Source organism: Duganella sp., from assembly GCF_039595735.1.
GTDB lineage: Bacteria > Pseudomonadota > Gammaproteobacteria > Burkholderiales > Burkholderiaceae_D > Rugamonas.
Map to the genome: position 1 here is coordinate 1 of NZ_JBCNLB010000021.1, position 57,671 is coordinate 57,671.

Consider the following 57,671-nt stretch of genomic DNA (forward strand, 5'->3'; position numbering starts at 1 on the left):
AATGGCGCCGCCACCGGCAAGATCTACAACATCGGCAATCCGGTCAACAACTACTCGATCCGCGAGCTGGCCAATATGATGCTGGAACTGGCGCCGAAATATCCGGAATACGCCGACGGCGCGGCCAGGGTCAAGATTGTCGAGACCACTTCGGGCGCCTACTACGGCGCCGGCTACCAGGACGTCAAGAACCGGGTGCCAAAGATCACCAACACCTGCGAAGAGCTGGACTGGAAGCCGGCCACCAGCATGGCCGACGCGCTCAAGAAAATCTTTGACGCGTATCGCGACCAGGTGGCCGCCGCGCAGGCACTGGTGAACTGACGCCGTGCGTTCGCGGGCAGCATGGTGGCCGCTGGCCGCCGTTTTCATCGTCGCGTCCTTGTTTGTGCTGAATCTGCGTACGCTGATTCCGCCGGACGAGGGACGCTATGCGGAAATGGCGCGCGAGATGCTGTTCAGCGGCGACTGGATCACCACGCGCCTGAACGGCATCAAATACTTTGAGAAGCCGCCATTGCACGCGTGGATGAGCGCATTGTCGTTTGCCGTCTTCGGTATAGGTGACTGGCAGGCGCGCTTGTGGAATGGGGTATGCGGCATCTTCGGCGTGCTGATGGTCGGTTACACCGGCACGCGCTTGTTCGGCGGCCGCTCCGGGCTGTACGCGGCCATGGTGCTGGCCTCGATGGTGTTCTGGGCCGGTGGATCGCAATTCAATTCGCTGGACCTGAGCGTGGCCGCGATCATGGGCGGCGCGCTGTGCGCCCTGCTGATCGCGCAGCAGGATGATGCCACGATTTGGCAGCGCCGGAACTGGATGCTCGCGTGCTGGGTCGGCATGGCGTTCTCGCTGTTGGCCAAGGGGCTGATCGGCATTGTGCTTCCCGGCGGCGTGCTGGTGTTGTACGCGCTGTTCAGCGGCGACCGTGGCGTCTGGCGCCGGCTGCATATTGGTTTGGGATTGCCGCTGTTTCTGTTGATTGCCTTGCCGTGGTTCCTGCTGGTCGCTGCGCGTAATCCCGAGCAGCCGGCATTCTTCTTCATCCATGAACACTGGGACCGTTTCTTCCTGAAAGAGCATCACCGCGAAGGGCCGTGGTACTACTTCATCGTCCTGTTGCTGCCGGCGGCGATGCCGTGGATGGCTTTAGCGCCCGCCAGCCTTGCCGCCGCACGCCGCAAGCTCGCTGGCCGCTTTCAGCCATTGCTGCTGCTGGCGATCTGGATTGTCTTCATTCTTGCCTTCTTCAGCTATTCCAGCTCCAAGCTGCCTGGCTACATGCTGCCGGTGTTGCCGGCATTGGCGCTGCTGATTGGCCGTCAATTGGATTCGGCCTCGCGGGTTGCTGCGTTGGCGCTGCCGGTGACACTGGGTGTTGCTGGTGCCGCGGTGGTCGTCGCGGCGTTGCAGCTTCCTGCGGTGGCTGCCGTGCGTCCCTTGGTGATTCTGGCGGGAGTGGTGGCGCTGCTTGGCGCGCTTGCAGGCGGTCTGCTGGAGTGGCGTGGCCGTCGCAGCGTGGCGCTTGGGGTTCTTGCTTGTGCCGTATGGGCGATGACGCAGCTCGGCATGGCAGCGACTGAGCCTTGGGGCCGCGAGCATGCTGGCAAAGCAATGGCTCTGCAACTGCGCGCGGCGCTGACGCCATCGACGCCGGTGTACGCGGTCGGAGACTATGAACAATCGATGACTTTTTACATGGCGCATACCGTGATACCGGTTGCGTACACAGACGAGCTGGCGTTTGGCTTGCAACAGGAGCCGGAGCGCGGTATCGCGTCGCTGGAAGTGTTTGCCGCCCGCTGGGGCGTTCGCGCGGCGCAAGGCCTGCCGCAATACGCCATCGTGAAGCCATCGGCGTATCGGGAGCTGCAACAGCGCCAACTGCCGATGACGCAGATTGCCAACGACGGCAGACGCGTGTTGGTCACGTCGCCGCAGCTTGCTCGCTAAGACTTATTGAAAAACTTCCTCTAGTGATTCAGCGGTCGCAAGCGCATCACTCCAGGCTTCTATTTGCCGCAGGTTAGCTTTGGCCAGTTTTTTGCGAACGGTCTGCGGCAGTGATCCGAAACGCCGCTCAAGCTGCCTCTGCAAAAGCGTCAGCGCATGCCGGAACAATAATCGTGTGAGATGTAGCTGCGCTGCATAGCGTTTATCTGCGTCACGCCGCGCCTGCATTGAAAGCAGATGGGCCGATTACCGTCGTGCAGCCGCACCTCGGCAAGCTTGTCGGCCACCATCACGTCTGGCGTAGCGCTGAAGCTGAGTTTTGCCAGTTCCTGGTCGCGAAAGCGTGGCCGGTGCCGCCAATCGATACAGGCGCTCAAGTTGGGAAAGTAAAAATCCATGAACGAGCGGAAAGCATGTGATAACGCAGCTTTCCAGGGCAAGTCATATCGGGCGGGCGGGGTGGATGGCGGCATTTGCACAGTCTGGCGCGGGAGTGCTGGTCGCCGTATGACAAAAGGCAAAGAAGTTTGGTCGTGGGAGCGGCGTCGCACAGAAGGTGTGCGGGGCGGGGCAGACACTGATCCTTCACCACGAGGAGGAGGATGCAATGACTATTCGTTTGAAGAAACTCAGTTCACAGGTCGTCGTCGTTACCGGCGCTACCAGCGGCATCGGCTTGACTACCGCGCGTATGGCTGCGGGGAAAGGTGCGAAGCTGGTACTGGCGGCGCGCGACAGCGAGGCGCTCGATAAGCTGGCAGCCGAACTGCGCGCCGGCGGCCACGACGCGCTGGCCGTGCCGACCGACGTCGGCTTGCAAGAGGAAGTCCAGGCCCTCGGCAGGGCTGCCATCAAGCGCTTTGGCCGCATCGACAGCTGGATTAACAATGCCGGCGTGTCCATCTTCGGCCGCTACCGCGACGTCCCGCTGGAAGATCATCACAAGCTGTTCCAGACCAATTTCTGGGGCGTGGTGCACGGCTCGCTGACGGCGATGGAACTGATGCGGGAGAACGGCGGCGCCATCATCAATCTGGGCAGTGAAGTGTCCGAGCGCGCGGTGCCGCTGCAGGGCATGTATTCCGCCTCCAAACACGCGGTCAAGGGATTTACCGATTCGCTGCGCATGGAAGCGGAAAAGGATGAGCTGCCGATAGCGGTCACCCTGATCAAGCCGGCCGCCATCGACACCATGTTCGTGCCGCACGCGCGCAACTACATGAAGAATGAACCAGAGCTGCCGGCACCGCTGTACGCGCCCGAGCTGGTGGCGGACGCCATCCTGTACGCCGCCGAGCATCCGCAGCGCGACATCTTTGTCGGCGGCGCAGCCAAAATGATCTCGATGGAAGGCCATGGCATGCCGCGCGTGCTCGACAAGGTGATGAATATGCTGATGTTCCGCCAGCAGCAAAAAGACCAGCCCGCGGCACCTGACCGCAGCGATGCGCTGTATAAACCGAACGGGCTGGAACTGCAGCAGCGCCAGGGCGGTCATGAAAGCCCTGTGCTGGAACGCTCGGCTTACACCTATCTGACCACGCGCGGCAAGCCGCTGGCGCTATCGCTGCTGGTCGGCGGTGCGTTGCTGGCGGCGTGGAAGATGAGCACCCCACAGGCCGCGCCCGCCACGCAGGATTCCTAGAGCGCCTTGCTGCACAGCTGGAATTCCGGATCGTCCTCGTAAGGGCGCATCTGGAAGCCCAGGCTGGTCATCAGCTTGAGCATCGGCCGGTTCTTGCGCAGCACCAGGCCGACGATTTCGGTCAGGCCGCGGTCGCGCGCCACGTCCATAATCTCCAGCATCAGGCGCGTACCCAGGCCCTGGCCGCTGAATTTGTCATCCACCAGCAGCGAGAATTCGCAGCTGCTGCGGTCCGGATTGGCGATATAGCGCGACACGCCGATGATGCTTTCGGTTTCGTTGAAACTGCCGTCGTCCTCCACGGTGCGGGTGGTCAGCACCGCCACCAGCGCCATTTCGCGGTCGTAGTCAATCAGCGTGTAGCGCGCCAGCATTTGCGCCGACAGCTCGCGCAGCGACGAGGCAAAGCGGTTGTAGCGCGATTGCTCGGACAGGCCGCGCACCAGCGCCTGCAGCATGTCGGCATCGGTCGGCTGCACCGGCCGCAGGGCATACTCGCCGCCGCCGCGCATGGGCCACTGGCTGGTGTAGTTGGACGGGTACGGCATGATGGCCAGCTGGTCGAAACGCTGCGCAGACGGCGGCGCCGCACCGACCACCACGCGCGCATCCACAGCCAGCACGCCGTGCTGGTCGACGATCACCGGGTTGATGTCCAGCTCACGCAGCTGCGGCAGCTCGCACACCATTTCCGAGACCCGCAGCAGGATATGCTCGATGGCTTGCAGATCGGCCGCCGGCGCGCCGCGCCATTCGCCCAGGGTGCTGGCCACGCGCGCCCGCGCCGCCAGCCGTTGCGCCAGAAAGGGATTCAGCGGCGGCAGCTCGACCGCGCGGTCGTTGAGCAGGTCGATCATGGTGCCGCCCGCGCCAAAACCGATCACCGGTCCGAACAGCGGATCGCTGGCGACGCCGATGTACAGCTCCCGCCCATCGCGCTTGCCGGCCATGCGCTGCACCGTCACGCCATTGATGCGCGCGCCCGGTTGCAGGCGCTGGACGTTGGCCAGCATGTCGCTGTAAGCCGCGGACAGCGCGGCGGCATCGGCCAGGTTGAGCACCACGCCTTGCACCGCCGATTTGTGGCTGATGTCGGGCGAATCGATTTTCAGCGCCACCGGATAGCCCAGCTGTGCGGCGATCAGTTGCGCCTCGGCCGCGCTGCGGGCCGGCATGGTGGGCGTGATCGGAATGTGGAAGGCGGCCAGCAGCGCCTTGGACTCCATCTCGGTCAGCACGCTGCGGCGTTCGGCCAGCACGCTTTCCACCAGCCGGCGGGCGCCGTCCAGGTCCGGCTTGGCCAGCTGCGACAGCGGCGGCGGGGTTTGCTGCAGCAGCTGCTGGTTTTGATAGAACATGGCGATGCTGCTGAAGCCATCGACCGCCGCTTCCGGCGTGCGGAAGCTGGCCAGGCCCGATTGCGCGATCAGGTGGCGCGCCGGCGTCACGCGTTCGTCGCCCATCCAGCAGGTCAGTAGTGGCTTGCTCAGGCCGCGGCCCGCTTCGGCCACGCCGCGCGCCACCGCCACCGGGTCGCCATCCAGCTTGGGCGAATAAATCACCAGCAGACCGTCGATGTTGGGATTGTGGGCGCAGGAGCGGATGGCGGCCGCATAGTGCTGCGGGCCGGCTTCCTCGGACAGGTCGAGCAGATCGGTCAGGGTAGCGTGCGGCGGCAACTCGGGCGCCAGCGCGTGCGCGGCGTCGGCGCCGGCCTGGCCCAGTTGCAGTCCCAGCTTGGCCAGCCAGTCGGCCGCCAGCACGCCGGGACCGCCGCCGTTGCTGATCACGGCCAGGCGCGGCCCCACCGGCCGATAGCGCGAAGCCAGGCATTTGGCGGCCGCGAACAGCTGGACAAAGGTATTCACCCGCACCGCGCCAGTGCGGCGCAGTGCCGCGTCAAACACTTCATCGCTGCCGATCAGGGTGCCCGAGTGGGTAGCTGCCGCGCGCGAGGCTGCCGCGCCGTTGCCGGCCTTGATGATGACCACCGGCTTGGTATTGGCCGTGCCGCGCAGCGCCGACAGGAAGCGGCGCGCGTCGGTAATGCCCTCCATATAAATCACGATGCTTTCGGTGGCCGGGTCGGTGGCCAGAAAATCCAGCGCCTGCGCCAGGTCGACCGAGGTATTCGGTCCCAGCGAGATCACCGCCGACAGGCCGACCGCGTTGGTGCCGGCCCAGTCGAGAATGGCCGACGTCAGGGCGCCGGACTGCGAGATCAGCGCCAGGCCGCCGGCCTGCGCCAGCTTGCCGGCCACGCCAGCGTTCAGATGCAGGCGCGGGCGCTGGAAGCCCAGGCTGTTGGGGCCGAGCAGGTGCATGTCATGCTTGCGGGCGATGGCATGCAGCTCGGCCGCCTGCGCCGGCGGCACGCCGGATGAAACGATCAGCGCCGATTTGCACTGGATGCGGCCGGCCACCTCCAGCGCGAACGCCAGCTCATCGTTTGGCAATGCAATCAGGGCCAGGTCGGCGCGCGATTGCACCAGGTCGGCCAGGGTGCCGGTCATGCTCACATCGAGGAAGGTCAGCGATCCCTGGTAGCCGCCGTCGCGCAGCTGGGCGCAGATACTGCGTCCGTAGACGTTCTGCCGCTCCGGCTCATCGGGCGGGCCGGCAAATACCACGATGGATTTGGGCGCAAATAGCGGGCTTAGGTAGTGCAGGTCCATGACATCCTTTTTCAACAGCAACAGGCAGACCACACTATACGCCATGCCCGGCGGCGGGCGGGTAAACGCTTAATCGTCCAGCGGCAACGGCCGACCCTGCGCCATTTGCCCGACTTCGGCGCGGCCGGGCAGGGCATAGCGGCGCTGAACGATTTCCAGCCAGCCGCGCCGCCGCAGCGCGCCCAGGCAGCGGCTGACGGTGGACGGTGTCAGGCCCAGATAGTCGGCCATGTCCTGGCGCGACATGGGCAGCGTGGCGCTGGCCTCCCGTTGAAGCAGGAATTGCGCCACGCGCTGGATGGCGCTGGTACTGCGCAGCATCACCGCATGTTGCTGATGACGGGCGATGGCATGGCTGAGACGCTGGTTGAAGGCATCCGCGCCGTCCGGCGGCGGGTAGGGAATGGCCGCCACCTGGCAGGTGTTGAGGGCGACCGCGCCGACCTGACGGCGTTGCTGGTGCAGCGCTTCCAGCCCGACCCAGGCACCCGGACCGAGGAAGTCGACGATGTGCTGGCTGCCGTCGCGGCCGTTCTGGTACAGCTTGATGTCGCCGCTCTGAATGATGTGCAGCTGCTGCGCGACTTCATCCTCCACCCGGAACAAGTGCTGGCCGCCTACCAGGCGCAGATGGCGGTGAGTATCCATGCTCATCAGTGCGACATCAGGACCGGCAAGGTCATGGATTCCAGCACACGCCGGGTCACGCCCCCCAGTATCACTTCGCGCCAGCGCTGGTGGCCGTAGGCCCCCATGACCAGCAGGTCGGCGCCGATGTCGGCGGACAGCGACAGCAAGGCGTTGCCGATATCCAGTCCGGCTGGCGCGTGCTGCTGGGCCACCTCGACCCGCACGCCGTGGCGCGCCAGATAGAGCGCAATGTCGGCGCCGGGTTGCTCGCCGTGCATGCCATATGGCGTCTGGGCATGGAATACCGCCACGGTCGTGCGGCAGCTGCGGCGCAGCAGCGGCAGGGCGTCGGTCACGGCGCGGGTGGCGGCGCGGCTGCCATCCCATGCGATCAGCGCGTGCTGGTCGATGTGCTCGAATTTGCCGGCATGGGGCACCAGCAACACCGGGCGCCCGCCGTGCAGCGCCAGATGCTCAGGCAGCTGACGCAGGAAGCTGGGGCCGCTCAGCGCCGGGTCGCTCTGGCTCAGCACCAGCAGATCGGCGTAGCGGGCCTGGAGGATGAGGCCGGTTTCAGCGTCATCGTCGCTGATGCGGCGTTCGTAACTGGCGCCGGCGTTGGCGGCTTGCACCACGAAACGATCAAGGGCTTCGGCGCTCTGATTGCTGACGGCTTCCAGCTCGGCCGGCGCCAGCATGCCGCCGTAACCGAAAGAAGCGTCGCGGTAGCACGCCGCCGTCAGCCCGGTAAAGGCGGCGCCCACCAGGTGGGCCTCGTGCGCTAAGGCGACCTGGCAGGCCATGGCGTAGCGGGCGGCTGCATGCGGCGAGAGGTCGGCGTGAACCAGAATATTCTTGTATGTCATGGCGGGCTCCTTGTGAGTTGTCAACCGCAGGCTATCAAAGCTGATGGCGAATTTTTATGATGTAAATCAAATTTCCATGGATAAATCCTTGAGAGCGGAAGGTTTTCGGAAGGAAGATATGGCACGGGCTCGATAAGGTGGCAGCTCGCATACCAGGAGATTCCCATGCAGACACCAGCACATGCACAGGCAGAGTCATTACGGAAACAATCATTGCCCGCAACGCCACAGCCCGCTCGCGCAGACCAGCGCGCCGACATGAGCGGGCTGCAGGCGCTCAGCGCCACCATGCAGACCAGCCAGCTTCAGCAGAACCTGCAGGCGCGGCAGGCCATGATGGACGCCGGCGTGGCGCAGCGCGTGGTGCGTTACGAACGGCAGGGGCGCGATCGTGTGCAGACTGCCTATCTGCAGTTGCGGGAGCACGCTGCGCTAATGGAGGTGAAGCCCCTCAGCCTGGATCAGGTGCGCACCGGATTGGAGCAGATTGAAAGCAGCGTCATCGATTACGGCGTGTACGATCTGGCCGACCAGGATCACCTGACCCAGATGTATTTTGATATCAGCAAGCGCCTGACCGGCGAGAAGAAGGCGCGGCGCAAAACAAAGAAAGTATCCGAGCTGGAACAGGATGCGCGGAAAGACCAGGCCAACAAGCATACGCCGACCGAAACGCTGGCCGCTGAGAATAGCGAACTGGAAGGCAAGGTGCTGTATGACACTGCTTATTTAGGCGCCGGCGCCAGCGTGGCTTACGCGATTGTCAGCCAGGGAGCGGCATTCGACCGCGCGGATGACATCGTGATCGGCAAGACCCAACCATGGGCCGGCAAGCGCGGCCCCGGCGTGGTGGCCCATCCTGAGCACATGATTTCACCGATCCGCCACTTCCTCGGGCTGGAGGCGACAGATGACGAATGGCTGAACCGGGCCAATTTTTCCGATCTGATCAGGCAGGTGCTGGACCGCGTGAAGATGGGGGTAGTGGACGCCAATGTCGAGAGCGTCGAGAAAACCGACTATGGCTACCTGATTACCGCCGGCGGTGTCGAGTATCACGCCCGCAAGGTCATCAGCGGTATCGGCGTCGGTGACCACACGCCGCCCCAGGGTGTCGCAGCCGGGCGCATTGCCGCCAGCGACAGTGAAGTCGGCGCGAAACGCATCATGAGCATGGACGTGTTCACTCAGGTGGCACACCGGCTGAAACCTGGTGCAGAAGGCATCGAGCTGGACGAGGACGCAAGCACGCCCGAGCAAAGGGGCGACATCACGGTGGTGCTGTCAGGCGCCAACGGCGGCATCGACGTGGCGTTTGATGCACTCAACCGAGGCTACAAGGTGCAATGGATTGTCGGAAACGGCGGAGCCAAATTCCTGAAAGGCTTTCCCAATTACGCGGCGTATCTGCCCTATCTACGCGCCCTGCACAGTAACAATCAGTTGGGCAAGATAGACCTCCAGCCCGAGCAGTTCGAGGCAGAGGAGGCGCGCGTGCAACAAGAGTTGCCGAGCCTCTATGAAGGGCAGACGGATCCGATGTTCGAGAACGTGGCTGCGCGCTTCGAAGACAAGGGCTTTGCCGGCGTCTACTTTGGCCGCATGGAGAGCGTCGAGGAAGTCGACAACGGGATTAAAGCGAGCGTGGCCGGCACCGCCGATCCTGTCACCGGCGACTTGCTGGTGTACGCACAAGGGCAGGGCAACGGCAACTTCGAGCTCTTCCAGAATCACGAACTGCAACCTGAGCTGGATGTCAACCGGCGCTTTTCGGAAAGCGGCAAAACCGTGCTGGGCCTGACCAGCAAAGATGGCAGTCTGAAGATTATCGGTGCGATGGCCTACCGCATGGGGAACACCATTGACGTCAAGCCTGCAGACATGCAGCTGGCAAACGCGCAATTGGATGACGTATGCTCGCGCCGTTGGCTGGATCGCCAAGTCAAGCGCAACCTGCGCAAGGCGCAGCAAAGCTACGCTAAATTGATCCCATTGGTCGAGGACGCGCAACAAAAAGCGGCCGTCCTGGCGAACCTGCGCAAGGCCAAAGCAGCCAAAGAAGAAATTACCAAAGCGGACAGCGCCTCGCGGAGCGCCACTGCGTTGCGTGAAAAAGCGCTGCAAAAATTCAACGACCTGGTCGTGCCAATAGAGGCCCAGTTCGAGCAAATGCGACGGCAACCCGGCCTGGCCCGCAGGAAGCGCAGCGCCTTGAACTCCGCGCAAAATGCGTTGTACAACGCCATGCTGAAAACTGGCACGCTGGCGGCCGCCATGCGTCCGGTGATTGACAGTCTACCCGCCGACGTGCTGCTGAACGATCAGCTGACGCCAAGCCGCAGCCAGATCGAAGCCACCCACAACTTCGTGCCGTTCAATACCGGCCAGACCGCCAATTTTGTCACCGACGACCGTACCGTGATTGCCACCCATATCTCGGCGCGTTACCCGGTGCTGGCCGATGCCGATCCGCGTTTTGTGGAGGCGATCGCGGCCGCCATCGTAGGCGGCCGCAAGAAGAAAAATGCCGGCGTCATCGTGTCCGGCAAATACCGCATGACTGTGCCCGACTTTACCGCAGAGCCGCCCAACGGCAAGCGTTACCAGGCCTACTGGCCTGCAAGGCTGGCCGAAGTCGAGAGCAGCCTGAACAAGCAGTTGCAAAAATAAGCCGCGCAAAAACAGACACTTATCTCACCGGAAGGTTTCCGGCAGGAAGAAATGGCTGGGTCTGTATAGATTGTTTCCCAAGGCATCGCGCTGTTCACACACTTAAAAACTAGGGGACCATCATTAACTATCCAGCCCTCACCCTGGTCGCTGCGGCGACCGCGCCGGCCGCCACGCGCGCACCGTGCACGGACGATGAAGTGCTTGCTGCTTTGAAAAAGATTTTGGCGAGCAGACAATTTTCAAAAGCCCATCGCTGCACCGCTTTGCTGGGCTATCTGGTGCGCCGTTCGCTGTCCGGTGACGACGCCGCGCCGCCGCCGGAGCATGAAATCGGCGTTGCCGTGTTCGGCCGCGACCGCATGACGTATTACACCGGTGACGATCCCATCGTGCGGGTCCAGGCCGGCCGCCTGCGGCTGCGGCTGGCTGCTTACTATGCGGAGGAAGGTTGCGCCGACCCGCTGCGCATCAGTATTCCGACCGGCAGTTATCAGCCCAAGGTGGAGCGGGCGGAACTCCGCCCACCGGCGCCGCAGGCAGGGCCCGCGTCGCTCCTGATGTTGCGTCAACTGGCCTGCCTGAACGCGGATGCCGCGCTGACCGCCTATGTGCTTGGCCTGAACGATGAGCTGGGCTACCGCCTGTACCGTGCCGTCGGACCGATCCGCCGGCTGGATACCGACGTTCCGCTGGCCGCACTGGGCGGCCTGTCCAATACAACGCTGCTGGAAGGCACGGTGCGCCAGGATATGGCGCGGGTGCGCGTCTCGCTGCTGCTGCGCCGCGTGAGCGATGGCGCCGTGCTGTGGTACGAGCAGTTTGATGATGCCGGTGGCGCATCGATTGCCGCGCAAGAGCGCATGGCCGAGCGCTGCCTGCTGGCGCTGCGGCCGTATCTGCCGGCGTAACACGCTGGGTGTTACGGTAAAGACACTTCATCTCCGGCGCGGCTGGGAATAAGGTGAGCGCACCATTATCGGAGCGGCAAATGATTAGTGCGGCACTCAGCCACATGGCCTACCAGTTGAACCAGCAATTCAGGATTAATTTCCAGCTGGCGGAGGAGGTGGCCGTGGTGTCCAACCTGGTGGAACTGGATGGCAGCGTGGCGCCCAACGCCAACAACAAGCTGGTGCTGACGCTGGTGAATATCGAGAAGGATACGGTGCCGTACCGCCCGGCCAACGGCGTGCGCAGCCTGGATGACCGGCTGCTGCAAAACAATGCGCCGTTGTTCCTGAACCTGTATGTGATGGTCAGCGCCAATTTCGGCGCCGGCAATTACGCCGAGGCGCTGAAGTACATCTCGCAGGCGGTGGCGTTCTTCCAGGCCAAGCCCGTGCTGGACCAGCGCAACAGCCCGGGGCTGGACCGGCGCATCGACCGGCTGGTGCTGGACATCGAGAACCTGCCGATTCCCGATCTGAACAATCTGTGGAGCCTGCTGGGCGGACGCTATCTGCCATCGATGTTCTACAAGGTGCGCATGGTGACGGTGGATGCCGGCGCGATCAGCGGTCAGCTGCCATTTATTACCGACTTGCAGCCGGTGGTCAAAGGATAAGCCATGGCGCGCTATTGCAGATTGCTGGCGCTGGAAGTCACGCATGAGTTTCTGGCGCATGCGCCGCAGCCCGGGCTGCGCTACCAGCCCACGGCGGACACGGCTGCGCTGATGGAACGCGAGGGATTGATGCTGCGCACGCTGCCGCACGGCGTGGAACTGTGGCAGGAGCAGCGCCAGGATGCTGCCGACGGGGCGGTCTGGCAGCTCGGCTTCGACGTGTACCCCAGCGACGCCATGCTGCGCTTTTACACCGCGTGGCCGCAAGACAGCTATCTGCCGCTGCAAGCCGGCACGCAGGGCAGCTTGCAGGTGCTGCGGGCAGTGGCGCAGCCGGCACGTGGCGTGGAAGGCAGCGGGCCGGTACTGTGGATCGATCTGGCATGCCGCCGCAATGCGGCGCCGGTGCAGGACGCGCCGGCAGCGCCATGGCGTGTGGCGCTGAGCGCAAGAAGCCTGCACTGGAAGTACTTTTTTTCCGGCGGGCTGGCGGCCAAAAAACTCAGCATCGTCGATCTCGATGCCGCCGATGGCGAAGCCGGGCTGGTGTTTGCGCCGGCGTCGCTGGCCGCCACCGCCAATGGCACGGCCTACCTGTCGGCGGCGCCGGTGCCGATGCAGAGCATACCGCGGCAGCGCTTGCAGTTGCGGGAAGCAGGAGTGGCAGGAAAGGTATTAATCAGGCGATTGCCGAATGCCAGCGTTGACAGGCTCGGCAAAGAGCGGGGTCCCAACGGCCTATCCATGATCGTTGCGGAAATTTATGTTCATCAATAATCTTCAAAGGAAAACCTATGGCAGGCGCGTATAAAACCCCTGGTGTTTATATCGTTGAGAAAAATGCCTTTCCTAACTCCGTGGTGGAAGTGGCCACGGCGGTGCCGGCATTCATCGGTTACACCCAAGTCGCGGAACTCAAGGGTAGTCCGCTGCACAAGAAACCATGGCGCATCACCTCACTGGCCGAGTTCAAGAACGCCTTCGGCGGCGCGCCGCTGGACCAGTTTGAATTTGCCGAAAACACCGACGCCAACACGCCCAACGATTTCAAGAGCGGCGCCACCGGCTATGTGTTGAAGCGCAAGAACAGCAAGCTCGACACGCAGCGCTACTATCTGTATCGCAGCCTGCAGCTGTTCTTCCAGAATGGCGGCGGCCCGTGCTACATCGTCTCGGTGGGTGGCTATGCGGCGGAGCCGGACATCAAGAAATCCGATCTGCTGGAAGGCATCGACCTGCTGCTGAAGGAGCAGGAGCCAACCATGGTGGTGATTCCGGATGCCATGGCGCTGTCGGCCGATGAAGCCATCGCCGTACAGCAAGCCACGCTGCTGCATTGCGGCGCGCAGATGAAGAACCGCTTCGCCGTGCTTGACATCCACGACGGTTTCCGCGAACGCGATACCGCCGACCCGGTGGCGGCCTTCCGCAGCGACCTCGGCACCACCGCCCTGAACTATGGCGCCGCCTACTACCCGTGGCTCAACACCTCCATCGTTGAGACCGCCGACGTCGGTTTCGACAGCTTTGTCGACCGCACCAAGCTGAAAGACCTGCTGGTGGCCGAGCTGACCGCCGCCGGCACCCTGAGCGACGACCTGAAGGACATCCTCAACCAGGTCGGCGACGTCAACCGCGACGCCAGCCAGAAAACCTATCTGTCGGACGACGAGCTGCACAAGATCCTGTTCTCGGTGGTGCCGACCTACGCCAACATCCTGCTGGCCATGAAACGCAAGCTCAACCTGCTGCCGCCGGCCGCCGCCATGGCTGGCGTGTACACCCTGGTGGACAATGCGCGCGGCGTGTGGAAGGCGCCAGCCAATGTCAGCCTGGCGTCGGTGATTTCGCCGGCCGTCAACATCACCCACCAGCAGCAGGAAGATCTGAACGTGACCACCGCCGGCAAGTCGGTCAACGCCATCCGCTCCTTCATTGGCGAGGGCACGCTGGTGTGGGGGGCGCGCACGCTGGATGGCAACAGCCTGGACTGGCGCTACATCAACGTGCGCCGCACCATGATCATGATCGAGGAATCGCTGCGCCTGGCCACCAAGGCCTATGTGTTCGAACCCAACGTCAGCGGCACCTGGGTCACCATCAAGGGCATGGCCAACAACTTCCTGACCAGCGTATGGAAGCGCGGCGGCCTGGCCGGCGCCAGCCCGGAAGACGCGTTCAGCGTGTCGGTCGGCCTGAATGAAACCATGACGCCGGAAGATATTCTGGAAGGCATCCTGCGCGTGACCATCCTGGTGGCGGTCAGCCGCCCGGCCGAGTTCATCGAGATCACCTTCCAGCAGCAAATGCAGAAGTCCTGAACCTACTAACCAATAACCAGAGAGGTGTGATATGGCAGACGATGGCGCAAGTCAATCCGCAACTGTATGGCCGATGCCCAAGTTCTATTTCCGCGTGAAATGGGACTCCAATGAGATGTCGTTCCAGGAAGTCTCGGGCCTGGACGTGCAGTCGGAAGAGATCAAGTACCGTCACGGCAACAGCCCGGTATTCTCGGTGATCAAGATGCCGGGGCTGAAGAAGTATGGCAACATCACCATGAAAAAAGGCGTGTTCAAGGGCGACAACAAGTTCTGGGACTGGCTCAACCAGATCAAGATGAACACCATCAAGCGCGTGCCGGTGACCATCAGCCTGCTGGACGAAGAGGGCAACGACACCATGGTGTGGACCCTGACCAACGCCTGGCCGACCAAGATTTCCAGCACCGACCTCAAGTCGGAAGGCAACGAGGTGGCGATCGAGTCGATCGAGATCGTCCACGAGGGCCTGACCATCGCCAACGGCTAGCGGTCCGATGAGCTTTTTCGACGACTATCCGCCGGCGGCGTTTTACTTCACCGTGGCCATCAGCGGCAGCCTGATGGCCGACATGGCGTTCAGCGAGGTCTCGGGCATTTCATCCGAGATCGAGCTGGAGCCGCTGTCGGAGGGCGGCGAAAACCGCTTTGTGCACCAGCTGCCGAAAGGCGTCAAGCACGGCAACCTGGAGCTCAAGCGCGGCATCGGTTCGCTGCTGTCGCCGCTGGTGTTGTGGTGCAAGGAAACGCTGGAAGGCGAGTTTGCCGCGCCGATCGACCTGCAGACCGTGATCGTCATGCTGCGCGGTGGCGAGGGCGAGGTGTTGCGGGCCTGGCAGTTTAACGATGCCTACCCGGTCAAGTGGAGCGTCGATGCGTTCAGCTCCACCAAGAACGAGGTGGCGATTGAACAGGTGTCGCTGGCGTACTCGTATTCCAGGCGCGCACTTTAACAGGAGACAGCCATGTCGATAGAAATCCGGGAACTGGTGATCAAGACCACCATCGTCGAGCGCGCGGCGGGCGACGGGGGCGGCCAAGGCGGCAGCGCCAGTGTGGTGACGCCGGCACTGAAGGCGGAAATCCTGTCGGCCTGCAAGCAGCTGATCCTCAACACGCTGCGTGAACACGGGGAGCGCTAGTCATGTCGGGCCAGAAAACCCTGTTGAAGATTTCCGGCTGCACGGTGTCGTCCGACGGCATACTGAGCGAGGACAGCTCGCGTCCGGCGTTCGAGGCGCTGATCAATCCGGCCGGCTACGAACACGGCTTTGCCATCAGCTATACCAAGAACAAGGCCTTCGGCCAAGCCGGAACCGAGCCCAAGTACAACATCACGGAGGCGGAAAAACTGACCCTGAAGTCGCTGGTGCTGGATGGCACCGGCGCCGTGCCGGGCGCGGTGGTGCCGGTCAAGACCCAGGTGGAGCAGCTGCGCAAGGCGGCCTACACCTTCGTGGGCGACAAGCACGAAGCGCCGATCGTGCGCGTGGTGTGGGGCAGTTTTGTGTTCTATGGCCGGGTGGAAGGGTTGAAATTTGAATACACCCTGTTCATGCCCAACGGCGATCCGCTGCGCGCCAAGGTGACGCTCAACCTGGTGGAGTACAGCAGCCAGCCCGAGCTGATCAAGGAGAGCAAGAAGAGTTCGCCCGACCTGACGCACCTGATCGTGGTGCGCGCCGGCGATACCTTGCCCCTGCTGTGCGAGCGCATTTACCGCGATTCGTCCTACTACCTGGAAGTGGCGCGCATCAACGGCCTGACGGCTTTCCGCCAACTGCAGCCGGGCATCAGCCTGCGCTTTCCACCGCTGGGGTGATCCATGGCTGAATCTCCTTTTGCCAAAAGCGGCGGCACGGTTTCCTATGAGGTGAGCTGCGACGGCGAGCCGATGGCGGACGCCGCGCAACTGGTGGCGATCGTGGTGCGGCACGAAACCAACCGCATTCCGTCGGCCACGCTGAGCTTTATCGACGGCGATATGCCGAACGGTAAATTCCCGGTCAGCGACGCCCATTTCAAGCCCGGCACCGAAATTTGCATCAGCGCCGGCTATGACAACGAGATCAAGCAGCTTTTCAAGGGCGTGGTGATCAAGCACGGGGTCCGCATCGAGGGGCGCAACAATGCCCAGCTGGTGGTGGAGTGCCGCGACAAGGCGCTGGCCATGACGGTAGGGCGGCGCAACGCCAACTTTGTCGACAAGACCGACAGCGACATCATCAGCGCTCTGATCGGCGCCTATCCCGGCCTGAGCGCCACCGTCGCCAGCACCAGCACGACCTACAAGGAACTGGTGCAGTACTACGTCAGCGACTGGGACTACATGATGGCGCGCGCCGAGGCCAATGGTTTTGTGGTCACGGTGGAGGACGGCGCTGTCGACGTCAAGGCCCCCGACGGCAGCGTCGCGCCGGCGCTGCTGCTCACTTACGGCACGGATATGATTTCTTTTCACGCCGAGCTGGATGCGCGCACGCAGCTGGCGCAGGTCAGCGGCGCCAGCTGGGATCTGACCACCCAGGCGGTGATCAAGCAGAGCGCCAAGCCGCTGACGCTGGGCGAGCAGGGCGATATCGACTCGGCGGCGCTGGCCAAGGTGCTGGGCGTGAGCGACTATGTGCTGCAGACCGCCGCGCCGCTGGAAAGCGCGGCCCTGAGCGCGTGGGTCAAGGGGCAGCAGACCAAGGCGGCGTTGTCGCGCATCCGCGGCGCCGTCAGCTTCCAGGGGCATGCGGCGGCCAGGCCGGGTGCGGTGATCACGCTGGCCGGCACCGGCAAGCATTTCGACGGCAACGTCATCGTCAGCGCCGTGGTGCACCGGATCGAGGAAGGCAACTGGACCAGCGAGGTGGAGTTCGGCATGCCATCGTCCTGGTTCAGCGAGCAGCACCAGCTGCACGCGCCGGAAGCGGCCGGCCTGACGGCGGGCGTGGCCGGACTGCACGTGGGCGTGGTGAAAAAACTCGACGCCGACCCCGAAGGGCAGTACAAGATCCAGGTCTCCGTGCCGCTGATGGCGGCCACGGTGGATGGCGTGTGGGCGCGCTTTGCCAGTTTTTACGGTTCCAACGGCTTTGGCGCCTTCATCATCCCGGAAATTGGCGACGAGGTGGTGCTGGGCTTCTTCAATAATGACCCATCCTGCCCGGTGATACTTGGCAGTCTGTACAGCTCCAAACGCACGCCGCCCTACGAACTGGCGGCCGAGAACAACTTCAAGGCGCTGGTCACGCGCAGCAAGCTGAAAATGGAATTTGACGATGACAAGAAAGTCATCACCCTGATCACGCCTGGCAACAACAAGATCGTCATCAGCGACGCCGCCAAATCCATCCTGCTGCAGGACCAGAACAACAACAAGGTCGAGCTGAGCCCGAGCGGCATCCTGCTGGACAGCCCCAAGGACATTACCCTCAACGCCAAGGGCAAGGTGGTCATCACGGCGGTGCAAAACGTCGAGGCCAGCGCGCAGATGGACGTCAAGGTCACCGGCCTGAACATCAACCACAGCGCCAATGTCGGCTTTGCCGCCAAGGGCGCCGCCACCGCCGAGCTGTCGGCGGCCGGCCAGACCACCGTCAAAGGTGCGATGGTCATGATTAACTGAGGATCGCCATGCCGCCCGCCGCCCGCATCACCGATATGCATGTCTGCCCGATGGTCACGCCCGGCTTGCCGCCGGTGCCGCACGTGGGCGGGCCGATCTCCGGACCGTGCGTGCCGAATGTGCTGATCGGCGCCTTGCCGGCTGCGGTGGTGGGCGATATGTGCGTGTGCGTCGGTCCGCCCGACACCATCGTCAAGGGCAGCGCCACGGTGATGATCGGCGGCCGGCCGGCGGCGCGCATGGGCGACACCACCGCGCACGGCGGCACTATCGTGCTGGGCCTGCCCACCGTGATGATCGGAGGCTGAAATGGATACCGACCAGGCCTTCCTCGGCACCGGCTGGAGCTTTCCGCCGGAATTCTCGCGGCGCGGCCGCGTGCGCATGGTCAGCGCCGAGGACGATATCGGCCAGAGCCTGCGCATCCTGCTCAGCACCACCCCCGGCGAGCGCGTGATGCAGCCGAGCTTTGGCTGCGGCCTGAAAAGCCAGCTCTACGAGAGCATCAATGAAAATACCGTTACCGTGCTGAAGGATGTGATCCAGCGCGCCATCCTGTTTTTTGAACCGCGCGTCACGGTGGAGTCCATCCTGGCGGACAGCACCCTGGCACAGGAGGGCCGGCTCGACTTTCAGATCTATTACACCGTCATCAGCACCAATACGCGCCACAACATCGTCTATCCCTTCTATTTCCGCGAGGGCACCGATGTGCAGATCTGAGCGCCATGAAAGCCTGCCATGAGCGCGCGCCTGATCGTCAGCGACGGCCGCGACCAGCAGCACCGGCGGCCGCCCGCGCTGTGCGGGGATTATTTCCAGCTCAACGAAATGTCGTTCGAGCAGCTGGCGGCGCTGGCGGCGGAATACGCGCGCCTGATGCGTTTCTTCCAGCTGGATTTGCGTGCCGAAGGCGACTGGCATGATTACTTTGGCGCCGATGAAACCGTGCTGATGGCAACCATCCTGGCGATCGACACCAACGCCATGCTGGCCCGTTTCGAGCAACGGCTGCAGGGGGAGCCGGCCTATCACAAGTGGTTCCGCGCCGACATCCAGCAACCGCTCAACGGCGCCCACCGCGACCGTCTGGATTCGCCGCTGCTGGTGGCGCGCGCGCTGGATGCGTGGATGACGGCCGTGCTGCCGCTGCAAGGCCACGCCGGCCAGGAGGTGCGCACGCTGCTGGAAGGCATCCTGCGCGGCATGAAGCGCGAACTGGCCGAGCTGGTGCAGGCGGCGCCATCTTCCTTCATGCGCGTTGCCCACCATGTGTTCTCGGTACGCTTCATGGAACTGACCGCCTTGCATGAAATGCCGGCGGAGGAGGCCTCGCCCAGCGCCATCCGGCATAATTTTCACACCCTGACCCAGGCGGTCCGCATGCTGCAGAACGGCATCCGCGAGCTGCTGCCGCCGTCGCTGCTGAGCGGCGACCATGATCCCGGCATCAGCCTGCTGATCGCGTTCATCCGCCTGTTCCAGCAGCTGCTGGTGCGCTTGAACCGTTTTGGCGACAAGCGCATCGATTTCTATTACCAGCGCGTGCTGGGCATGCGGCCGCAGCCGCAACAGCCGGACAGCGCGTTTCTGGTCATCAAGCCGACTGCGGCCGCGCGCCAGATCCAGATCGATGCCGGCACCGAGTTCATCGGCGGCGTGGATGCGCAACAGCAGGACATCATTTATGCCGCCGACAACGCCGCCACGCTGAACGACGCCCGCGTCAGCGCGCTGCATTCGCTGTATTTCGAGCGGCGGCCGGTGGTGGGCACCAGCGGCGGCTATCACCGCCAGTTCGACCTGCTGGAGCTGGACGGCGACGAGCGCGAGCATGAAAAAATGCCGGCCTTGCCGCTGATGGGGGCGCCCAAACCCGGCGAACCGCTGAACGCCTGCGAGCCGGCCGCTTTTGGCTTTATCCTGTCCAGCAAAGTCCTGTTGATGCGCGAGGGCGAACGCACGGTGCGGGTGCTGTTCCAGTATCGCGTGCCCAGCCATACCTCGCGCCTGTCGCTGGAGGACAGCCTGCAGCGCGTGCTGGAGCAGGTGCGGGCCGACCCCAAGCGCAGCCAGGCGGAAGTCCGCGCGATCCGCATCAGCGATGTGTTCGTGCGCCTGTTTCGCAGCATGTTCCGTATCAGCCTGACCACTGAAAGCGGCTGGTATCAGGTGGCCGAGTACCGCCCGGAGTACAGCGGCCTCAACCCCGATGTGCCGGCGGATTGCCTGGCGATTGAATTCGCGTTGCCGGCCAGCGCGCCGGCCATCGTTCCGTACAACCCGTTGGTGCACGGCGCCGCTTACGACAGCCACTTGCCGCTGCTGCGGTTTGACATGACCCAGAACGAGTACCGCTATCCCTACGACCTGCTGGCCGATCTCATCCTGCATGACATCCGCATCGAGGTGGACGTCAAGGCGGTGCGCCAGCTGCTGTTGCATAACCAGATCGGCCAGCTGAGCGCCTTGTCGCCGTTCATGCCGTTTGGTCCGTTGCCGGCGGTGGGGTCCTATATGGTGATCGGCTGTGAGGAAATCCTGTACAAGCCGTTGCGCGACGTGTCGATCGACGTCGAATGGACCGGCATGCCGACCGGACTGGGCGGCTTTCCGGACTACTATCGCGGCTACCCTGAACCGTTGAATAGCGACGATGTGGAGGCTGGCGTGGCGGTGCTGACGGACGGCAAGTGGTTGCGCGCCGGCGGCACCGTCAAGCTGTTCCGCTACCAGCTCAACCCGGATGGCAGCCTGAGCAACCTCACCAGCGACGACAATACCATCAGCCTGCGCGCCGCCGTGCAGTTCTACAAGCCGGTGGACGCCATGCCGGAGGCCAGCGGCGCCGCGTTTCAGTACACCTCGGCCAGCATGAACGGCTTGTTCAAGCTGACGCTGGACGGGCCGTCTGGCGCGCTCGGGCATCAAGAATATCCGGCCTTGCTGTCGCGCGTGCTGACGCAGAACGCGCAGCTGAAAAAAAACGTCCTAATGCAGCCGTTGCCAAATGCGCCGTACACGCCGGTGATCAGCCGCATCGCGCTGAATTACCGCGCCACCGCGACCATCACCTTTGAACGCAGCCGCCGCAGCAACAGCCCCTCGGAGGCCGACAGTTTCATCCACCTGCACCCGCTGGGCTGGCAAAGCATGTATTTCAGCGACACGCGGATTATCCGGCAAGTGCCGCGCTACACCTCGCCCGGCCAGCTGTTCATCGGCGTCCAGGGCAGGCAGCTGCGCGGCACGCTGTCGCTGTATTTCTATCTGCGCGAGGATTCGTTGCCGATGAGCGGCATCGCCAGTGCGGGGCTGCAATGGCGCTACCTGTCCGGCAACCGCTGGCGCGTGCTGGCGCCGAATCTGGTGCTGGAAGATTCGACCAAGGGCTTCATGACCAGCGGCATCGTGCTGCTGCAGCTGCCGGAGGATATCGATCTTGACAATACCGTGATGCCGTCCGGGCAGTTCTGGCTGTGCGTGTCCGCGGAGGAGGGCGTGGAGCGCTTCTGCAGCCTGTATTCGGTGTACGCCCAGGCCATCAAGGTGACCTGGCGTGCCGATCGCGGCGCCAAGCCGCAGGCGGTCATGCCGGCCATGCACATTACGCGTAGCCGCGAGAATATTCCAGGCATCGACAGCGTTTACCAGGTGCGCCGTTCATTTGACGGCAAGTCGGCCGAGACGGCGCTGCAATTCCGCGTGCGCGCCAGCGAGCGTCTGCGCCATAAGAACCGCGCGCTGACCGCCAGCGACTTCGAGCAGCTGATTCTGGAGCAGTTTCCCCAGGTGTACAAGGTGAAATGCTTCCCCAATCTGTGCGTGGACGACGATCCGGCGCGCCGTGTGCGGCCCGGCCACATCCTGATCGTGGCGATTCCTTATCTGAACCGCGGCGGCCACGTCAACCAGAAGCCGACGCTGAGCGGCTACCTGGTCAACGAGATCGAGCAATACGTGCGCCGCTATGCTTCGCCGGACGCCGTCATCAGCGTGCAAAACCCGGTCTACGAGGAAGTGCAGGTGCGTTGCACGGTCAAGCTGGCCTCGCAGCTGAACACCGGCCGCCTGAGCGAACGGATCAATCAGGCCCTGTGCGATTACCTGTCGCCGTGGAATGGCCAGGGCATCCACCAGCATTTCGGCTGGACCCTGCGCCAGCACGACGTGGTGTCCTTCCTGCTGGACCTCGGCTACGTGGAGGCGGTGACCGGCGTGTCCCTGCTGCAGATCGCGCCGTGGGGCAAGCCGATCGACCGCCTGTACCGCCTGCACGATAACGCCATCCAGACAGATATACAGAAAAAGGTGATACAGCCCAGCTATCCGTGGAGTATTGCCGTGCCGATGAACCAGCATTGGATCGTGCTGAGCGATCAATCCGTTACGAAGGAGGCCACGCCGATCGGCATCAACCAACTCAAGGTCGGCTCCACCTTTATTATCCCGACAAGGAAAGAATCATGACCCGACGCCGCCGCACCATGCTCAAGGAGCAGTTCGAGGCGGGCAAGATGCCCAGCCAGGAAGATTTTGCCGACCTGATCGATTCCATGCTCAGCATGCTGGACGAGGGCTTTGAAAAGACGCCCGAAGCCGGCTTCAAGATCGCCCAGCTGCGCGATGGCAAGCTGCTCAGCTTTTATCAGGACATCGGCACCGGCGCCGCCACCTGGTCGCTGGGGCTGGACAAGGCCAACGCCAACCTCAGCTTCCAGGACCGGCGCGAGCAGGCCTTGCTGACGCTGGCCAGCAATGTCGATGGGGATGGCGTGCCGCGCAGCGGCGTCGGCATCCGCCAGAGCCATCCGCGCCACGAACTGGACGTGGCCGGCACGGTGGCCTCGCACGCGCGCGTGGGCCGCAGCGGCGAACTGGCAGTGCCGGCCGACGGCTATTGGTATGACGTGACCGACTTCATGACCGGCTGCCAGGCGCTGGAGGTGGTGGCCGGCGTCGGCGCCAAGGACAGCGAGGGCCGCTACGCCATCATGCACGCGTTTGCCACCAATGCGTTCGGCTCCAACGGCGATATCACCTATCACCAGAGCCATTTCGGCAACAAGTGCAGCCGCATCGAGCTGCGCTGGCAGCGTGCTGAAGCCGGCAAGCCATTTGAATTCAAGCTGCAGATGCGGGTCGGCTGCGCCTATGGCGAGGACGTCTGGATCAAGTACCACGTCACCCAGTTGTGGCAGGACACGCTGATGCTGGAGAGCGAGGACAAGCCGCTGCGTCAGCCCAGCCCGCAATACGATGAAAAAGGCAAGATCAAGGGGTAATCATGTGCGATACCAAACAAGGCGTGAGCCTGCACCTGACGCTGGCGCAGGGCGATCTGATTCTGGAAGGACTGGCTGAGCGGCCGTTCAAGCAGGTGTACGAGTTGATCGGCAAGCTGCATCAGCAGGCGGCCGGCGCCGATCCCGAACACGTGCATTTCGTGCTGACCCATGCCCAGCTGCGGCTGGTGCTGGAAACGCTGGGCGAACTGCCGTTCAACCGGGTACAGCGGCTACTGCACAGCATGCATGCGCAAATCGAGGCGTGGCGCCACCGCGCGCAGGAAGTGGAGAGCAGCCTGAGTGAAAACTGAGGATCACATCAAGCGTTACCTTGGCGACCCTGACGGCCTCGATTTCGACGGCCTCAGGCGCAAGGGCATCGCTTTGCTGCAGGATTTGTCGAGCCAGCAATGGACCGACTACAACCTGCACGATCCCGGTGTGACGCTGCTGGAGCTGCTGTCCTATGGCTTGACGGATCTGGTGTACCGCACTGATTTTGATGTAGCTGACTATCTGACCGGCCCGGATGGCAAAATCGATTTTCACGCGCAGGCGTTGTTCCCGCCGCAGGATATCTTCCCCAATCAGCCGGTGACGGATATCGACTTCTGCAAGCTGATTTACGACCAGTTGCCAGCCGTCGATGACGTCTGGATACGGCCGGCCGCGCAGCCGGGGCTGTGCACGGTGTTCATCAAGCCGCACGAATCCCTGTTCAACAACGGCGACCGTGGCGAGTGCGAGGATTTACGCCAGAATGTTTTGCTGCTGCTGGCGCGGCACCGCAACCTCTGTCGTGATGTCGAGCGTGTCTGCATCGTGCGTGCCCAGGTATACGCCCTGAGCGGCGAAATCGAGATCGATGACAGCCGGCCGGCGGCTGAAATTTACGCCGATATCTACTTCCGCTGCGCCAAGATGATTTCCTCCGGCGGCCGCATCGTGCGCTTTGAGGAGGCGCTGGCGCAGGGCATGAGCTGGGAGCAACTGCTGGAGGGGCCGCTGACCGAACACGGCTACATTGCGGATGGCCATTTCACACAGGCCAATTACGAGATCGATGTGGTCAAGCTGATCACGCTGGTACGGCATATACCTGGCGTGCGCCAGGTAAAGCGGCTCTGTCTGGTGGATGCGAACGGCGGGGAACACAGCCAGATCCGACTGGAGCCATCGGGCGAGCTGTGCCCGGTGCTGGCTTTCCCCAACGAACCGGCCGCCACCCGCCTGCTGCGCCTGATGCACGGCAAAAGCGGCCAGTTGCCGGCCGGCGCGCAGGACGAGGATCCGCGCCTGCCGGGACGGCACGCCCTGCAGTTCCACGAACGGGTGGCGCTCTATCTGCGCAAGCTGGAATTTGAATACGATGCGTTTCGCAATAATGATGGCCAGTTGCGGCGGCTGGTCAAGCTGCCGCAGGGCAGTTATCGCGACCTGGCGGAATACAGCTCGGTGGGCGAGCACACGCCGGCCATTTACGGCATCAACCACTATGGCGTGCCCGAATCCGACCCGGCCGAAGTACATGCCCGTGCGCGTCAGCTGAAGGCTTACTTGTATCCGTTTGAACAATTGATGGCCAATTATCTGGCCTCGCTGCAGGGAATCAAGCGGCTGTACTCCGCGGATGAGACACTGGATCGCAGTTATTTCGCGCAGTTCCTGAGCGATACCGAAGTGCCCAATCTGGAAATCCTGTACCAGGACGGCGCTGCCGCGGCCGAGGTTGATGCGGTGCTGGCAGGACAGGACGCTTTCACCGAACGCCGCAACCGCGTGCTGGACAGTCTGCTGGCGGTGTACGGCGAAGTGTTTCCGGAAGATGCGCTGCGTCGCTATGACGTCTATCACGGTGACGATTTCGGCCTGCATCTGATTGATTGCAAGATCCGGCTATTGCGCCATTTGTGCGAGCTGAGTTCGCGGCGCGGGCAGGCGATGAACGTGCAGGCCTCGTATTGGGACGGCAGGAATTGCGCGCCGGTTCAGCACCGGGTGCAGTTGCTGTGCGGCGGCAGCGAGGCGGCGCTGGGACGCTCGCTGGTGGCGGCGGTACACAATGACCAGGTCCGGTTCATCAGCGATACGCGTTATCTGGAGCGGCTCACGCGGCAGGTGGACTTTGATGAGACTGCTGCCTTGCCCTGGCCGTCGCAAGCCCCCGGCCGCACGGTGCTGAACGGTTTGCCGCTGGGGGCGGTGAGCCCGTCACTGCTGCTGGCCGGCATCCATAAGGAAAACTATCGTGTGCTGGCGGCCGATGACGATCAGGGCTGGCTGTGCCTGAATCTGGATGATGAACGCTGCTGGCCGCTGCTGCGTCTGCCCAACGCCGATCTGGCCGATGCTGCTCGTGAATTGCGTGACATGCTGGTCGAATTGAGTGCGGCCAGCGAGGGATTCCATCTGCTGGAGCATGTGTTGCTGCGGCCGCGCGGCGATGACGCGGTGCGGGTGGTGGAGGATGACTTCTATGCGCACCGGGTGAGCGTGGTGCTGCCGGCGTTTACGGCACGCTTCAGCAATCCCGGCTGCCGGGCCTGGGTCGAGGAGTTGATTGCCCAGAATCTTCCGGCCCATATCCTGCCGACGTTTTACTGGCTGGATTTTGCCTTCCTGGCGCAGTTTGAGCTGCGCTACCGGCGGTGGCTGGCATTGCTGCAGACCGGCGCCGATGTGGGCGGACTGGATACGGCGGCCGATCAGTTGCTGGAATTCCTGGGCAAGGTCGGTCCGTATCACACCAACCGGCATTGGATGTAATCATGAGTGCGCCAAATCTCATACATGGATTAACGCTGGACGTGGCTTGGGAAGGCAGCGTCGAGGCTGGCGAGTCGCTGGCGGACTGGTTGCGCGAGGCTTTGTTGCCGGTAATCGATCAGGTGTTGTCGCGGTCAGCTGTGGCCGGGCAGTTAAGGCGCGTCGAGCGGCTGGAAGTCGATCTCGGCATGGTGACGCGCGATGAGGCCGAAGAGGAATTGCCGAACCGCTTGCAGCAGCGTTTGACGGAGGCATTGCATTGGCCTGCGCAGGCCAGCCCGCAGTGGATAGCCACCGGTGGAAGCGATGCGTCGTCCGAGCGGGAGTCTGGTGTACCGGACGGGCCTGGCGAGCAGTTGTTGGGTTTCCTGCGCAGTGGACGGTTGCCGTGGTCTGTGGCTGCTGACCGCCAGGTCGCGCATGAACAGCTATTGCGGCGCGTGCTGGCGACGCGCCAGGCTTCCGCCGTGCTGAGCGAAGTGGTGCGCGACGAGCACATGTTGGCGCGGCTGGTGCGCCAGTTCAGCGCTGCGGCGCTGTCGGAGGTCGTCGCCGTGCTGCATCCTGGGCAGGCCGTGCCACCGGCGGCGACCGAAGCGCAGTGGTCGGCGGCGTTGCAAGGACAGGGCGCTGTCGCGCCGGAACTGGACAAGTTCATGGCGTGGCGGCAGCACCAGCTGGATCTGGACGAGCAATCCTTGCCGCTGGCTGACTTGCAGCAGTGGCTGATCTGGTGGCTGATGCACGATTCCAGCCTGGTCAACCAGGATTGCAGTCTGATGCTGGAATCGATAGGCGCGCAATGTGGACGGGCGCCTGATCCGGTACGGTTCATGCAGCTGGTGCTGTCGACCTTGCGCGCGGGCGGCCAGCTGGATCTGGAGGCGCTGGTGCACCAGTCCGGCGTGGCGGCTGAGCGGCCTGCGGCGATGGATGCGATTACGACACTCAAGTCACAAGCGGCCATCAGGAACTTTGTGGCGCAGCATGCGGCGGAGGATAAACGGCTAGGCAACCTCAATTCTGCGCAGCTGCATCAACTGGTGCGCGGCTGGATAGGAGACGGTGCGCCGCTGTTCCTGGGCGCGATAGAAAGTCGCGCTTTGCAGACTGGCGACGCCCACGGCTACTTCCGCCGCATCCTGCAAAATCTTCTGGACGCGCGGGAGATCGATCTGGAGGCCGCATGTGGCGAGAGCGCCTACATCAACCTCGGCAGCGGACCCGAGGACGTGCGTGTCTCTCACGCCGCCACCCGGTCCGGCAAGAGTGCAGGCAATCTACCTGAGGAAGACGCAGTTTCCCTCCGCACGCTCAGCACTTCGCCCAAGGCCGGCGCGGGCCACGGCCGTCCGCTTAGCGATTCACCCGAAGCTGGCGCAGGCAACTCCCTCAGCACTTTGCCGGCCTCAGACAAGGGCGATGACCGTTCGCTTAGCGCTTCGCCCGAAACAGACGCAGATATAGGTCAGTTGCTCAGCACTTTGCCGGCTGCGGGCAACGGCGGCGACCGTCCGCTTAGCGGCTCACCCGAAGCAAAGGCAGTCGTAGACCACTCGCTCAGCACCCCGCCGGCCGTGGACAACGGCGATGGCCGTTCGGTTAGCGCCTCGCCCGAAGCAGACGCGGCCGTCGGCAACTCGATCAGAACTTCGCCGGTTTCGGGCAACGGTAGCGGACGTCCGCTCAACGATTTGGCCGCGGCTGATGCGGGCATAGTTCGCTCGCTTAGCACCTTGCCGGGCGGCAGTAAAGGTGGCAGCCGTCCGCTCAGCGCTTTGACCGAGGGAGACGTAGGCATAGATCGCTCGCGTCGCACTTTGCCGGGCGCCCGCAATGGCGACGGCCGTCCACTCAGCGATTCGCTCAAGGCAGGCGCAGGCGTAGGTCGCTCGCTTAGCGCTTCGCCAGACGCTGGCAATAAAGACGGCCGTCCGCTCGACGCTTCATCCGAGGTGGGCGCCGCCGCTTCCCCGGTCAGTGCTGGCGAGGCAAAGGCTTTGGCGGAGGAAAGCGCGCGCGGGTCGTCGCCGTTGCCGGCGTTGCTGCAGCAGAATCTGCCGCAGCGACTGGCGAGCGCGATGTTGCAAGCCGATTTAACGTCACTGGAAATCATCTGGCCAGAAATCACCCGCTACCACGCAGACGTGTTGCTGGCCGCCGCCCAACGTTACCTGCGGCGTCCGCAGGAGCGCGCCAGTCTGGCTGCCCGGGCCCCCACTGACATCCTGATCGCCATGCTGAAAGCCATCTCCCCGTCATCGGCGCTGCTGATTGAACCCGTCATACGCCACGCCGACGCCTGCAATGCCGTCCTGAGCGACCCACTGCCACCAGACGAATTCCGCCATCGCAGTCTGCAGTTCGCCCTCGACTGCGCGCTGAGCGCCGGACCAGACGGATCGCTGATCGACCTGATAACAACCCTCGCACCCAAGCACGCCAAGCCCGACGACATCCGCCAGATCGCCCACGCCTGGCGCGTGATTCTGCCGGCATCACCGGTCTTGGACAGCGCACTGTTCGGCGCCAGATATGTTCAAGCGATACAGGAACACCTGCGTGCACCAGAAGACGACACCCCGCCAGCCGTGTACACCCTGCTGAGCGAAGAAATATGCCAACACTACCTGCACCTGCTGGAAGCTCCGCTGCGCGAACAACTGGAAGCTTCAATATCGACCGCACGCCAGCCCGCACCGATCGCCAAAGCCAAAAAAACCGCCACCCCGGCAGGCGGCGGCAAAAAAGCCCGACCGGATGGCACCTCCAGCAAGAAGAGCCGCCAGCGCAAACAAGACGCCGAACAACAATTTGCCGCACCGCCGGCCGCCATCATCCAGGCCGAATCCACATTGGCCATCCTTCTGATGCGCGCCGACGAACCTGGCAAGCCTGAACAACTGGCCGCCGAACTCATGCTCCAGCGCCTGCTGGGCTCCACCACCACGCTCACCGGCGCGCTGGAAACAGCTTTATCCCAGCCCGCCGCCATCAGCCGCCTGGTGGACATGACGCCCGGCATTGTGCTGGCCCAACTGCTGGTGCGCCTGCAACCGGAGCTGGCCGCCCAGTTGCCGCACACGCTGCGCGCCATCGCCAGCCACACCGGCATTGCAAACATTCCGGCATTGCAGGCCAGCGCCACCTGGCAGGCCATCTATCAGGCCGCCTTCATGGCTGCAGACCCGGTCACGCCGACCGAGTTCATCCGCACACTGGTGCACAAGACCGCCGGCCGCGACACGCCATTGCCGGATACCACACCGACAGGCGGCAGCGCCAGCGACATCATGCGAACCCTGCTGCAACCACTGACGCGCGCCGAAGAGCAGCACGCGCCGGCGACACAGGAAGAGCCGCAAGCCCAGCAAGGTGACGCCAACCTGCGCAACGCCGGCATGGTGATCTTCGCCACCTATGCCCAACGCCTGTTCAGCATCCTCGAACTGACCAAAGACGGCAATTTCGTGAGCGAAGAGGCCGCGCAGCGCGCCGTGCATCTGCTGCAATATGCCGTCACCGCCGAAACCAGCACCCCCGAGTACCAACTGGTGCTGAACAAGCTCCTGTGCGGCATCCACGGCGGCCAGCCAATCGCACGCGGCATCGACATCACCGACAAGGAAAAAGACACCATCGCACAAATGCTCAACGGCGTCATCGCCCATTGGAAAGCACTTGGCAAGACCTCGATCAGCGGCCTGCGCCAGACCTTCCTGCAACGCGAGGGCCAACTGACCTTTGAGGAAAACGCCTGGCATCTCAAGATCCCGACCGCCACCTTCGACATGCTGCTGGACCGTCTGCCATGGAGTTTCGCCATGATCAAGTTCCCCTGGATGGAACATCCTCTCCACGTGACGTGGCGCTAGCGAGAACATGATGAACGATATCGCCGCATGCCTCGAACGCGAAGTCACCTGGTTCACCCAGGTGTGCGATGCCCGTTTCGAAGCCTACTTCAAGGCCGACCACGCTGGCGCCGAGCTTGCCACATTGTGCCCGCCGCCCGACCTGTCGCGCGCCAGCTCACCCTATGCCCAACTGGTGCGCGAATACCAGATGGGCTTTGCCGAACGCGTGGTGCTGATGCTGGCCTTCATGCCCCATCTGCGGCCGCAGGTGCTGGACATGTTCCTGCTGCAAAACGCGGCGCTAGGCCGCGGCTACAGCGAAATTGGCGGCTGGCGCGGCAAACTGCATTCCGGCTTCCTGCCCACGTGCGAGACTGCCGCCTTCCTGCTGGCCGGCGCCGACATCGGTCTGCGTTTCAAGGTGGCGCAGCTGTTCAAGGATGACCACTACTTTACCCGCAGCGGCATGCTGAGATTCGAGCATGAAGCCAGCGGCGAACCGATGTTCGGCTCCGCGCTCATTCTCAGCAATGAATACTTGCAGCGCCTGTCCGACGGCGAAGTCCACAAGCCCGACTTCAGCGCCAGCTTTCCGGCCAAGCTGATGCAGACCAGACTGGATTGGAAAGACCTGGTGCTGAATCCGGAGGTAATGGAGGAAGTCGAACACATTGTCACCTGGCTGCGCCAGCCGCAACACATCCTGCGCAGCTGGGGGCTGGAAAAATCGGTCAAGCCGGGCTATCGCAGCCTGTTCTACGGCCCGCCCGGCACCGGCAAGACGCTGACGGCCAGCCTGATTGGCAAGGCCGTGGGGGCCGACGTCTACCGTATCGACCTGTCGATGGTGGTGTCCAAGTACATCGGTGAAACCGAGAAAAACCTGGCCAATGTATTCGATCAGGCGCAGAACAAGAACTGGATTTTGTTCTTTGACGAAGCCGATTCGCTGTTCGGCAAGCGTACACAGACCAGCAACTCAAACGACCGCCACGCCAACCAGGAGATTTCCTACCTGTTGCAACGGGTGGAAGACTTCCCCGGCGTGGTGATCCTGGCAACCAATCTCAAGGCCAATATCGACCAGGCCTTCGCGCGCCGTTTCCAGAGCGAGGTGTATTTCGCCATGCCGGACGCCGAACAGCGGCGGCGCCTGTGGCAAGGCTTGTTCACCGAGCCGGCGCGGCTGGGCAGTGATGTCGATTTTGGCGTCATCGCGGAGAAGTATGAACTGGCCGGCGGCGCCCTGCTCAACGTGGCGCGCTACGCGGCCATTCGTGCCGTCATGAATGGCCGTGAACACCTGGTGCAGGACGATCTGATTGCCGGCATCGGCAAGGAATTAATGAAGGATGGGAAGACATTGTGAAAATCGACATTCATCGCCTGAAAAAACTTGGCATGCTGGCGATCTGCCATCTGGTCCTGTGCAGTTCGGTGCTGGCGGCAACCCAGACCTACACGCGGGTGGGCTACAACCGCGCCATCAAGCAGTCCGATTTCGATGGCTTGAGCAAGCCGACCGTGCTGCAGATGCAAAATCAGCTGAAGACCATCTACAGCAAGCTGCCCGACTGGCAGGCGGACTACACGCTCAAGGAGCAGCCGCTAAGCGATGGCATCGTCGGCCGCATCACCTTGTCGTGGCTGCAGCGGTATGGCTACACATTCCGCCTGGCGACGGCGGATGGATATGCCGAACAGATGGCCGGGCACGTGGCGCGGGTGGCGGCGTTCGGCGCTGCCTACCCGATGGAACTGGGCGCGCTGCTGAGCAACGGGTTTGCCGACTGGGAAAACCAGCAGCCCGAGAAAGTGCGCGCCAGCGATGCCGAGGTGCTGCGGCGGGCCAACTCGCAGGAACTGCTGGCCCTGTTCAAGCGCTATGACGGCGGCCGCGCCCAGGCGCCGCGCCCGGCTGCCGTCACGGCCGATCGCGGCTATTACACCTATGAACTGGACAAGGACGATCTCGATCTGCTGCAAGGCAAAGACCAGTTGATGCAGCTGCTGGGCTCGCTCAAGGACAAGCCGTTCCATTCGCAGGAGGAAATGCGGGTGGGATTGCTGCAGGCGCTGGCAGGTATGCAGGAGTTGCACAAGTCGCTGTGGCCCATCGTCCAGGCGCAGGCGCGCAGCTACGACGGTTTTCTGATCAATGAGGCCACGCTGGACAAGGTGGAAAAGGAGGGGTGGCTCGATACTGAGGCGCTGGGCCAGTTGCGCGGACTGGGCACGGTGTACCTGCAATCGCCGGAAGCTTACGAGAAATACATCAACGACCGGGTGGCGGACGGTACGGTGAAGCTGACCGACGACGAAATTCTCAAGCTGTCGCAAACCACGCGCGTATTCGACAACTACCATCTGGACGCGCAAGGATTGGAAACCATCCAGAACCAGCTGAAGAGCAACGTGCTGAACGCCGGCATGCCGGCGGCCGTGGTGCGCATGCTGGAGCAACTGAAAGATGTGAACTACCCTGAAGCCAGCGTCTTCCGCAGCGCGGCCATTTCCAAGATCGATTTCGGGCTGTCGATGTGCAAGCTGAATTCGCCCACCAATAACGCTTATGTGGCCGGCCTGCGGATTTCGGATGTGGAGCTGGATGCGCTGGAAAAGCAGCTGGCGCCGCTGCGCCAGCAATCCCTGGACGGCGTCACGCATCTGACGGTCAGCATAGAAGATGCCTTCAAGCGCATCCGCACGCTGCGCTCCAAGGTGGAAATTTGCGATGACGTCACGGACAAGGAAAGCAAGGATCTGGTGCGCGATATCTATCTGAGTTATCTCGGCTCGGCGATCGAGGGGCTGGCGCGCAAGAAAATCCCGGACCAGTTGCCGGAAATTCAGATCAAGGGCAGCAAATGCGGCTGCGCGGTGGATGATGTGGCGCGCATCGACTACGCGTTCTACCCCTACTGGCAGAGCAAGAAAGAGGTGCAGCCAATCAATTTCCGCGTGTTGAACCGGGTGGCGTTCCAGACCCTGACGGTCGATAACTTCGGCAATTTCCAGCGTGGCGCGGACAGCTTCGACGTGACCCAGAATTCCAGCAGTGAAACTGCCTTCGTGCGGGTGGCGCACCAGTACAATTCCAAGGTCGATTGGGTGATCCAGAAGAACGATTGGGACGGCGACTGGCGCAACTTCACGGCGCAGAGCCGCAAGGTAGTGTTTGCCAAGATCCGCGCCAACATCATCGCGCTGCTGACCACGCCATTGAACGATACGGCATCGCGCCTGAAGGCGTTCAGTACGCTGGGACTGGAACCCAAGCCGCGCCGTGGCGATGGCGTGACCCTGTACTTCCCGAACTATCCGGTCGATGCCAATGCGACGGCGGAATTCAATACCTTCTTCAAGGAACTGCGTGCGGATCTGGATCAGCATGAGCTGGGGCTGAATGTGCTGGTGTCCCAGAACGTTTTCACGGCAGGCAAGAACGGCGGGCCGGGCGCGTTTGGCGCCTCCAACCTGATCAACCTGCGCAAGAAGCGCGCTGCCACCGAGCCAAACCGCCCAGGCGGCCCGGAGAACGACGAGTTCATTCTGGTGTTGCTGAACGAGCCCAGCTCGGACGCCAAGAAGGCGCTGCGTCAGGATATCGAAAGCGACTCCAATCTGCATGGCTCCGATCGCGCAGATTTCCTGCGCAGCATCCTGCCGGTGCTGCACTTCGATAACCGCAACTGGCAGCAATTGCAGGACGATATCGTCTATGCGCGCGATACTTTTGGCGGGCTGGGGCTGTGGGCGCCGGATTTCGACAACCTGGCCAAGCCGGTGGAGGATACCAGCCTGTCCTGTCTGAAATCGGCCAGTCTGACCACCTGTCTGTCGCGTAACTATCTCGATCCTGGCGAGGACATCAAGCTGCCGAACGCGTTGGAGGCCTTCGCCTGCGTGCAGCGCTGGATACTACGGCTGATACTGGCGGTGCTGCTGTTGGTGATCATCACCACGGTGGTGCTGTTCTTCCGCTTCTGCGGCGCGCAGAATTTCATCAAGCGCAACTTCCTGTATGTGCTGGTGCTGGTGAATATCCCGGCCACGCTGGTGTTCACTTTGCTGCTGTTGTATGACCCGCTGTTGGGCCGGCTATCGTCCGGCAACCTGCCGTTCATCATCACCGCGGTGGTGGGCATGGCAGTGCTGATTGCCGGCTACATGTATTTGCGCAAACGGCGTCGCGTGCCGATGCGCCAGCGCAGCACGCTGGTGCGGCACGAGATGGGCTTCCCGATCGTGGTGTGGCGCACCGAGGCCAATGAACACGGCTTCCAGTGGATACTGAAAAATACCGGCAGCGGTTACGCCATCATCAAAAAGGTGGAGATCATGTTCGACAACCACCCGTTTGCCGACGTCAAGGCGGCGCTGGATTCGGTGCTGGCGGCCGATACCACGGTGCAGTGGAAGAGTACACCGCTCACCGGGCAGAAGCTGGAGCCGGGCGGCGAACTGCTGGCGCTGACGATTGCCGATGCGGCCGCAGCGCAGGAAGTGGAGCAGCGATTGAATCAGGGACAGCTGGTGGTGCACATCGTCTACGGCGGCGCCGGCAGCGAGCATTGGGTCAGTGATGGCAAGGAAGTCCGTTCGATTTCCTCATTGTAGTGTTCATTTAAGGAGGGTACAGGCATGAAGATACGATCGACACGGCCGGAATCGCAGCGCTCGGCCAGCGCTACCTCGGGCACGGCGCAGGGGCGCAAGGCCGCGGCTTCTTCTCACTATCAGGACATGGCCAGCAATTCGGTGCAGGCCGCCCAACTGATGGAACGGGCCAATATGATGGCAGGCGGCGTGCCGGCGCAACTGGCGGAAGATGAGGAGCTGTTGCAAGGGAAGTTCGAGACGGCCCAGTTGACGGAAGAGGAAGAGCTGCTGCAGGGGAAATTCACTGCACAGCGCGCCGACACGGGCCTGCCGCCGCAGCTGAAGGCCGGCATTGAATCCATGTCCGGCATGAGCATGGATCACGTCAACGTGCATTACAACTCTGACCGCCCGGCGCAGCTGAACGCGCACGCCTATGCGCAAGGCAGCGACATCCACGTCGCGCCTGGCCAGGAGCAGCACCTGCCGCACGAAGCCTGGCATGTGGTGCAGCAGGCACAGGGCCGCGTGCAGCCGACCACCCAGATGAAGGAAAGCACGCCGGTCAACGACGATCCGGGCCTGGAGAGTGAAGCCGACGTCATGGGCGCCAAGGCAATGAGCATCGGCCAGACGCAACTGAAGGTCGGCGAGCCGGAATAGGGCGGCGTGATGTGAACATTCGCTTCTGAAATGCAATTCAATTGCATTTGTGTATAATGCAGCTAACTTGCATTTACTAAGGAGTGTTCATGTTGGCGTTAAATCGCTCGCGGCTGGCCCTGGGCCTGGCGATAGCTTATCCCTTGTTTGCCCTGGCTGATGAAACGGTCGAGATTGTCGCGCAGCGGCAGCCATATCGCAGTTTGTCCGCCACCGGCGCCACCAAGACAGAAACTGATCTGAAGGATCTGCCGCAAAGCGCGCGCGTGCTGACGGCCGAGATGCTGAACGACGCCGGCGTGAGCCGCTTTGCCGATGCGCTGGATATGGGCAGCGGCATTTCGCGCCAGAGTAACTTCGGCGGCGTCTGGGACAGTTACGCGGTGCGCGGATTCACTGGCGATCCGAATTACGGCTCGGACTTCCTGGTGAATGGTTTCAGCTCCAGCCGCGGCTACAATGGCTTGCGCGACAGCGCCAATATCGCCAGCATCGAGATTCTGAAAGGCCCGGCCGCCGCCTTGTATGGGCGCGGGGAGCCGGGCGGCATCATCAACATCACCACCCGCAAGCCGCTGTTCCAGCCTTCCTATACGCTGGAGCAGTCGCTGGCGTCGCACCAGACCTGGCGCACTGCGGTTGATTTGACCGGACCGCTGAGCGAGACGGTAGCCTACCGCTTGAACGCGGCGTACGAGCAGGGCGATAGTTTTCGCGATAGTCTGTCCTCCCAGCGGCATATGGTGTCGCCTTCCGTGATCTGGCGGCTGTCTGACCAGACCACGCTGTCCTACGAACTGGAGGCCTTTGAGCAGCAGGCTTACTTTGATCGCGGCGTGGTGGCGGTGAAGGGCGTGTTAGGGCTGATTCCCAATTCGCGCTTCCTGGGTGAACGTGCCGACGGACCAATGACGGTCAAATCCACCGGCCACCAGCTGTTTGTGCAGCACGATTTCAACGCACAGTGGTCGCTGCAAAGCGGGCTTTCATATCGCGACAGCTCGATGAATGGTTTTTCCACCGAGGCGTCGGCGCTGCAGGCCGATGGCCGCACGCTGTGGCGCCAGCGCCGCTATCGCGACTTCTCGGCGCAGGACTTGTCCGGCCGCCTTGAGTTGCTGGGCAAGGTGGGGGCACACCACATGCTGGTGGGCGTTGACGGCTATCGTTTTGTCGACGACCGTCTGCAACTGCGCAAGAGCCCCAATGCGGCGGCGCCTTATGCCATCGATATTTACACGCCAGTCTATGGCGGGGTGCAACCGGCCACGCTGGGGCCCTCGATCAATACGCGCGAGCAGCAGTGGCAGACCGCCTTCTATGCGCAGGATCAGATCGACCTGGGCGCGCAATGGAAGGCGCTGGTCGGTGTGCGGCGCGACGCATATCGCCAGACCATCACCAATTACAACCGTGGCGGTTTGCAGAATCATCAGACCCTTGAAACCACCAGCCCGCGTGCCGGCATCGTGTACCAGCCGGATCGGCAAATCTCGCTGTATGCGTCGGCCGGCAAGTCGTTCCGCCCGAACAGCGGCATCGGCATCAATAACGAGTCGTTCCCGGCCGAGAGCAGCCGCGCCTACGAGACCGGCGTGAAATACGACAGCGCCGACGGCAAGATAAGCAGCACGCTGGCCTTGTACTCGATCCGCAAGAAAAACGTGCTGACCCTGAATCCGGTGGATACCAACTACTCGCTGGCAGCCGGGGAAGTAGGCAGCAAGGGCGTGGAGCTGGATGTGTCGGGCGAGATTGCGCGCAAGCTGCAGCTGTCGTTCGCGTATGCGTATACGGATGCCAAAGTCTTGCGTGACAACGTGCTGGCGGTGGGCGGAGCTTTGGCGAATGTGCCGAAGCAGAGCGCCAATCTGATGCTGGTGCAGTCATTTGGCAAGGCGTCGCTGGGCGGCGGCCTGAATTACGTTGGCGAGCGCAATGGCGATGTGGCGATCAGCAGCACTTTCAGGCTGCCGGCCTACACCACAGCCAAACTGGTGTCGTCGTACGCGCTGACAAAACAACTGCGGCTCTCGCTCGACATCGATAACCTGTTCGACAAAGTGTACTATCCGAGCTCTTATCAACAGGCCTGGGTGGCGCCGGGCGAGGACCGCCGCATTACCCTGAAAGTGCAATACAAGTTATGAAACGTGTCGCTTCGATTGACGTGATGCGTGGCCTGGTCATGATGATCATGATGGTGGACCACGTGCGCGAGACCTTTTTCCTGCGCTGGCAAGTCAGCGATCCGATGAGTGTGGCGGACACCGATCCCGGCCTGTTCTTCAGCCGCTTTGCCGCGCATTTCTGTGCGCCGATGTTTGTGTTCCTGACGGGCCTGTCGGCCTGGTTGTATGCGCATCCTGCCAGCGGACCGCGTTCGCCGGCCGGTTTCCTGTTCAAGCGCGGCCTGTTCCTGATTGTGCTGGAGATCTGTGTGGTCAGCGTCGCCTGGGCCGGACGCATACCGCCGCCCACTATTTACCTGCAGGTGATCTGGGTGATCGGCCTGGCGATGATTGCGCTGGCACTGCTGCATCGCTTGCCACGCGGTGTGCTGATTGCGCTGGGACTTGCCATCGTATTTGGTCACAACGCCCTGACGCCGATCACCTTCCAGCCTGGTGACGCTGGCTACATCCCCTGGACCATTCTGCATGATCGCGGATTCCTGATCGCGGAAGGCGCCTTGAAGATCAAGGTCAGCTACCCGCTGCTGCCCTGGATTGGCGTGATTGTACTGGGCTACGCGGCGGGACCATGGTACGCATCTGCCACTGTACCGGCACAGCGGCGCAAACTGTTGTTGACTGCGGGCGCCACTGCACTGGTACTGTTGGCCGTACTGCGCGGCCTGAACATCTACGGCGAGACTTTGCCATGGGAACACGGCGCGGACACGTTGCACACCGTGATGTCATTCCTGAACGTGACCAAATATCCGCCATCGCTGGCCTTCCTGTTGCTCACGCTGGGCATGGGGCTGTTGGTACTGGCATGGCTGGAACAGCGCGACAATGCCTTCCTGCGCATCTGTGCCAGCTTTGGCGGTGCGCCGATGTTCTACTATCTGCTGCATCTGTATGTGCTGCTGGCGCTGCAGACCATGGCCGTCGCCTGGCTGGGCGCCAACCATGGCACGCGCTATGAGTTCGACAGCCTGTGGCAGGTGTGGGCGCTGACGGCCGTGCTGATTCCGCTGCTGTACTGGCCTTGCCGCGCCTTCGGCAACTTCAAGCGGCGTACCAATATGGCCTGGGTACGCTACCTCTGAGCATCCGTGAGCTGCCGCACATACAAGCGGCAGCGGGACGGCGATGCTGTTCCATGTCGCACTGAACATGGAAACCTGCTCATGGAAGACTGGCTCGATTTGCTGCAATGGCCGGCGATGGTCGTCACGGTCGCCGCCGGGATGCTGGTCGGTTCCAAATCGCCTGAACGCCGCATCGCGGGATTTGTCGCTTTCCTGGTGAGTAACGCCCTGTGGATCGCGTGGGGCTGGCACGACGGCGCCTGGGCGCTGATCGGATTGCAGCTTTGTTTGGTGGTGACCAATCTGCGCGGCATCCTTAAAAATGAGGATGCCGGTTGAATCCCCCTCACGAGAGCGCGTCATGGATGAGACTTACCCAGTCCGGCTAACAATCAATGGTGTATCGCGGCAGTTTGAGGTGCCCGCCTGGGTCACCTTGCTGGATCTGCTGCGCGAGCGGGCCGGCCTGACCGGCACCAAGAAAGGCTGCGATCACGGCCAGTGCGGCGCCTGCACGGTGCTGGTGGGCGACACCCGCATCAACTCCTGTCTGACGCTGGCGGTGATGCAGGATGGCCGCGACATCACGACCGTCGAAGGTCTGGCTGATGGCGGCCAGCTGCACCCGCTGCAGCGGGCGTTCATCGAGCAGGACGCCTTCCAGTGCGGCTATTGCACGCCCGGCCAGCTTTGCTCGGCCGTGGGTCTGATCAACGAGGGCCAGGCGCATACCGCTGCCGAAGTGCGTGAACTCATGAGCGGCAATATCTGCCGCTGTGGCGCATATCCGGGCATCGTTGCGGCGGTGACCGGGGTGCTGGGTCTGGAACAGCACCGCGATAATATCGATCGCCCTTACTCGCCAGGCACGGTGCCGGCATGAATCCATTTTCCTATCTTAACGCGGCCAACGCGGACGAGGCCCTGGTGCATGCCAGCCAGGGCGCGCGCTTTATCGCCGGCGGCACCAATCTGCTGGACCTGATGAAGGAAGGCGTGATGCGGCCGCAGGCGCTGGCCGACGTCAATCGCCTGCCATTTGGCGACATCACCCCGACTGCCGGCGGCGGCCTGTTGCTGGGCGCTGTGGCACGTAACGCGGAGACGGCCTATCATCCGCTGGTGCGCAGGGATTATCCGCTGCTGACTGCCGCCATACTGGCCGGCGCCTCGCCGCAGATACGCAATATGGCCAGCAACGGCGGCAATCTGCTGCAGCGCACTCGCTGCTATTACTTCTATGATCTGGCCACGCCGTGCAACAAGCGCCAGCCGGGCAGCGGTTGTTCCGCCATCGGCGGCCTGACGCGCCAGCAAGCCATACTTGGCGCCAGTCCGCACTGCATCGCTGTGCATCCATCCGATATGTGCGTGGCACTGGCGGCGCTGGGCGCGGTGGTGCACCTGCGGTCGTCGTCCGGAGCGCGGCGGGTGGACTTTGCCGACTTCCATCGCTTGCCGGATGACCGGCCGGAACTGGACACCATCATGCAGCCGGGCGAGTTGATCACCCATATCGAGCTGCCGCCCGCCGCGCAATTTGCCGCGCATTCGGCTTACCTGAAGCTGCGCGATCGCGCGTCGTATGCATTTGCGCTGGTCTCGGTCGCCGCCATGCTGGATATCGGCGATGACGGCGTGGTGCGGGAAGCCCGGCTGGCGTTGGGCGGCGTGGCGCATAAACCCTGGCGTGTGCCACAGGCCGAGGCGCTGCTGGCAGGGCATGTCCCGGATGCGGCACGCTTCGCGCTGGCCGCGGATGCTTTACTGGCGGGCGCGCAGGGGCAGGGGCAGAACGATTTCAAGATTCCGCTGGCCCGACGCGCGATCGCTCGCGCGCTGGAGCAGGCAGTAGAAGGCACGCATGACAACAGCAGGAGCGAAGAACGTGACAGAACTGATTGAAGCACTCCGCACTCCGTCTGCGGATACCGGCACCGGCGCTGTCAGCATCGGGATGGAAGTTTCGCGCGTGGATGGCCGCGCCAAGGTGACTGGTCAGGCGCGTTATGCCGCCGAGGAGCCGGCGGACGATCTGCTGTATGGCGTGGTGGTCAGTGGTGCGATTCCGCGCGGCCGCATTGCCGCCATCCTTACCGAGGCGGCGTTAGCGGTGCCCGGGGTGGTGGATGTCATCACGCATCTTAACCGGCCGCGCATCCGTTCCTTCGATATCTTTTACAAGGACATGACAGCGCCGGGCGGCTCGCCATTCCGCCCGCTATATGACGACAAGATTCATTACAGCGGCCAACCGGTGGCGCTGGTGGTGGCGGAGACTTTTGAAGCCGCGCGGTATGCCACGCAACTGGTGAAAGTGGAGTATGAGACGGAGCCGCATGCCACCTCGTTGCTGGAGAACCGCGAGCGCTTGTATAAACCCAGCCGCTTGAAGGCCGGTTACACGCCGCCGCCCGATCCCAAGGGGCACGCCGATGAGGTCTGGGAGAAGGCTGCGTTCCGCATCGAAGGGGAGTACTACAGCGGTGTCGAGCACCACAATCCGATGGAGATGTTTGCCAGCACCGTGATCCGTGGCGCCGATGGCCATCTCACCATCTACGACAAAACCCAAAGCTCGCAGAACAGCCGCTGGTATGTGTCGCACGTTTTCGGTCTGCCCAAGCACAAGGTCACCGTGCGCAACCCGTATGTGGGCGGCGCCTTTGGTTCCGGACTGCGGCCCCAGTACCAGCTGCCGCTGGCGGTCATGGCGTCGCTTGCGCTGGAGCGATCGGTGCGTGTGGTGCTGACGCGCCAGCAGATGTTCAGCTTCGGGCACCGCCCCGAGACGCTGCAGCGCGTGCGCCTGGCGGCCGAGGCGGACGGCAAGCTGACGGCCATCATTCACGAGGCGGTGGCGGAAACTTCGCGCATGGAAGATTATGTCGAGGTGGTGGTCAACTGGTCCGGCGAGGTGTATGCGTGTGAACATATCAGGCTGGGCTACCACCTGGTCGATCTCGATCACGCCAGCCCGATCGACATGCGCGCGCCGGGCGCGGCGCACGGTGTGCACGCGCTGGAAGTGGCGATGGACGAGCTGTCATATGCCCTGAACATGGACCCGCTGGCGCTGCGCCTGAGGAATTACGCCGAAATCGATCCTTCGCACGGCCTGCCATATTCGACCAAGGAGCTGCGTGAATGCTACCGGCAGGGCGCCGAGCGCTTCGGCTGGGACCAGCGGCCACTGCAACCGGGCTCCATGCGTCAAGGGCATGAACTGATCGGCTGGGGCATGGCCACCGGCGTGTGGGACGCCATGCAGATGTTCGCGCGCGCCAGCGCCGTGCTGCATGCCGATGGCACCCTGGTGGTCAGCAGTGCCGCCAGTGACATCGGCACCGGCACTTACACGGCGATGAGCATTATCGCGGCCGAGGCATTGGGCCTGCCGCTGGAGAAGGTGCGCTTTCAGTTGGGGGATTCGACGCTGCCGGCAGCGCCGATTGAAGGCGGCTCGTCACATGTGGCCACGGTGGGCTCCGCCGTACAAGGCGCTTGCGAAAAGCTGCAAAAAACACTGTTCAAACTGGCGAAGAAGATGCACGCCTCGCCGTTGGCCAAGGCGCGGTTCAAAGATGTCGAGTTCATTGGCGGTCGCTTGCAGTTGATCGGCCGGCCGGAGAAGTCGCTCGGGTTGACCGACATCCTGGCGGCCGAGGGCAGCGAGCGGCTGGAGGAAAAATTCCTGCTGCTGCCGAATATGCTCAAGCAGATGAAGTATCAGCGTTCCACCCACTCCGCGGTGTTTGTCGAGGTGCGCGTGGATCCGGAATTTGGCACGGTGCGCGTCACGCGGGTGGTCAGCGCCATCGCCGCCGGCCGCATTATCAACGCCAGGACGGCGCGCAGCCAGATCATTGGCGGCGTGGTGTGGGGCATAGGCCAGGCGCTGCACGAGGAAACCTATTGCGATCATCGGATGGGGCGCTTCATGAATCACAACCTGGCCGAGTATCACGTGTCGGCCAATGCCGATATTCACGATATCGATGTGATCTTCGTGGAAGAAGATGACCGTATCGTCAGCCGCATCGGCGCCAAGGGCGTGGGCGAGATTGGCCTGGTTGGCGTGTCGGCGGCGGTCAGCAATGCGATTTACCACGCTACCGGGCGGCGTGTCCGCAGCACGCCAATGACGCCGGATAAGGTGATGTCACCGTCCCTGTAGCTGCTGTTCTATAAACTCCACGCACACACGCACCTTGGCCGAACCGGCCAGGCGCTGTGGGTAGACTGCCCAGACATTGGCGCTTTGGGTGTACTGGGGCAGTACCTGTACAAGCCGGCCACTGTGCAGGTATGGTTGGGCGTCCCAATGCGAACGCAGTACGATGCCTGCACCGGCAACGGCCCATTGCAGTGCGATTTCACCGTGATTGGATGACAATGATCCGGTCACCTTGACCGTCTCTTCCACGCTGCCGCTGCGCAGCGACCACACGCCAAACGGCAAATCGCGCTCCTTGATGGCCAGGCAGTTGTGGCCCGCCAGTTCCTGCAGGTTGCGTGGCGTGCCGTGACGTTTCAGATAGTCCGGCGCGGCGCACAGGATGCGGTGATTCGCCATCAACTTGCGGGCGATCAGATGCGGTGCAATCTCGTCTCCGACGCGGATATCAAGGTCAAAGCCTTCGCTCACGATGTCGACCAGACGGTCAAACACTTCAAACCGCACCTGCAGCGAAGGATGGGCAGCCACCAGCCGCGCCACCACCGGCGCCACTACATTGCGGCCGAAACCGAAGCTGCTGCTGATGCGTAGCAGGCCTTGCGGCAGCTCGCGCCGTTCCGCCACTTCGTGCAGCAGGCTGTCGAGGTTTTCCAGTATCGTCATGGCGTGGGCGTAGACCCGCTCGCCATCCTCGCTGACGATGACGCGGCGCGTGGTGCGGTGGAATAGCCGCACGCCCAGCGCCTGTTCCAGTACACCGATACGCTTGCTGACGTAGGCCGGCGACATACCCAGTTCCTCGGCAGCCGCCGCAAAGCTGGCTTTTCGGGCCGCGGTGGCGAACACGCGCAGGTCCTCGTTGTCGATCTGATTATTCACGATACGTGTTTCATGGATTCACATTTCAGGTCATTATAAACACGAATAATCGGTTTATGCTGTGGCTTTCCGCCTAAGGAGCAGTCATGAAAGTACATAAGATAGCGGTGCTGGCCGGCGACGGCATCGGCAAGGAAGTGATGCCTGAGGGCGTGCGCGCGGTGGAAGCTGCGGCGCGCCGCTTCAATTTCGGCATCGAGTGGACCACGTTTGAATGGCCCAGTTGCGACTATTACCTCAGGCACGGCAAGATGATGCCGGATGACTGGATGGAGCAATTGAAGCGTTACGACGCGCTGTTCTTCGGCGCCGTCGGCTGGCCGGACACGGTGCCGGATCACGTCTCGCTGTGGGGATCGCTGCTGAAATTCCGCCGCCAGTTCGACCAGTACATCAACCTGCGGCCGGTGCGCCTGCTGCCCGGCGTGCCGTGCCCGCTGGCGAACAAGCAGCCCGGCGACATCGATATGTATATCGTGCGCGAAAACACCGAAGGCGAATATTCGAGTGTCGGCGGCCGCATGTTCGAGGGCACGGAGCGCGAGTTCGTGCTGCAGGAAGCCATCTTCACGCGCACCGGCGTCGACCGCGTGCTGAAGTTTGCCTTTGAACTGGCGCAGAAACGGCCAAAGAAGCATCTGACGTCCGCCACCAAGTCGAACGGTATTTCGATCAGCATGCCATATTGGGATGAGCGCGTGGACGCGATCGGCGCACACTATGCGGACGTCAGGCATGACAAGTACCACATCGATATCCTGGCTGCGCGCTTTGTGCTGTCGCCGGAGCGCTTCGACGTGGTGGTGGCCTCCAATCTGTTTGGCGATATCTTGTCCGACCTTGGCCCGGCCTGCGCCGGCACCATCGGCATCGCGCCATCGGCCAACCTGAACCCGGAGCGGAATTTTCCTTCGCTGTTCGAGCCGGTGCACGGCTCGGCGCCGGATATCTACGGACGGAACATCGCCAATCCGATCGCCATGATCTGGTGCGGCGCCATGATGCTGGACTTCCTCGGCCACACCGATGCGCATGACGCGATGGTGGCCGCGATCGAGCGCGCCCTGGTTGATGGACCGCGCACGCCGGACATGGGCGGCACGGCCAGCACCACGGAGGTGGGCGCCGCCATCGCCGCGCTTATTTAGTATCGATCAGCGGTTTGACGCTGAAGCCGTGCACCAGTATTGACAGCACGATCACGCCCAGCGCGATGCCGGTCAGCTCGCGCGCCAGATTGGGCGGAAGGCCGGCTTCGATGGCGTACACGATGTAAAACAGGGAGCCGATGCCGCGCACGCCGAACCAGCCGGTCATGGCGCGCATGCGATTGCTCACGCCGCTGCCCATCAGCCCCACGTAGACTGCCAGTGGCCGCGCGATCAAAAACAGGAACGCCGCCACGCCGATGGTCTCGTACGGCAGTTCGCGCAGCGAGATCATGCCACCCAACAGCAGTACCAATGTCAGCTCCGACAGCCGCTCAAGGTGTTCCTTGAACACCAGTGCTTCAGCACTGACCACCATGGGCGGCGCTCCGGCATCGCTGGCTTGCGCCGCCTGCGATTTCGCCACATCCGGTTCCAGCAGGCCGTAACGGTCCCTGGGGGCGCCGGCCAGCTTCAATTCCGTCTGGCGCAACGCCACAGCCGCAAAGAATACGGCCAGGTAGCCGGAGGCCTTGACCATGCTGGCCACGCCGTAGACGATGGCGATCAGGCCAAGCGCCACCAGGTCATCCATGATCTCATGGCGCGGCTTGACCACGCGCAGACGCCAGCCGAGGCGCGCCAGCCCGGAGCCGGCCAATACGCCGACCGCCACTGCGGCGCTGGTAGCCCAGATCACATCCACCAGCAGCCAGCGCAGGTGATCGTGTCCAGTCTCGCCGACGCCCAGCATGCCGAGGCCCAGCAGTACAAAGGGAAAGGCACTGCCGTCGTTCATGCCGGCCTCGCAGGTCAGGGTGAAGCGCAATTGATCCTTGTCGCCGGGATGGCGCACCTGCACATCGGTGGCCAGCACCGGATCGGTGGGCGCCAGGATGCCGCCCAGCAGAATCGCCGCACCGGCCGGCATGTGCAGCACGTAGTAGGCGAACAGCGCCACCAGCGCCACCGTCAGCGTCATCGACACCCACGCCAGGCGCAACGGCGCATCCCAGCGCGCCAGTTTGAACGGGACCGGCATCTTGATCCCGGCGGAGAACAGGGAGATCAGCAGCGCGATCTGAGTCATCAGCTCCAGCAGTCCGGATTGCGCTGATGGGTCAAAGCGGAACAGGTCGAGGAAACTGGGCCCGAGCAGAATGCCGACGCACAGGTAGACGATGGCCGAGGTAAACGGCGACCGCGAGATCGTCGTCGCCGCCAGGCCACGCGCCAGCATCAGCAGGCCGACCAGCAGAAACCATTGATTTGTACTCATGCCGTCAGGCTAAGAGTATTTCTTCAAATTGTATGTGGGGTAGGGCACGGAGTAGCGGTTATACTCGGCCTACCATGAAAAAAATCCTGTTCTCCCTTATCGGTGCGTTGCCGCTGATGGCTTCGGCCGCGCCTTGCCTGCCTGCGTCCGCCCTGATCGAGCGCGATTCCCAATATGAAGAAGCCCTGCGCGTCGGGAACGTGCCGTTCTTACAATCCCTGCTGGCGGACGATTACGTGTGGGTGCACACGCTCGGTACGCAGATCGAAACGCGCGCCGTCCTGCTGGCGCGTCTGGCCAAGCCTGTGGTGTTCAAAGCGCGCAGCACCAGCGAGGTGCAGGTCCACACGCTGGGCGACACGGCCGTCGTGCGTGGCATCAGCACCACCGAGCAATGGAACGCCGACGGCATCACCTGGCGCACCAACCGCTATCAGTTCATGCGTACCTACGTGAATGTCGGCGGTGAATGTAAGCTGCTGGCGGTCCAAACCATGAATCTGAAACAATGACGCGCGACGAACTGGAACAACAACTGGCGCAGGGCCTGCGCCGTTTTGAGGATTGCGCGTTTGACGATGAAGATTTGTCCCGGCTCGACTTGCAGGGCTGCGTGTTCGAGCGCTGTACCATCGCCGGCACCTCGCTGTTCGCCAGCAAACTGGCGCGCACGCAGTGGCTGCGCTGCCGGGGCGGCGGCGCGGACTTCGAGTCGGTCGACGCTGTGGATGCGCGCTTTGAAGGCTGCGATCTGAATAACAGCAAGTGGCGCCGCGCCAAGCTGGCCTCGGCCGCATTCCATGGCTGCAAACTGACCGGCGCTTCGTTTGAAGAGGTGGCGCACCTTGGCATCCACTTCGAGGAATGTCTGCTGGTGGGCGCCGACCTGCGCGGCTTCTCGTTCCGCAAGGCGACCCTGAAAGAACTGGATTTCTCCGAAGCCTATCTGTCCGGCTGCGACTTCCGCGAAGCGGTGTTTGAAGGCGGCAGCCTGCGTCACGCGGTGCTCAAGCTGGCAAAATTTCAGGGCGCCGACCTGCGCTCGACCAGCATCGAGGGGGTGAAGCTGACCGAGGCGGGTTTGTTCAAAGGCGCGGTGATCTCGCACGCGCAGGCTGCCGCTTTCCTGCGCGAGCTTGATTTGATCGTGGTCTGAGCCTTATTCGCAAGTGAAGTTGGCTGCGTCCTCGATGCTGCCGCTGCCCTTGTACTTGGCGGCCTTAGGATAAGGACAGAGCGGACGGCTCCGCGTGGCGGACCAGCTGGCCGGCACGTCGGCATTGACACCGCCCGCGTTGCCCGCGCCGCGCACGCTGGCTTGCACGCTGTCCGGCGCCTTGCCTTGCTCCACCCAGGCGATCAAAGGCGTCAGCATGTCGAATTGATCGGCGGTTGGGCCGTCGGCGCAGTGATTCATGCCGGGCACGGGGAAGAAGCGCGCGAAATTGGACGCGTCACCGTTATTGGCGTTGCGTACGCCGTTGTACCAGGCCGTTGTATCGTCGCTGGAGAAGATAGGATCGCTGGTGCCATGGTAGACCATGATCTTTGCGCCGCGATTCTTCAAAGCCGACAAATCAGTCGCATTGGGCGGCAGCATGAACGACAGCCCGCTTTCCGTGAAGGTGGCGTTGGTCGCGGCAACCTTGGTCAGCATGCTGGCCAGATCGCCGGTCAGTGCGAAGTTAGGTCCGTTGAAGGTAGCCGGATCTTCCGGCGGCGCCTCCCAGATCAGGCCCACGGCGCCGGAGTCCAGGGCCAGCGGTGCACTGAACTTCCACCATCCCCAGCCGCCGGTCGAAATACCTGCGTCGTAAGGGAAGCTGGAGTAGATTTTCGCCCCAGCCGCGGTGGTGGCGCCGGCAAACAGGCCGCCGATGGCAGTCTTTTGCGCCGCGCTCAGGCAGGTGCCATCGCGCGAACCGCTGCAGGTCGGCACGTCGCGATTCAGATCAAAGGCGGCCTGACAGGCTTGCGTGTTCTGCACCATGCCATCGGCGACGCCATCCAGGGCATCGCATTTGGCCAGCACCGCATTGGATACCAGGGTACGTTCGGCCTGCGTGAAACCGGTCGACAGATCGCCCGGCGTGGTGGCCAGCGTGTTGTAAGTCTTGGCGCCAGCGATATTGGCGATGGCTGCCAGCGGCAGGCGATAGCCCGGATTGCCGACCAGGAAACCATCGTATTGATCGGCATAGCGCGCCGCCGCTACCATGGTGTGGCGCCCGCCGTTGGAACAACCGCCGATGTAGGAACGGTCCGGTTTTTTGCCGTAAGCGGTTTCGATGATGTATTTGGCCATGGGCGTCAGCTTGCCGACCGCCTGGTAGCCGTAGTCCAGCCGTGCCTGCGGATCGGTGCCGAAGAATGGCGTGGCCGGGCTGTGGCCCGCGTCCGAGCTGATGACCGCAAAGCCCATGTTGAGCGCGTGGTCCAGCGGTCCGCCGCCGCCCACCGAGCCGGTGGCGGTAACCACGCTGCCATCCACGCCGCCATTGGTCTGATAGAAGAAACGGCCGTTCCAGTTGTTCGGCAGGCGCATTTCAAAGCCGATGGCGTAGCTCTTGCCATCCACCGCGCTGATGCGCTTGTACATCTGGCCCGTGATCTGGCAGTGCGCCGGTACCGGCTTGCCGGCGATGGTCAGCACGCCGGCAGCAACCGGGGTGGCCGCCGTGATGGTGGTGTTGGCGAAGCTGATCTTGCTTGCCAGGTCGGCGCAGTTGCCCAGCGTGGCGCCGGTCGCCGCCCCCAGTTGCGGCAGGCCGCTGACCGTGGTGGCCTTGGTGCCGGAACCGCCGCAAGCCGTCAGCAGAATGGCGATGGACGCCGCCGCCGCAGTCATTTGGGTGTTTTTCATTCGGGTGTCTCCTCTATGCACAAGTGATGGACGTGCCAGTCCGCGCAGCCTTCTGTGGGCTGCGTCCGGACCGGCATCGGGGCGCTACAGGGATCAGATTGGCGAGACGTCTTTGAGCACGCCGACAGGCTGGTTAATCAGCTTGCCATTCACCTTTTTGACTTCGCGGATGTACATGTTCTGTACGATGTCGCGCGTTGCCGGGTCGATCGAGATCGGGCCGCGTGGGCTGTCCCACTTCATGTTGGACAGGATCTGCATGGCCTTGTCGCCGGTGACCGTGCCATTCAGCTTGCGGACGGTTTCGTAGATCATGCCCATGGTGTCATAGGCCGCCACGGTGACGAAGGTGGGCGGCAGTGCCTTCGGCAGCGCTGCGGCGTAAGCGGCCAGGAAGGCCTTGTTGGCGGGGTTGTCCAGCGCGGTCGAGTAGTTCAGCACCGTGACGGCGCCCAGCGCGCGGTCGCCCAGGGCTTCCAGCGTAGGCGAGTCGCTGGTCATGTCGCCCACGCCCAGGAACTTGATGCCGGCTTTATCCAGGCCCTTGTCGCTAAAGGCTTTCAGCAGCGCCGTGCCGTCCTCGGCGCCCGGCGCGAAGAAGAACAGCGCGTCAGGTTTTTCATCCTTCACGCGCTGGATGAACGGCGAATAGTCCGGATTGGCCAGCGGCACGCGCGAGGAACCGACGATCTTGCCGCCGCCCGCCGTAAAGCCCTTGTTGAAGCGCGCCTCGGCGTCGATGCCGGTGCTGTAGTCGCTCACCAGCGTGTAGACCTTGCCCACCTTGTTGGCCGCGCTCCAGGTGCCGAATGGCTCGGTCATCTGCTGCATGGTCATGCTGGTGCGCAGCATGTACGGCGATTTGGCGGTGATGCCGGTGGTGACGGCGTTCATCACGATCATCGGAATCTTGGCCTGGGTGGCGATGGGCGCCACCGCCAGCGCACTTGGCGTCAGCGAGAAGCCGATCAGGAAGTTGACTTTTTCGCGCGTGATCAGTTCCTGCGCGGCGCGCTTGGACAGGTCGGCATTCGAGCCGCCATCGTCACGGTAGACGATCTCGATTTTCTTGCCCGCGACCTTGTCGCCGTACTGCTGCATATAAGTCTTGATGCCGTCCTCGAATGGCTTGCCGATATTGGCGAACGGGCCGCTCAGCGCAGCGATCACGCCGATGCGGATGGTGTCCTGCGCCTGCGCCATGCCATTGGCGAATACCATGCCGACTGCCACACCGATACATGCGAGTTTTTTCAGTTTCATAATGTCTCCTGTAATTTTATGTACTTATGCAGCGATGATTACGTTTGGATCTGTACCTTCATAAAGCGATGCGACGATGGCCGCGCGGCGCGTCAGCACCGCCGCCTGGTTGATGGAGCCCTTGTCGGTCATCTCGCGATGATCGATCGACGGCGGCTCCGCCTGCAGCAACAGGCGGTCGATGCGCATCGAGGAGCCGCTGGCGTCGGCGTTGAGACGGTCCAGCAGCGACTTGAAGCGCTCGCGCACCGGCGCGCTGGCCAGCACTTCCTCCACGCTGGCGCCGTCATGCAGCCCGGACAGCGTGTGGCAATGCTCCATGCGCGGGAACACCAGCAGGCCGATGGCGTTTCGATCGATGCCGGTCACCACCACGTCCAGCACATGCGGCGCCGCCGCGCTGATCACGCGCGCGCGCAGCGGACCGACACTGACGAAGGTGCCGGTACTGAGCTTGAAGTCTTCCGCGATGCGGCCGTCGAACATGAAGCCCAGTTCGCGGTGCTCGGAATCGACAAAGCGCAAGGCGTCGCCGGTACAGTAGTAGCCTTCCTCATCGAAGGCCGCTGCCGTCAGGTCCGGCGCGCGCCAGTAGCCGGGCGTAACGTGCGGACCGTGGAAGCGCGCTTCCAGCTTGTCGCCCGACGGCACCAGCTTGACCTTGCAGCCTGGCGCCGGCACCCCGACGTAGCCGGCCTTGATGATGTCGCCGGTGCCAAAGGTGCAGGACGGCGACGTCTCGGTCATGCCCAGGCCAGTCATGATGCGGATCGATTCGCCCGATTCGGCAATACCGGCCGCATCGAGCCGGTCCCACGCCGCCTGCGACAGACCCGCGCCTGCGCACAGGAACAGCTTCACACGCGAGAAAAAGGTGGCGCTCAGCTGTTTGTCGGTGGCCATGGCGTCGGTCAGCATTTCAAATCCCTTGGGGATGTTGAAATACATGGTCGGTGCGATTTCGCGCAGGTTGCGCAGGGTGGCGCCAAAGTCGCGCGGGGTCGGCTTGCCGTCGTCGATGTACAGCGTGCCGCCGTTGTACAACACGATGCCGACGTTATGGCTGCCGCCAAAGGTATGGTTCCATGGCAGCCAGTCGACCAGCACCGGCGGCTCGTCGCCCATGAAGGGGAAGGTTTGCAGCAGCATCTGCTGGTTGCTGGTCAACATGCCGTGAGTGGTGATCACGGCTTTCGGCTTTTTGGTGGAGCCGGACGTGAACAGGAACTTGGCGATGGTCTGCGCGTTCACCTTGTCATGTGCGGCTTCCACCGTGCTGGCCTGCACGTCGAGCAGCGCGCTGAAAGGCGTGGCACGTTGATTCGGCACTTCGCCATGCGCCAGGATCAGCTCCGCATCGGCCGGCATCACGGCAGTGATGGCGCGGCTGAAGGCATTGCCGTCGGACGCGTACAGCGCGCCGGGCGTCAGCTGGGTAACCAGCTCCGCCAGCTTGCCGTAGTCGGTCGCCACCAGCGAGTACGACGGCGATACCGGCGCATACGGTATGCCGGCATACATGGCGCCCAGCGCCAGCTGGAAGTGCTCAAGGTCGTTGCCCGACAAGATGAGCAATGGCCGCTCGGCCGACAGGCCGCGGTCCAGCAGCGACTGGCCGATGCGGCGGGCGCGGTCCAGCACCTCGGCATACGACAGGCGTATCCACTCGCCGTCCGCACCGCGGCGCGCGACCAGCGTGCGCTCCGGGTGGGCGGCGGCGCCCGATTCCAGCCGGTCGGTAAAGCGCGGCGGAACCTCGGCCAGCGGGGTGACGGCGTCCACATGCCACAGGCCATTGGCCTGGTACACCGCCACCTCGGGGTTGCCCAGCCTGACCGGGCGGCGCCTGACTTCAGGCGCCGCAGTCCTTGCTTGGTTCATGCGAGGCTCCTTAGATCGGGTAGTGGCGCGGCGTGGTCTGGATGGTGATCCAGCGCAGGTCGGTGAATTCCGCAATCGCTGCCTTGCCGCCGAAGCGTCCCTGGCCGCTGTGTTTCACGCCGCCGAACGGCATCTGCGCCTCGTCATGCACGGTCGGGCCGTTGATGTGGCAAATGCCGGACTCGATGCGCTTGGCCACAGCCATGGCGCGGCCGATATCGCGGCTGAACACCGCTGACGACAGGCCGTACTCGCTGTCGTTGGCCAGGCGGATCGCTTCGTCCTCGCTGTCGAAGCGCAGGATGGAGACGATGGGGCCGAAGGACTCCTCCTGATACACCTTCATCTCGGCGGTGACGCCATCCACGATTGCCGGCTGCATGATATTGCCCTGCACCTCGGACGAGGTTTGCAGCACGCGCGCGCCACGCTCGCGGGCGTCGGCCAGCATGCCGCTGACGCGCTGCGCGGCGGCGCTGTCGATCATGCCGGTCAGCGGCGCGTCCGCGTGGGCTGCCTTCAGGGTACGGGTTTTCGCTTCAAACTTTTCGAGGAAGGTGTCGGCGATCTTGTTATCGACGATGATGCGGTCGGCCGACATGCAGATCTGGCCCTGGTTGAAGAAGGCGCTGAAAGCGGCGGCTTCCACTGCCTCGTCAAGGTCGGCGTCATCCAGCACGATGAGCGGGTTCTTGCCGCCCAGTTCCAGCAGCACTGGTTTCAGGTGCGTGGCGCAATGCTGGGCGATGATGCGGCCGACGTTGGTGGAGCCGGTGAAGTTGACGCGGCGGACGGCCGGCGCGGCGATCAGGCGCTCCACCACCTTCGGCGCATCCTGCGGCGCATTGGTGATGACATTGACCACGCCCGGCGGGAAGCCCGCGTCTTCAAAGGCGCTGCCGATCAGGCGGTGCAGGGCAGGGCACAGTTCCGACGCTTTCAGGATCACGGTATTGCCGCAGGCGAGCGGCATGGCCACGGCGCGTGTGCCGAGGATGACAGGCGCGTTCCACGGTGCGATGCCGACCACCACGCCGCATGCCTGGCGCACGCCCATGGCCAGCGAGCCCGGTACGTCGGACGGTATCACCTCGCCGCTGATCTGGGTGGTCATGGCGGCTGCCTCGCGCAGCATATTGGCGGCCAGCGTCACGTTGAACTGATACCAGACCGGTGCGCCGCCCGCTTCCGCGATGCCGCGTTCGACGAATTCGGCGCGGCGCGCTTCCATCGCGTCCGCCGCCTTGAGCAGCAGGGCGCGGCGTGCGCCCGGCAGCATGGCCGACCATTCGGGGAAGGCCGCTTGCGCGGCTTGCACCGCGCGGTCCACATCGTCCAGCGAAGCGGCGGCGGCGCGGGTGGCGACTTCGCCGCTGGCGGGATTGCGGCGCTCAAACACGGCGCCGTTGTGGGCGGCGACAGTGGCGCCGCCGATTAGCAGATCAGTATTAAACATGGTTTGTCTCCTCGGGTTTTTATTGTAGAGTTTTTAACCGCGTTTGTAGGTTTGCAGGCCTGGCTTGATGGTCTTATCGTCCAGGAACTGCTTGAGGCCTTGCGCGCGGCCCTTTTCCGGATCGCGGTAGTTGGACTGATCGACCTTGGCGTACAGGTAGTCTTCGTTCTGCTCCCAGGTCAGTTCGCGGCAGCGCTTGAAGCCGTTCTTGGCGATACGCAGCACGGTTGGCGACTTGGCCAGCAGCTTGTCGGCCAGTTCCTGGACATGCTGGCGCAGTTCTGCGCGCGGCACGCTCTTGTTGACCAGGCCCATGGCGGCGGCTTCCTGGCCGGTGAAGGTGTCGCCGGTCATGATGTAGTGCAGCGCCTGACGATGGCCCATGGTGTCGGCCACCGCTTTGCTGACCAGGTTACCCGGCGGGATGCCCCAGTTGATTTCGGACAGGCCGAACACCGCTTCATCGGCGGCGATGGCCAGGTCGCAGGCCACCAGCGGCGAAAAGGCACCGCCGAAGCACCAGCCGTTGACCATGGCGATGGTCGGCTTGGAGTACATGCGCAGCAGCTTCCACTGCCATTGCGAGCAATCGCGGCGCAGGCGTTCCTGGAAGATTTCCGGCTTGCCGTCGTTCTCGCGGAAGTACTCTTTCAGATCCATGCCGGCGGTCCAGCTGTCGCCGGCGCCGGTCAGGACGATCACTTGCGCCTCATCGTCCAGCTCCAGCGTCTCCAGCACGTCGATCATTTCGCGGTTGAGCGTAGGGCTCATGGCGTTGCGTTTTTCCGGACGGTTGAGGGTAATCCAGCCGATGCTGTTTTCAATCTCGACCTTCACGGTTTCCCATCGGCCAGCGTATTTGGACATACAATATCTCCTGTGTGTGTAAGTTTGTTATCAGGCTGCCTGATATGTACCTTATACTATACCCACCTTTTACGTTTTTCAAGATGAATTTTTATGGTTAAAGCAAATTCCGATTCCAAACCCGTGGGACTGGCCTATCTGGTGGGGCGGCTGGACCACATTTTGAACAAGCGCCTGCGCGATTGCGTGGCGCCGGCCGGGCTGACGGTGCCGCAGTACACGGCGCTGTCGGTGTTCCGCGCACATGGTTCGCTGTCGAATGCGCAGCTGGCGGTGCGCATCATGACCACGCCGCAGTCGGCCAATGAGATGGTGAAGTCGATGGAGGGCAAGGGCTGGATCGAGCGCACGCCCGATCCGTCGCATGGGCGCATCATTCAGATCACGCTGACCGACGAAGGCCACGCCATCCTGGCGCAATGCGACGCCAAAGTGCGGGAGGTGGAGATGCAGATGTTCCCCGGCACATCCGAGGAACAGCGCGCGCTGCTGCACGCGCAGTTGAAGGGTGCTGTGCGCGCCCTGAGCCTGGAAGGAATTTAAGCCAGCGCTTCTTCTTCGCGCAGCTGCACGCTCATGCCGTCGCAGCTGGCGGACCAGCGCACCAGCCATTCCGGCAGCTCCGGCGATTGCTCCGGCACGCCCAGATCACGCACGATATCGGCTGGCGGCACCGTGCCCTGGGCCGAGCGGAATACCCCGCGCATCACCACCACGCCGGCGGCGCGGCCATCCTTGATGAAGCGGTGTTCGAGAAAGCTCCATTTGTCGTCCCACCCCAGCATGCGGGTGTGGATTTCAAACGTCTCGAACAATTTCAGCTCGCGCCGGAACTTGCCCCATGCGTCACCGACGATGGGCACTGCCTTGCGCCGCAGCGCCGTGCGGAAGGCGCCGGTCTTCAGCACATAATCCATGCGGCCGATGTCGGCCAGCGTGAAGTAGCGGCCGTTGGTGACGTGGCGGTTGAGATCCAGGTCGAGCGGCCACACGCGCATGCGCACCACGGTGGTGGCAAAAGGATCGACGCGCTGACGCCAGGGGCGTTTCAGCAGCATCCAGAACAGTCGGAACCAGAGATTCATGGTGTACAGGTGAGTAGAGGATGGGCACCACTATAGGGGAGTGGAATCTGGTAAGGTAGGTGCAGAAATGACTTTTTTCATGCGAAAAGTGACATGCATCTGACTCTGCTCTTTGCCGACCAATGTTCGGCCGCCAGCGCCACCACCGCGCTGGAACTGCTGACCGCCGCCAATCTGTTTGCCGGCCAGCCGGTATTCGACGTTGTCACCGCGTCGCTGGATGGCCAGCCGGTGCGCACCTTGCGCGGCCAGATCCTGCAGCCGGAAGCGGCGCTAACCGATATCAGGCACACCGACCTGGTACTGATCCCAGGCTTTCTGTTCACGCTGCGTGAAGCCTTGCCGGGCTTCGGCCGTTACAGCGCCTGGCTGCGTGCGCAGCACGCGCAAGGCGCGGTGCTGGCCACCATGTGCACCGCCACCTTCATGCTGGCTGAAACCGGCCTGCTGGCCGGCACCCGCGCCACCACCCACTGGGCGTTTGCGGACCTGTTCCGCAAACGCTATCCGGAGGTGCGCATGGATGAACGAGAGACGCTGTGCGAAGACAATGGTTTCATCACCAGCGGCGGCGCCAGTGCGGCGATGGACCTGCTGCTGCACCTGATCCGCCGTTACGGTTCGTTGGACCTGGCGCAGAAATGCAGCCGCTATCTTCTGATCGACAACGCCCGCAGCGAACAATCGGTGTATGTGATGTGGTCCATGCCGAAAAGCCATGGCGATGCCGATATCCTGCGCGTGCAGAACTGGCTGGAGGAGCACTACGACCAGCCGCTGTCGATCGACGAGCTGGCGCCGCGCTTCGGCTTCGGAGTGCGCAACTTCATGCGGCGTTTTAAAGAGGCCACTGGCTACACGCCGCTGGCCTACCTGCAAACGCTGCGCATCGAGAAAGCCAAGCATCTGCTGGAAGCCACGCGCATGAGCCTCGACAGCATTACCTTCAAAGTGGGATACGAAGACAGTAACTCGTTCCGCCGGCTGTTTCAGCAGCGCGTGGGACTGCTGCCTGCGGCGTACCGGAAGAAGTTCCAGCCGCAGGCAGCGTAGGGTGGGGCTTACTTGTTCAGCAGCGAGTGCTTGCGGGCGTAGCCGAAGTAGATCACCAGGCCGATCGCCAGCCAGATGATGAAGGCCACCCAGGTGAACCAGCTCAGGTAAGCCATCAGCGTGACGCAGAAGATCACGGCCAGCGCCGGAATCACCGGCACGCCTGGGCAGCGGAACGAGCGCTTCAGGTCAGGGCGGGTCTTGCGCAGGATGACGATGGCGATCGACACCAGGCTGAAGGCAGCCAGCGTGCCGATGTTGACCAGTTCATTCAGCACGTTCAGCGGAACGAAGGCCGCCATCACGCCAAATACAATGCCGACCAGCCAGGTGCAGAAGAACGGGGTCTGGAAGCGCGGGTGCACTTCCGACAGGCGTTTCGGCAGCAGGCCGTCGCGCGACATGGCGTAGATGATGCGGGTCTGGCCGAAGGCCATCACCAGGATCACGGTGGTCATGCCCAGGATCGCGCCCAGATCGACGAAGCCGGCAAACCAGTTCTCGCCAGCCTTTTGCAGCGCCAGCGTGACCGGGTGGTCGATGCCGAGGAATTCCTTGAACGGCACGATGCCGGTCATGATGGCCGAGACGATCACATACAGCACGGTGCACACGGCCAGCGAGCCGATGATGCCGATCGGCAGATCGCGCTCCGGACGCTTCACTTCTTCCGCCGCCGAAGTCACGGCGTCAAAGCCGATGAAGGCGAAGAACACCAGTGCCGCCGCGCTCAGCGTGCCGCCCATCCCGAACGGCATGAATGGCTGCCAGTTGGCCGGCGTGACGTGACGCGCGCCCACCAGGATAAACAGCAGCACCACGCTGATCTTGATGACCACCATGATGTTGTTCATGCGCGCCGATTCGCGCACCCCGATACTCAGCATCGCGGTCAGCAGCATCATGATGCACAGCGCCGGCAGGTTGATGAAGGTGGTCACGCCGGGAACGGCGCCTGGCGCCGCGGTCAGTGCCACCGGCAGCTGCCAGCCGAAGCCCGACAGCAGCGACTGGAAGTAGCCCGACCAGCCGACCGATACGGCGGAAGTGGCCAGGCCATATTCCAGCAGCAGATCCCAGCCGATCATCCACGCGGCCAGTTCGCCCAGCGTGGCATAGGAGTAGGTGTAAATGGAGCCGGCCACCGGCACGGTGGAGGCAAATTCAGCGTAGCAGAGCGCCGCGAAGCCGCAGGCGATGGCCGCGATCACGAAGGACAAGGTCAGCGCGGGACCGGCCGTGACAGCGCCAGTACCGGTCAACACGAAGATGCCGGTACCGACGATAGCGCCGATACCCATCAGGATCAGGTCGAAAGGACCGAGAACTTTCGCCAGGCCG

Annotated in this window: 46 protein-coding genes and 1 pseudogene (1 of these 47 running past the window's edge); 34 read left to right on the top strand and 13 right to left on the bottom strand. The window is 63.0% G+C overall.

Going from position 1 to position 57,671, the window contains the following annotated elements:
• Positions 1 to 324: pseudogene (locus ABDW57_RS24540) on the top strand (bifunctional UDP-4-keto-pentose/UDP-xylose synthase); the annotation flags it as partial.
• A 64-nt stretch (positions 325 to 388) separates the two neighbouring features.
• Positions 389 to 1,954, top strand: a complete 1,566-nt coding sequence (locus ABDW57_RS24545; RefSeq protein ID WP_343732834.1) for a glycosyltransferase family 39 protein — start codon at positions 389 to 391, stop codon at positions 1,952 to 1,954.
• Positions 1,955 to 2,103: 149 nt separating this feature from the next.
• On the opposite strand, the gene ABDW57_RS24550 is transcribed toward ABDW57_RS24545, so the two are convergent.
• Positions 2,104 to 2,427, bottom strand: coding sequence for a hypothetical protein (locus ABDW57_RS24550; RefSeq protein WP_343732760.1), 324 nt, complete (start codon positions 2,425 to 2,427; stop codon positions 2,104 to 2,106).
• A 134-nt stretch (positions 2,428 to 2,561) separates the two neighbouring features.
• Between ABDW57_RS24550 and ABDW57_RS24555 the strand changes: the two genes are divergently transcribed.
• Positions 2,562 to 3,599: an SDR family oxidoreductase gene (locus ABDW57_RS24555; protein WP_343732761.1), complete on the top strand. Its 1,038-nt coding sequence runs from the start codon at positions 2,562 to 2,564 to the stop codon at positions 3,597 to 3,599.
• Here ABDW57_RS24555 and ABDW57_RS24560 read toward each other — a convergent pair.
• The 3 genes from ABDW57_RS24560 to ABDW57_RS24570 form a co-directional block, all read right to left on the bottom strand.
• On the bottom strand, positions 3,596 to 6,274 hold the full coding sequence (locus tag ABDW57_RS24560; RefSeq protein WP_343732762.1) for a bifunctional acetate--CoA ligase family protein/GNAT family N-acetyltransferase: 2,679 nt from the start codon (positions 6,272 to 6,274) through the stop codon (positions 3,596 to 3,598). The genes ABDW57_RS24555 and ABDW57_RS24560 overlap by 4 nt on opposite strands.
• 69 nt (positions 6,275 to 6,343) lie before the next feature.
• Positions 6,344 to 6,928, bottom strand: coding sequence for a Crp/Fnr family transcriptional regulator (locus tag ABDW57_RS24565; RefSeq protein WP_343732763.1), 585 nt, complete (start codon positions 6,926 to 6,928; stop codon positions 6,344 to 6,346).
• Positions 6,928 to 7,770 (bottom strand): universal stress protein, encoded by an 843-nt coding sequence (locus ABDW57_RS24570; RefSeq protein WP_343732764.1) that lies wholly within the window; start codon positions 7,768 to 7,770, stop codon positions 6,928 to 6,930. The genes ABDW57_RS24565 and ABDW57_RS24570 overlap by 1 nt, the downstream gene beginning before the upstream one ends.
• Before the next feature lie 165 nt (positions 7,771 to 7,935).
• Here ABDW57_RS24570 and ABDW57_RS24575 point away from each other — a divergent pair, with 165 nt between their 5' ends.
• From ABDW57_RS24575 to ABDW57_RS24700, 26 genes are all read left to right on the top strand, one after another.
• Positions 7,936 to 10,440 (top strand): hypothetical protein, encoded by a 2,505-nt coding sequence (locus ABDW57_RS24575; protein ID WP_343732765.1) that lies wholly within the window; start codon positions 7,936 to 7,938, stop codon positions 10,438 to 10,440.
• A 224-nt stretch (positions 10,441 to 10,664) separates the two neighbouring features.
• A complete protein-coding gene (locus tag ABDW57_RS24580) occupies positions 10,665 to 11,351 on the top strand; it encodes a hypothetical protein (protein ID WP_343732766.1) in 687 nt (228 codons plus the stop codon).
• 80 nt (positions 11,352 to 11,431) lie between these two features.
• Positions 11,432 to 12,007, top strand: coding sequence for a DUF4255 domain-containing protein (locus tag ABDW57_RS24585; protein ID WP_343732767.1), 576 nt, complete (start codon positions 11,432 to 11,434; stop codon positions 12,005 to 12,007).
• A 3-nt stretch (positions 12,008 to 12,010) separates the two neighbouring features.
• Complete coding sequence (locus ABDW57_RS24590) at positions 12,011 to 12,784, top strand: hypothetical protein (protein WP_343732768.1); 774 nt, start codon at positions 12,011 to 12,013, stop codon at positions 12,782 to 12,784.
• A 17-nt stretch (positions 12,785 to 12,801) separates the two neighbouring features.
• A complete protein-coding gene (locus ABDW57_RS24595; RefSeq protein ID WP_343732769.1) occupies positions 12,802 to 14,328 on the top strand; it encodes a phage tail sheath C-terminal domain-containing protein in 1,527 nt (508 codons plus the stop codon).
• A 73-nt stretch (positions 14,329 to 14,401) separates the two neighbouring features.
• Positions 14,402 to 14,818, top strand: coding sequence for a phage tail protein (locus ABDW57_RS24600; RefSeq protein ID WP_343732770.1), 417 nt, complete (start codon positions 14,402 to 14,404; stop codon positions 14,816 to 14,818).
• A 7-nt stretch (positions 14,819 to 14,825) separates the two neighbouring features.
• Positions 14,826 to 15,281, top strand: a complete 456-nt coding sequence (locus ABDW57_RS24605; RefSeq protein ID WP_343732771.1) for a phage tail protein — start codon at positions 14,826 to 14,828, stop codon at positions 15,279 to 15,281.
• Positions 15,282 to 15,293: 12 nt separating this feature from the next.
• On the top strand, positions 15,294 to 15,470 hold the full coding sequence (locus ABDW57_RS24610) for a DUF5908 family protein (RefSeq protein WP_343732772.1): 177 nt from the start codon (positions 15,294 to 15,296) through the stop codon (positions 15,468 to 15,470).
• Between the two features lie 2 nt (positions 15,471 to 15,472).
• A complete protein-coding gene (locus tag ABDW57_RS24615; RefSeq protein ID WP_343732773.1) occupies positions 15,473 to 16,150 on the top strand; it encodes a peptidoglycan-binding protein in 678 nt (225 codons plus the stop codon).
• Positions 16,151 to 16,153: 3 nt separating this feature from the next.
• Positions 16,154 to 17,941, top strand: a complete 1,788-nt coding sequence (gene vgrG / locus ABDW57_RS24620) for a type VI secretion system tip protein VgrG (RefSeq protein WP_343732774.1) — start codon at positions 16,154 to 16,156, stop codon at positions 17,939 to 17,941.
• A gap of 8 nt (positions 17,942 to 17,949) precedes the next feature.
• Complete coding sequence (locus tag ABDW57_RS24625; RefSeq protein ID WP_343732775.1) at positions 17,950 to 18,249, top strand: PAAR domain-containing protein; 300 nt, start codon at positions 17,950 to 17,952, stop codon at positions 18,247 to 18,249.
• 1 nt (position 18,250) lies between these two features.
• Positions 18,251 to 18,664 carry a GPW/gp25 family protein gene (locus tag ABDW57_RS24630; protein WP_343732776.1) on the top strand — a complete coding sequence of 138 codons (414 nt, stop codon included), beginning with the start codon at positions 18,251 to 18,253 and terminating at the stop codon, positions 18,662 to 18,664.
• Between the two features lie 18 nt (positions 18,665 to 18,682).
• Complete coding sequence (locus ABDW57_RS24635) at positions 18,683 to 22,411, top strand: baseplate J/gp47 family protein (RefSeq protein ID WP_343732777.1); 3,729 nt, start codon at positions 18,683 to 18,685, stop codon at positions 22,409 to 22,411.
• On the top strand, positions 22,408 to 23,226 hold the full coding sequence (locus ABDW57_RS24640) for a hypothetical protein (RefSeq protein WP_343732778.1): 819 nt from the start codon (positions 22,408 to 22,410) through the stop codon (positions 23,224 to 23,226). The genes ABDW57_RS24635 and ABDW57_RS24640 overlap by 4 nt, the downstream gene beginning before the upstream one ends.
• A gap of 2 nt (positions 23,227 to 23,228) precedes the next feature.
• Positions 23,229 to 23,540 carry a hypothetical protein gene (locus ABDW57_RS24645; protein WP_343732779.1) on the top strand — a complete coding sequence of 104 codons (312 nt, stop codon included), beginning with the start codon at positions 23,229 to 23,231 and terminating at the stop codon, positions 23,538 to 23,540.
• Positions 23,530 to 25,995: a hypothetical protein gene (locus ABDW57_RS24650; protein ID WP_343732780.1), complete on the top strand. Its 2,466-nt coding sequence runs from the start codon at positions 23,530 to 23,532 to the stop codon at positions 25,993 to 25,995. The genes ABDW57_RS24645 and ABDW57_RS24650 overlap by 11 nt, the downstream gene beginning before the upstream one ends.
• Before the next feature lie 2 nt (positions 25,996 to 25,997).
• Entirely contained in the window at positions 25,998 to 29,870 is a 3,873-nt protein-coding gene (locus tag ABDW57_RS24655; RefSeq protein WP_343732781.1) for a contractile injection system tape measure protein, read from the top strand.
• Positions 29,871 to 29,877: 7 nt separating this feature from the next.
• Positions 29,878 to 31,221, top strand: coding sequence for an ATP-binding protein (locus ABDW57_RS24660; protein ID WP_343732782.1), 1,344 nt, complete (start codon positions 29,878 to 29,880; stop codon positions 31,219 to 31,221).
• A complete protein-coding gene (locus tag ABDW57_RS24665; protein ID WP_343732783.1) occupies positions 31,218 to 34,472 on the top strand; it encodes a hypothetical protein in 3,255 nt (1,084 codons plus the stop codon). The genes ABDW57_RS24660 and ABDW57_RS24665 overlap by 4 nt, the downstream gene beginning before the upstream one ends.
• Before the next feature lie 24 nt (positions 34,473 to 34,496).
• Positions 34,497 to 35,117, top strand: a complete 621-nt coding sequence (locus ABDW57_RS24670; RefSeq protein ID WP_343732784.1) for a DUF4157 domain-containing protein — start codon at positions 34,497 to 34,499, stop codon at positions 35,115 to 35,117.
• Between the two features lie 89 nt (positions 35,118 to 35,206).
• On the top strand, positions 35,207 to 37,267 hold the full coding sequence (locus ABDW57_RS24675) for a TonB-dependent siderophore receptor (protein WP_343732785.1): 2,061 nt from the start codon (positions 35,207 to 35,209) through the stop codon (positions 37,265 to 37,267).
• Positions 37,264 to 38,394, top strand: a complete 1,131-nt coding sequence (locus ABDW57_RS24680; protein WP_343732786.1) for a heparan-alpha-glucosaminide N-acetyltransferase domain-containing protein — start codon at positions 37,264 to 37,266, stop codon at positions 38,392 to 38,394. Before ABDW57_RS24675 ends, ABDW57_RS24680 begins: the two co-directional genes overlap by 4 nt.
• An 81-nt stretch (positions 38,395 to 38,475) precedes the next feature.
• Positions 38,476 to 38,715, top strand: a complete 240-nt coding sequence (locus tag ABDW57_RS24685; RefSeq protein WP_343732787.1) for a hypothetical protein — start codon at positions 38,476 to 38,478, stop codon at positions 38,713 to 38,715.
• 22 nt (positions 38,716 to 38,737) lie between these two features.
• Positions 38,738 to 39,259 carry a (2Fe-2S)-binding protein gene (locus tag ABDW57_RS24690; RefSeq protein ID WP_343732788.1) on the top strand — a complete coding sequence of 174 codons (522 nt, stop codon included), beginning with the start codon at positions 38,738 to 38,740 and terminating at the stop codon, positions 39,257 to 39,259.
• A complete protein-coding gene (locus ABDW57_RS24695) occupies positions 39,256 to 40,281 on the top strand; it encodes a xanthine dehydrogenase family protein subunit M (RefSeq protein ID WP_343732789.1) in 1,026 nt (341 codons plus the stop codon). The genes ABDW57_RS24690 and ABDW57_RS24695 overlap by 4 nt, the downstream gene beginning before the upstream one ends.
• A gap of 52 nt (positions 40,282 to 40,333) precedes the next feature.
• A complete protein-coding gene (locus ABDW57_RS24700) occupies positions 40,334 to 42,553 on the top strand; it encodes a xanthine dehydrogenase family protein molybdopterin-binding subunit (RefSeq protein WP_343732835.1) in 2,220 nt (739 codons plus the stop codon).
• Here ABDW57_RS24700 and ABDW57_RS24705 read toward each other — a convergent pair.
• On the bottom strand, positions 42,539 to 43,435 hold the full coding sequence (locus ABDW57_RS24705; RefSeq protein ID WP_343732790.1) for a LysR substrate-binding domain-containing protein: 897 nt from the start codon (positions 43,433 to 43,435) through the stop codon (positions 42,539 to 42,541). The genes ABDW57_RS24700 and ABDW57_RS24705 overlap by 15 nt on opposite strands.
• An 86-nt stretch (positions 43,436 to 43,521) precedes the next feature.
• On the opposite strand from ABDW57_RS24705, the gene ABDW57_RS24710 reads away from it, so the two are divergent.
• On the top strand, positions 43,522 to 44,583 hold the full coding sequence (locus ABDW57_RS24710) for a tartrate dehydrogenase (protein WP_343732791.1): 1,062 nt from the start codon (positions 43,522 to 43,524) through the stop codon (positions 44,581 to 44,583).
• Here ABDW57_RS24710 and ABDW57_RS24715 read toward each other — a convergent pair.
• Entirely contained in the window at positions 44,576 to 45,862 is a 1,287-nt protein-coding gene (locus ABDW57_RS24715; RefSeq protein WP_343732792.1) for a cation:proton antiporter, read from the bottom strand. The genes ABDW57_RS24710 and ABDW57_RS24715 overlap by 8 nt on opposite strands.
• Before the next feature lie 74 nt (positions 45,863 to 45,936).
• Between ABDW57_RS24715 and ABDW57_RS24720 the strand changes: the two genes are divergently transcribed.
• Both ABDW57_RS24720 and ABDW57_RS24725 read left to right on the top strand, forming a co-directional pair.
• Entirely contained in the window at positions 45,937 to 46,374 is a 438-nt protein-coding gene (locus tag ABDW57_RS24720; RefSeq protein ID WP_343732793.1) for a nuclear transport factor 2 family protein, read from the top strand.
• On the top strand, positions 46,371 to 47,018 hold the full coding sequence (locus ABDW57_RS24725; protein ID WP_343732794.1) for a pentapeptide repeat-containing protein: 648 nt from the start codon (positions 46,371 to 46,373) through the stop codon (positions 47,016 to 47,018). Before ABDW57_RS24720 ends, ABDW57_RS24725 begins: the two co-directional genes overlap by 4 nt.
• Positions 47,019 to 47,021: 3 nt before the next feature.
• Here ABDW57_RS24725 and ABDW57_RS24730 read toward each other — a convergent pair whose 3' ends face one another.
• From ABDW57_RS24730 to ABDW57_RS24750, 5 genes are all read right to left on the bottom strand, one after another.
• Complete coding sequence (locus tag ABDW57_RS24730) at positions 47,022 to 48,725, bottom strand: tannase/feruloyl esterase family alpha/beta hydrolase (protein WP_343732795.1); 1,704 nt, start codon at positions 48,723 to 48,725, stop codon at positions 47,022 to 47,024.
• 93 nt (positions 48,726 to 48,818) lie between these two features.
• The gene (locus tag ABDW57_RS24735; protein WP_343732796.1) at positions 48,819 to 49,988 is read right to left on the bottom strand and encodes an ABC transporter substrate-binding protein; all 1,170 of its coding nucleotides are present in this window, start codon (positions 49,986 to 49,988) and stop codon (positions 48,819 to 48,821) included.
• Between the two features lie 24 nt (positions 49,989 to 50,012).
• Positions 50,013 to 51,869, bottom strand: a complete 1,857-nt coding sequence (locus ABDW57_RS24740) for a feruloyl-CoA synthase (RefSeq protein ID WP_343732797.1) — start codon at positions 51,867 to 51,869, stop codon at positions 50,013 to 50,015.
• Between the two features lie 10 nt (positions 51,870 to 51,879).
• Positions 51,880 to 53,325 carry an aldehyde dehydrogenase gene (locus ABDW57_RS24745; protein WP_343732798.1) on the bottom strand — a complete coding sequence of 482 codons (1,446 nt, stop codon included), beginning with the start codon at positions 53,323 to 53,325 and terminating at the stop codon, positions 51,880 to 51,882.
• 33 nt (positions 53,326 to 53,358) lie between these two features.
• Positions 53,359 to 54,192 (bottom strand): p-hydroxycinnamoyl CoA hydratase/lyase, encoded by an 834-nt coding sequence (locus ABDW57_RS24750; protein ID WP_343732799.1) that lies wholly within the window; start codon positions 54,190 to 54,192, stop codon positions 53,359 to 53,361.
• Positions 54,193 to 54,285: 93 nt separating this feature from the next.
• On the opposite strand from ABDW57_RS24750, the gene ABDW57_RS24755 reads away from it, so the two are divergent.
• A complete protein-coding gene (locus ABDW57_RS24755; RefSeq protein ID WP_343732800.1) occupies positions 54,286 to 54,735 on the top strand; it encodes a MarR family transcriptional regulator in 450 nt (149 codons plus the stop codon).
• Here ABDW57_RS24755 and ABDW57_RS24760 read toward each other — a convergent pair.
• Entirely contained in the window at positions 54,732 to 55,277 is a 546-nt protein-coding gene (locus ABDW57_RS24760; RefSeq protein WP_343732801.1) for a thioesterase family protein, read from the bottom strand. The genes ABDW57_RS24755 and ABDW57_RS24760 overlap by 4 nt on opposite strands.
• 93 nt (positions 55,278 to 55,370) lie before the next feature.
• Between ABDW57_RS24760 and ABDW57_RS24765 the strand changes: the two genes are divergently transcribed.
• The gene (locus tag ABDW57_RS24765; protein WP_343732802.1) at positions 55,371 to 56,330 is read left to right on the top strand and encodes a helix-turn-helix domain-containing protein; all 960 of its coding nucleotides are present in this window, start codon (positions 55,371 to 55,373) and stop codon (positions 56,328 to 56,330) included.
• A gap of 8 nt (positions 56,331 to 56,338) precedes the next feature.
• Here ABDW57_RS24765 and ABDW57_RS24770 read toward each other — a convergent pair whose 3' ends face one another.
• On the bottom strand, positions 56,339 to 57,671 hold the 3' portion of the coding sequence (locus tag ABDW57_RS24770; RefSeq protein WP_343732803.1) for an amino acid permease. It continues 59 nt past the right edge of the window; the window shows 1,333 of its 1,392 coding nt (coding positions 60–1,392); its start codon lies off the right edge, out of view; its stop codon occupies positions 56,339 to 56,341.

Excerpts from the sequence above, each read along its gene's own strand:
- ABDW57_RS24595 (WP_343732769.1), top strand. The coding sequence starts at position 12,802 with ATGGCAGGCGCGTATAAAACCCCTGGTGTTTATATCGTTGAGAAAAAT.
- ABDW57_RS24590 (WP_343732768.1), top strand. The coding sequence starts at position 12,011 with ATGGCGCGCTATTGCAGATTGCTGGCGCTGGAAGTCACGCATGAGTTT.
- ABDW57_RS24675 (WP_343732785.1), top strand. The coding sequence starts at position 35,207 with ATGTTGGCGTTAAATCGCTCGCGGCTGGCCCTGGGCCTGGCGATAGCT.
- ABDW57_RS24615 (WP_343732773.1), top strand. The coding sequence starts at position 15,473 with ATGTCGGGCCAGAAAACCCTGTTGAAGATTTCCGGCTGCACGGTGTCG.
- ABDW57_RS24625 (WP_343732775.1), top strand. The coding sequence starts at position 17,950 with ATGCCGCCCGCCGCCCGCATCACCGATATGCATGTCTGCCCGATGGTC.
- ABDW57_RS24685 (WP_343732787.1), top strand. The coding sequence starts at position 38,476 with ATGGAAGACTGGCTCGATTTGCTGCAATGGCCGGCGATGGTCGTCACG.
- ABDW57_RS24645 (WP_343732779.1), top strand. The coding sequence starts at position 23,229 with ATGTGCGATACCAAACAAGGCGTGAGCCTGCACCTGACGCTGGCGCAG.
- ABDW57_RS24575 (WP_343732765.1), top strand. The coding sequence starts at position 7,936 with ATGCAGACACCAGCACATGCACAGGCAGAGTCATTACGGAAACAATCA.
- ABDW57_RS24670 (WP_343732784.1), top strand. The coding sequence starts at position 34,497 with ATGAAGATACGATCGACACGGCCGGAATCGCAGCGCTCGGCCAGCGCT.
- ABDW57_RS24715 (WP_343732792.1), bottom strand. The coding sequence starts at position 45,862 with ATGAGTACAAATCAATGGTTTCTGCTGGTCGGCCTGCTGATGCTGGCG.
- ABDW57_RS24630 (WP_343732776.1), top strand. The coding sequence starts at position 18,251 with ATGGATACCGACCAGGCCTTCCTCGGCACCGGCTGGAGCTTTCCGCCG.
- ABDW57_RS24640 (WP_343732778.1), top strand. The coding sequence starts at position 22,408 with ATGACCCGACGCCGCCGCACCATGCTCAAGGAGCAGTTCGAGGCGGGC.
- ABDW57_RS24745 (WP_343732798.1), bottom strand. The coding sequence starts at position 53,325 with ATGTTTAATACTGATCTGCTAATCGGCGGCGCCACTGTCGCCGCCCAC.
- ABDW57_RS24660 (WP_343732782.1), top strand. The coding sequence starts at position 29,878 with ATGATGAACGATATCGCCGCATGCCTCGAACGCGAAGTCACCTGGTTC.
- ABDW57_RS24755 (WP_343732800.1), top strand. The coding sequence starts at position 54,286 with ATGGTTAAAGCAAATTCCGATTCCAAACCCGTGGGACTGGCCTATCTG.
- ABDW57_RS24730 (WP_343732795.1), bottom strand. The coding sequence starts at position 48,725 with ATGAAAAACACCCAAATGACTGCGGCGGCGGCGTCCATCGCCATTCTG.
- ABDW57_RS24570 (WP_343732764.1), bottom strand. The coding sequence starts at position 7,770 with ATGACATACAAGAATATTCTGGTTCACGCCGACCTCTCGCCGCATGCA.
- ABDW57_RS24720 (WP_343732793.1), top strand. The coding sequence starts at position 45,937 with ATGAAAAAAATCCTGTTCTCCCTTATCGGTGCGTTGCCGCTGATGGCT.
- ABDW57_RS24600 (WP_343732770.1), top strand. The coding sequence starts at position 14,402 with ATGCCCAAGTTCTATTTCCGCGTGAAATGGGACTCCAATGAGATGTCG.
- ABDW57_RS24550 (WP_343732760.1), bottom strand. The coding sequence starts at position 2,427 with ATGCCGCCATCCACCCCGCCCGCCCGATATGACTTGCCCTGGAAAGCT.
- ABDW57_RS24680 (WP_343732786.1), top strand. The coding sequence starts at position 37,264 with ATGAAACGTGTCGCTTCGATTGACGTGATGCGTGGCCTGGTCATGATG.
- ABDW57_RS24765 (WP_343732802.1), top strand. The coding sequence starts at position 55,371 with ATGCATCTGACTCTGCTCTTTGCCGACCAATGTTCGGCCGCCAGCGCC.
- ABDW57_RS24635 (WP_343732777.1), top strand. The coding sequence starts at position 18,683 with ATGAGCGCGCGCCTGATCGTCAGCGACGGCCGCGACCAGCAGCACCGG.
- ABDW57_RS24760 (WP_343732801.1), bottom strand. The coding sequence starts at position 55,277 with ATGAATCTCTGGTTCCGACTGTTCTGGATGCTGCTGAAACGCCCCTGG.
- ABDW57_RS24565 (WP_343732763.1), bottom strand. The coding sequence starts at position 6,928 with ATGAGCATGGATACTCACCGCCATCTGCGCCTGGTAGGCGGCCAGCAC.
- vgrG (WP_343732774.1), top strand. The coding sequence starts at position 16,154 with ATGGCTGAATCTCCTTTTGCCAAAAGCGGCGGCACGGTTTCCTATGAG.
- ABDW57_RS24560 (WP_343732762.1), bottom strand. The coding sequence starts at position 6,274 with ATGGACCTGCACTACCTAAGCCCGCTATTTGCGCCCAAATCCATCGTG.
- ABDW57_RS24555 (WP_343732761.1), top strand. The coding sequence starts at position 2,562 with ATGACTATTCGTTTGAAGAAACTCAGTTCACAGGTCGTCGTCGTTACC.
- ABDW57_RS24725 (WP_343732794.1), top strand. The coding sequence starts at position 46,371 with ATGACGCGCGACGAACTGGAACAACAACTGGCGCAGGGCCTGCGCCGT.
- ABDW57_RS24605 (WP_343732771.1), top strand. The coding sequence starts at position 14,826 with ATGAGCTTTTTCGACGACTATCCGCCGGCGGCGTTTTACTTCACCGTG.
- ABDW57_RS24690 (WP_343732788.1), top strand. The coding sequence starts at position 38,738 with ATGGATGAGACTTACCCAGTCCGGCTAACAATCAATGGTGTATCGCGG.
- ABDW57_RS24695 (WP_343732789.1), top strand. The coding sequence starts at position 39,256 with ATGAATCCATTTTCCTATCTTAACGCGGCCAACGCGGACGAGGCCCTG.
- ABDW57_RS24710 (WP_343732791.1), top strand. The coding sequence starts at position 43,522 with ATGAAAGTACATAAGATAGCGGTGCTGGCCGGCGACGGCATCGGCAAG.
- ABDW57_RS24610 (WP_343732772.1), top strand. The coding sequence starts at position 15,294 with ATGTCGATAGAAATCCGGGAACTGGTGATCAAGACCACCATCGTCGAG.
- ABDW57_RS24585 (WP_343732767.1), top strand. The coding sequence starts at position 11,432 with ATGATTAGTGCGGCACTCAGCCACATGGCCTACCAGTTGAACCAGCAA.
- ABDW57_RS24750 (WP_343732799.1), bottom strand. The coding sequence starts at position 54,192 with ATGTCCAAATACGCTGGCCGATGGGAAACCGTGAAGGTCGAGATTGAA.
- ABDW57_RS24735 (WP_343732796.1), bottom strand. The coding sequence starts at position 49,988 with ATGAAACTGAAAAAACTCGCATGTATCGGTGTGGCAGTCGGCATGGTA.
- ABDW57_RS24740 (WP_343732797.1), bottom strand. The coding sequence starts at position 51,869 with ATGAACCAAGCAAGGACTGCGGCGCCTGAAGTCAGGCGCCGCCCGGTC.
- ABDW57_RS24655 (WP_343732781.1), top strand. The coding sequence starts at position 25,998 with ATGAGTGCGCCAAATCTCATACATGGATTAACGCTGGACGTGGCTTGG.
- ABDW57_RS24700 (WP_343732835.1), top strand. The coding sequence starts at position 40,334 with ATGGAAGTTTCGCGCGTGGATGGCCGCGCCAAGGTGACTGGTCAGGCG.